This window comes from Streptomyces sp. NPDC051907, assembly GCF_040681075.1.
In the GTDB taxonomy this organism is placed as follows: domain Bacteria; phylum Actinomycetota; class Actinomycetes; order Streptomycetales; family Streptomycetaceae; genus Streptomyces.
The window spans coordinates 1-55,035 of sequence record NZ_JBFAYB010000051.1 but is presented as its reverse complement, the minus strand read 5'-3'; the positions used below and the strand labels follow the sequence as shown (position 1 = coordinate 55,035).

At 72.6% G+C, this 55,035-nt stretch carries 55 protein-coding genes, 1 pseudogene and 1 riboswitch (1 of these 57 only partly in view); of the genes and pseudogenes, 24 read left to right on the top strand and 32 right to left on the bottom strand.

Going from position 1 to position 55,035, the window contains the following annotated elements:
* On the top strand, positions 1-296 hold the end of the coding sequence (locus AB0M39_RS24795) for a hypothetical protein (protein WP_365367930.1). 802 nt of this gene lie to the left of the window's left edge; only the last 296 of its 1,098 coding nucleotides appear in the window; its start codon lies beyond the left edge, outside the window; the stop codon is at positions 294-296.
* Positions 297-399: 103 nt separating this feature from the next.
* Here AB0M39_RS24795 and AB0M39_RS24790 read toward each other — a convergent pair.
* The 6 genes and pseudogenes from AB0M39_RS24790 to AB0M39_RS24765 all read right to left on the bottom strand — a co-directional run.
* Positions 400-537: pseudogene (locus AB0M39_RS24790) on the bottom strand (DUF6308 family protein); the annotation flags it as partial.
* 93 nt (positions 538-630) lie between these two features.
* Positions 631-798, bottom strand: coding sequence for a hypothetical protein (locus tag AB0M39_RS24785; protein WP_365367928.1), 168 nt, complete (start codon positions 796-798; stop codon positions 631-633).
* A 55-nt stretch (positions 799-853) separates the two neighbouring features.
* Entirely contained in the window at positions 854-2,062 is a 1,209-nt protein-coding gene (locus AB0M39_RS24780; RefSeq protein WP_365367926.1) for a cysteine desulfurase family protein, read from the bottom strand.
* A complete protein-coding gene (locus AB0M39_RS24775) occupies positions 2,059-3,003 on the bottom strand; it encodes a hypothetical protein (RefSeq protein ID WP_365367924.1) in 945 nt (314 codons plus the stop codon). The genes AB0M39_RS24780 and AB0M39_RS24775 overlap by 4 nt, the downstream gene beginning before the upstream one ends.
* Before the next feature lie 24 nt (positions 3,004-3,027).
* Positions 3,028-3,648 carry a hypothetical protein gene (locus AB0M39_RS24770; protein ID WP_365367922.1) on the bottom strand — a complete coding sequence of 207 codons (621 nt, stop codon included), beginning with the start codon at positions 3,646-3,648 and terminating at the stop codon, positions 3,028-3,030.
* 5 nt (positions 3,649-3,653) lie between these two features.
* Positions 3,654-4,211 (bottom strand): hypothetical protein, encoded by a 558-nt coding sequence (locus AB0M39_RS24765; protein WP_365367920.1) that lies wholly within the window; start codon positions 4,209-4,211, stop codon positions 3,654-3,656.
* Between the two features lie 210 nt (positions 4,212-4,421).
* Between AB0M39_RS24765 and AB0M39_RS24760 the strand changes: the two genes are divergently transcribed.
* The 3 genes from AB0M39_RS24760 (at position 4,422) to AB0M39_RS24750 (ending at position 7,221) form a co-directional block, all read left to right on the top strand.
* Positions 4,422-5,489 (top strand): LysR family transcriptional regulator, encoded by a 1,068-nt coding sequence (locus AB0M39_RS24760; RefSeq protein WP_365367918.1) that lies wholly within the window; start codon positions 4,422-4,424, stop codon positions 5,487-5,489.
* A gap of 20 nt (positions 5,490-5,509) precedes the next feature.
* Positions 5,510-6,874 carry a methyltransferase domain-containing protein gene (locus AB0M39_RS24755; RefSeq protein WP_365367916.1) on the top strand — a complete coding sequence of 455 codons (1,365 nt, stop codon included), beginning with the start codon at positions 5,510-5,512 and terminating at the stop codon, positions 6,872-6,874.
* 203 nt (positions 6,875-7,077) lie between these two features.
* Positions 7,078-7,221 (top strand): hypothetical protein, encoded by a 144-nt coding sequence (locus AB0M39_RS24750; RefSeq protein ID WP_365367914.1) that lies wholly within the window; start codon positions 7,078-7,080, stop codon positions 7,219-7,221.
* A 125-nt stretch (positions 7,222-7,346) separates the two neighbouring features.
* On the opposite strand, the gene AB0M39_RS24745 is transcribed toward AB0M39_RS24750, so the two are convergent.
* Positions 7,347-7,673, bottom strand: a complete 327-nt coding sequence (locus tag AB0M39_RS24745; protein ID WP_365367912.1) for a nucleoside triphosphate pyrophosphohydrolase — start codon at positions 7,671-7,673, stop codon at positions 7,347-7,349.
* A gap of 441 nt (positions 7,674-8,114) precedes the next feature.
* On the opposite strand from AB0M39_RS24745, the gene AB0M39_RS24740 reads away from it, so the two are divergent.
* Complete coding sequence (locus tag AB0M39_RS24740; RefSeq protein ID WP_365367910.1) at positions 8,115-8,243, top strand: hypothetical protein; 129 nt, start codon at positions 8,115-8,117, stop codon at positions 8,241-8,243.
* Between the two features lie 363 nt (positions 8,244-8,606).
* On the opposite strand, the gene AB0M39_RS24735 is transcribed toward AB0M39_RS24740, so the two are convergent.
* The 11 genes from AB0M39_RS24735 to AB0M39_RS24685 all read right to left on the bottom strand — a co-directional run bounded on the left by AB0M39_RS24735 (position 8,607) and on the right by AB0M39_RS24685 (position 21,158).
* Positions 8,607-8,921, bottom strand: a complete 315-nt coding sequence (locus AB0M39_RS24735) for a hypothetical protein (protein ID WP_365367908.1) — start codon at positions 8,919-8,921, stop codon at positions 8,607-8,609.
* A gap of 222 nt (positions 8,922-9,143) precedes the next feature.
* Positions 9,144-9,404 (bottom strand): hypothetical protein, encoded by a 261-nt coding sequence (locus AB0M39_RS24730; RefSeq protein ID WP_365367906.1) that lies wholly within the window; start codon positions 9,402-9,404, stop codon positions 9,144-9,146.
* 13 nt (positions 9,405-9,417) lie between these two features.
* Positions 9,418-9,828, bottom strand: a complete 411-nt coding sequence (locus AB0M39_RS24725; RefSeq protein WP_365367904.1) for a VOC family protein — start codon at positions 9,826-9,828, stop codon at positions 9,418-9,420.
* A 12-nt stretch (positions 9,829-9,840) separates the two neighbouring features.
* A complete protein-coding gene (locus AB0M39_RS24720) occupies positions 9,841-10,728 on the bottom strand; it encodes a TniQ family protein (protein WP_365367902.1) in 888 nt (295 codons plus the stop codon).
* The gene (locus AB0M39_RS24715; RefSeq protein ID WP_365367940.1) at positions 10,712-11,431 is read right to left on the bottom strand and encodes a TniB family NTP-binding protein; all 720 of its coding nucleotides are present in this window, start codon (positions 11,429-11,431) and stop codon (positions 10,712-10,714) included. The genes AB0M39_RS24720 and AB0M39_RS24715 overlap by 17 nt, the downstream gene beginning before the upstream one ends.
* 4 nt (positions 11,432-11,435) lie before the next feature.
* Positions 11,436-11,783: a hypothetical protein gene (locus AB0M39_RS24710; protein WP_365367900.1), complete on the bottom strand. Its 348-nt coding sequence runs from the start codon at positions 11,781-11,783 to the stop codon at positions 11,436-11,438.
* Positions 11,738-13,852 (bottom strand): Mu transposase C-terminal domain-containing protein, encoded by a 2,115-nt coding sequence (locus tag AB0M39_RS24705; RefSeq protein ID WP_365367898.1) that lies wholly within the window; start codon positions 13,850-13,852, stop codon positions 11,738-11,740. The genes AB0M39_RS24710 and AB0M39_RS24705 overlap by 46 nt, the downstream gene beginning before the upstream one ends.
* The gene (locus AB0M39_RS24700; RefSeq protein ID WP_365367896.1) at positions 13,845-14,588 is read right to left on the bottom strand and encodes a TnsA-like heteromeric transposase endonuclease subunit; all 744 of its coding nucleotides are present in this window, start codon (positions 14,586-14,588) and stop codon (positions 13,845-13,847) included. The genes AB0M39_RS24705 and AB0M39_RS24700 overlap by 8 nt, the downstream gene beginning before the upstream one ends.
* A 253-nt stretch (positions 14,589-14,841) precedes the next feature.
* Positions 14,842-16,032, bottom strand: a complete 1,191-nt coding sequence (locus AB0M39_RS24695; protein ID WP_365367894.1) for an acyl-CoA dehydrogenase family protein — start codon at positions 16,030-16,032, stop codon at positions 14,842-14,844.
* A gap of 105 nt (positions 16,033-16,137) precedes the next feature.
* Positions 16,138-17,343 (bottom strand): serine hydrolase domain-containing protein, encoded by a 1,206-nt coding sequence (locus AB0M39_RS24690; RefSeq protein WP_365367892.1) that lies wholly within the window; start codon positions 17,341-17,343, stop codon positions 16,138-16,140.
* Positions 17,344-17,657: 314 nt separating this feature from the next.
* Positions 17,658-21,158: a phosphodiester glycosidase family protein gene (locus AB0M39_RS24685; protein ID WP_365367890.1), complete on the bottom strand. Its 3,501-nt coding sequence runs from the start codon at positions 21,156-21,158 to the stop codon at positions 17,658-17,660.
* A 216-nt stretch (positions 21,159-21,374) separates the two neighbouring features.
* On the opposite strand from AB0M39_RS24685, the gene AB0M39_RS24680 reads away from it, so the two are divergent.
* From AB0M39_RS24680 to AB0M39_RS24655, 6 genes are all read left to right on the top strand, one after another.
* Entirely contained in the window at positions 21,375-21,518 is a 144-nt protein-coding gene (locus AB0M39_RS24680) for a putative leader peptide (RefSeq protein WP_365367888.1), read from the top strand.
* A gap of 620 nt (positions 21,519-22,138) precedes the next feature.
* A complete protein-coding gene (locus AB0M39_RS24675; RefSeq protein WP_365367886.1) occupies positions 22,139-23,167 on the top strand; it encodes an ABC transporter substrate-binding protein in 1,029 nt (342 codons plus the stop codon).
* A 3-nt stretch (positions 23,168-23,170) separates the two neighbouring features.
* Positions 23,171-23,992: an ABC transporter ATP-binding protein gene (locus tag AB0M39_RS24670; protein ID WP_365367884.1), complete on the top strand. Its 822-nt coding sequence runs from the start codon at positions 23,171-23,173 to the stop codon at positions 23,990-23,992.
* Positions 23,989-24,882, top strand: a complete 894-nt coding sequence (locus tag AB0M39_RS24665) for an ABC transporter permease (protein WP_365367882.1) — start codon at positions 23,989-23,991, stop codon at positions 24,880-24,882. Before AB0M39_RS24670 ends, AB0M39_RS24665 begins: the two co-directional genes overlap by 4 nt.
* A gap of 8 nt (positions 24,883-24,890) precedes the next feature.
* On the top strand, positions 24,891-26,225 hold the full coding sequence (locus tag AB0M39_RS24660; RefSeq protein WP_365367879.1) for an LLM class flavin-dependent oxidoreductase: 1,335 nt from the start codon (positions 24,891-24,893) through the stop codon (positions 26,223-26,225).
* Positions 26,226-26,334: 109 nt separating this feature from the next.
* Positions 26,335-27,231, top strand: coding sequence for a TauD/TfdA family dioxygenase (locus AB0M39_RS24655; RefSeq protein WP_365367877.1), 897 nt, complete (start codon positions 26,335-26,337; stop codon positions 27,229-27,231).
* 122 nt (positions 27,232-27,353) lie between these two features.
* Here the strand turns inward: AB0M39_RS24655 and AB0M39_RS24650 are convergent, their stop codons facing one another.
* From AB0M39_RS24650 to AB0M39_RS24600, 11 genes are all read right to left on the bottom strand, one after another.
* Positions 27,354-27,992 carry an LAETG motif-containing sortase-dependent surface protein gene (locus tag AB0M39_RS24650; RefSeq protein ID WP_365367875.1) on the bottom strand — a complete coding sequence of 213 codons (639 nt, stop codon included), beginning with the start codon at positions 27,990-27,992 and terminating at the stop codon, positions 27,354-27,356.
* 138 nt (positions 27,993-28,130) lie between these two features.
* Positions 28,131-28,640: a DUF6328 family protein gene (locus tag AB0M39_RS24645; protein WP_365367873.1), complete on the bottom strand. Its 510-nt coding sequence runs from the start codon at positions 28,638-28,640 to the stop codon at positions 28,131-28,133.
* Between the two features lie 82 nt (positions 28,641-28,722).
* On the bottom strand, positions 28,723-30,081 hold the full coding sequence (locus AB0M39_RS24640) for a carboxyl transferase domain-containing protein (RefSeq protein ID WP_365367871.1): 1,359 nt from the start codon (positions 30,079-30,081) through the stop codon (positions 28,723-28,725).
* Positions 30,074-31,486 carry an acyl-CoA synthetase gene (locus AB0M39_RS24635; protein ID WP_365367869.1) on the bottom strand — a complete coding sequence of 471 codons (1,413 nt, stop codon included), beginning with the start codon at positions 31,484-31,486 and terminating at the stop codon, positions 30,074-30,076. The genes AB0M39_RS24640 and AB0M39_RS24635 overlap by 8 nt, the downstream gene beginning before the upstream one ends.
* Positions 31,487-31,606: 120 nt before the next feature.
* Positions 31,607-32,770: an alpha/beta fold hydrolase gene (locus AB0M39_RS24630; protein WP_365367867.1), complete on the bottom strand. Its 1,164-nt coding sequence runs from the start codon at positions 32,768-32,770 to the stop codon at positions 31,607-31,609.
* Positions 32,767-34,119 carry a 3-carboxy-cis,cis-muconate cycloisomerase gene (pcaB, locus tag AB0M39_RS24625; RefSeq protein WP_365367865.1) on the bottom strand — a complete coding sequence of 451 codons (1,353 nt, stop codon included), beginning with the start codon at positions 34,117-34,119 and terminating at the stop codon, positions 32,767-32,769. The genes AB0M39_RS24630 and pcaB overlap by 4 nt, the downstream gene beginning before the upstream one ends.
* Positions 34,106-34,741: a protocatechuate 3,4-dioxygenase subunit alpha gene (gene pcaG / locus AB0M39_RS24620; RefSeq protein ID WP_365367863.1), complete on the bottom strand. Its 636-nt coding sequence runs from the start codon at positions 34,739-34,741 to the stop codon at positions 34,106-34,108. The genes pcaB and pcaG overlap by 14 nt, the downstream gene beginning before the upstream one ends.
* Positions 34,738-35,508 (bottom strand): protocatechuate 3,4-dioxygenase subunit beta, encoded by a 771-nt coding sequence (gene pcaH, locus AB0M39_RS24615; protein ID WP_365367861.1) that lies wholly within the window; start codon positions 35,506-35,508, stop codon positions 34,738-34,740. The genes pcaG and pcaH overlap by 4 nt, the downstream gene beginning before the upstream one ends.
* Positions 35,509-35,513: 5 nt before the next feature.
* Positions 35,514-36,710: a thiolase family protein gene (locus tag AB0M39_RS24610; protein WP_365367859.1), complete on the bottom strand. Its 1,197-nt coding sequence runs from the start codon at positions 36,708-36,710 to the stop codon at positions 35,514-35,516.
* Between the two features lie 11 nt (positions 36,711-36,721).
* Complete coding sequence (locus AB0M39_RS24605) at positions 36,722-37,480, bottom strand: CoA-transferase (RefSeq protein WP_365367857.1); 759 nt, start codon at positions 37,478-37,480, stop codon at positions 36,722-36,724.
* On the bottom strand, positions 37,477-38,298 hold the full coding sequence (locus tag AB0M39_RS24600) for a CoA-transferase (RefSeq protein WP_365367938.1): 822 nt from the start codon (positions 38,296-38,298) through the stop codon (positions 37,477-37,479). Before AB0M39_RS24600 ends, AB0M39_RS24605 begins: the two co-directional genes overlap by 4 nt.
* A gap of 128 nt (positions 38,299-38,426) precedes the next feature.
* On the opposite strand from AB0M39_RS24600, the gene AB0M39_RS24595 reads away from it, so the two are divergent.
* Positions 38,427-38,864 carry a MarR family transcriptional regulator gene (locus AB0M39_RS24595; protein ID WP_365367855.1) on the top strand — a complete coding sequence of 146 codons (438 nt, stop codon included), beginning with the start codon at positions 38,427-38,429 and terminating at the stop codon, positions 38,862-38,864.
* A 105-nt stretch (positions 38,865-38,969) separates the two neighbouring features.
* On the opposite strand, the gene AB0M39_RS24590 is transcribed toward AB0M39_RS24595, so the two are convergent.
* Positions 38,970-39,968, bottom strand: coding sequence for a GerMN domain-containing protein (locus AB0M39_RS24590; RefSeq protein ID WP_365367853.1), 999 nt, complete (start codon positions 39,966-39,968; stop codon positions 38,970-38,972).
* A gap of 435 nt (positions 39,969-40,403) precedes the next feature.
* Here AB0M39_RS24590 and dhaK point away from each other — a divergent pair, with 435 nt between their 5' ends.
* The 8 genes from dhaK to AB0M39_RS24550 all read left to right on the top strand — a co-directional run bounded on the left by dhaK (position 40,404) and on the right by AB0M39_RS24550 (position 46,535).
* Entirely contained in the window at positions 40,404-41,396 is a 993-nt protein-coding gene (gene dhaK, locus AB0M39_RS24585) for a dihydroxyacetone kinase subunit DhaK (protein ID WP_365367851.1), read from the top strand.
* 35 nt (positions 41,397-41,431) lie between these two features.
* Positions 41,432-42,037, top strand: coding sequence for a dihydroxyacetone kinase subunit DhaL (dhaL, locus tag AB0M39_RS24580; RefSeq protein WP_365367849.1), 606 nt, complete (start codon positions 41,432-41,434; stop codon positions 42,035-42,037).
* Positions 42,034-42,486 (top strand): PTS fructose transporter subunit IIA, encoded by a 453-nt coding sequence (locus AB0M39_RS24575; RefSeq protein WP_365367847.1) that lies wholly within the window; start codon positions 42,034-42,036, stop codon positions 42,484-42,486. The genes dhaL and AB0M39_RS24575 overlap by 4 nt, the downstream gene beginning before the upstream one ends.
* A gap of 66 nt (positions 42,487-42,552) precedes the next feature.
* A riboswitch (cobalamin riboswitch) is annotated at positions 42,553-42,750 on the top strand.
* A 28-nt stretch (positions 42,751-42,778) separates the two neighbouring features.
* On the top strand, positions 42,779-43,471 hold the full coding sequence (locus AB0M39_RS24570) for an energy-coupling factor ABC transporter permease (RefSeq protein ID WP_365367845.1): 693 nt from the start codon (positions 42,779-42,781) through the stop codon (positions 43,469-43,471).
* Positions 43,471-43,884: an energy-coupling factor ABC transporter substrate-binding protein gene (locus AB0M39_RS24565; protein WP_365367843.1), complete on the top strand. Its 414-nt coding sequence runs from the start codon at positions 43,471-43,473 to the stop codon at positions 43,882-43,884. Before AB0M39_RS24570 ends, AB0M39_RS24565 begins: the two co-directional genes overlap by 1 nt.
* A gap of 6 nt (positions 43,885-43,890) precedes the next feature.
* A complete protein-coding gene (gene cbiQ, locus AB0M39_RS24560) occupies positions 43,891-44,640 on the top strand; it encodes a cobalt ECF transporter T component CbiQ (RefSeq protein WP_365367841.1) in 750 nt (249 codons plus the stop codon).
* Positions 44,637-45,482 (top strand): ATP-binding cassette domain-containing protein, encoded by an 846-nt coding sequence (locus AB0M39_RS24555; protein ID WP_365367839.1) that lies wholly within the window; start codon positions 44,637-44,639, stop codon positions 45,480-45,482. The genes cbiQ and AB0M39_RS24555 overlap by 4 nt, the downstream gene beginning before the upstream one ends.
* Before the next feature lie 126 nt (positions 45,483-45,608).
* Positions 45,609-46,535, top strand: coding sequence for a siderophore-interacting protein (locus AB0M39_RS24550; protein WP_365367837.1), 927 nt, complete (start codon positions 45,609-45,611; stop codon positions 46,533-46,535).
* A 42-nt stretch (positions 46,536-46,577) separates the two neighbouring features.
* Here the strand turns inward: AB0M39_RS24550 and AB0M39_RS24545 are convergent, their stop codons facing one another.
* Positions 46,578-46,892 carry a DUF4326 domain-containing protein gene (locus AB0M39_RS24545; protein ID WP_365367835.1) on the bottom strand — a complete coding sequence of 105 codons (315 nt, stop codon included), beginning with the start codon at positions 46,890-46,892 and terminating at the stop codon, positions 46,578-46,580.
* Between the two features lie 117 nt (positions 46,893-47,009).
* Entirely contained in the window at positions 47,010-50,393 is a 3,384-nt protein-coding gene (locus AB0M39_RS24540; protein ID WP_365367833.1) for a BTAD domain-containing putative transcriptional regulator, read from the bottom strand.
* A 501-nt stretch (positions 50,394-50,894) separates the two neighbouring features.
* Between AB0M39_RS24540 and AB0M39_RS24535 the strand changes: the two genes are divergently transcribed.
* The 4 genes from AB0M39_RS24535 (at position 50,895) to AB0M39_RS24520 (ending at position 54,950) form a co-directional block, all read left to right on the top strand.
* Positions 50,895-51,110, top strand: a complete 216-nt coding sequence (locus AB0M39_RS24535; protein ID WP_365367831.1) for a hypothetical protein — start codon at positions 50,895-50,897, stop codon at positions 51,108-51,110.
* 345 nt (positions 51,111-51,455) lie between these two features.
* Entirely contained in the window at positions 51,456-52,238 is a 783-nt protein-coding gene (gene nagB / locus AB0M39_RS24530) for a glucosamine-6-phosphate deaminase (protein ID WP_365367829.1), read from the top strand.
* Positions 52,239-52,439: 201 nt separating this feature from the next.
* A complete protein-coding gene (locus AB0M39_RS24525; RefSeq protein WP_365367827.1) occupies positions 52,440-53,768 on the top strand; it encodes a globin domain-containing protein in 1,329 nt (442 codons plus the stop codon).
* A gap of 315 nt (positions 53,769-54,083) precedes the next feature.
* Positions 54,084-54,950, top strand: coding sequence for a peptidoglycan-binding protein (locus tag AB0M39_RS24520; protein WP_365367825.1), 867 nt, complete (start codon positions 54,084-54,086; stop codon positions 54,948-54,950).
* The last annotated feature ends 85 nt before the right edge of the window (positions 54,951-55,035 follow it).

Below are 55,035 nucleotides of genomic sequence, written 5' to 3'. Positions count from 1 at the left end.
CGGCGGCACGGGGCGAGGCGCAGGCTGCCTGGCGCGCCGTGTCCGACCATGCCGACGCGGCACGCCGGACCTGGCTGGCCGAGCGGGAGGCGACGGCGGCGCAGGCGGAGAACTGGAGGGGAATCGCCGAGGCCGCCAAGGCGGGCGCGGACGGAATCTGGAAGAACATCGCCGGTCCCGCCGGGTCGAACCTCCAGTCCTGGACCCGCGAGGGCGCGGGAGCAGCGGAGAGCGCGACCTACTGGCAGGGCATGCTCGACCGTGCGCTGGAGGGCCAGGACCGGGTGAAGGGGTGAGGCGAGCCCGGTCCTTCGGGGCCGGGCTCGGGGGGAGGGCCCGACTGGCCGCTGATCGGGCCCTTCCGTTCGCATACCTCGTTGAGCTTGCATGGGGCTCGGCCTGATCGTAGACGGGCAGCAGCCGCGGCCGCTTCCGGGCAAGGAGCTTGCCTGCCGGATTCCGGTCTGGTCGCAGAGAACGCGCCAGGCGGTGTACGCCGGCGACCCTTGGGTCTACCCGTGAACGGCACTGCTTCATCGAGCAGGCCGGTGCCGAAGTGGCATCGGAGATCGGAAATGGCCTGATCAAAGGTGATGAGGCTAGTCAGTCGGTGAGTGAGCGGCGGTTGACTCAATGCCGCAACCAGGTGGCGACGGCGTCGACAAGAGCGGCGTAGAAGCGCTCGTCGGGCACCGATCCCGAGTTCCTGCTCGCTTCGTAGAAGGCAACGTCGGTGAATGATCCGAACTCACGGAAGGTTACGACCGCAAACACGTTGAGGGGAACAAGCGCGCCCACGCCATGCTCGCCGACGCGTCAACGTCATCTGGGCCCTGATTCGTCACCGGCGGTCCTACGAAGTGGCACGGCCCGTGGCTGCGGCAGCTTGACGACAGCATGCGGAAGCGTTCGCGGGTGCTGACATGAGAGTGTGCGCGGTACGGGTGATGAGGTCGGCGGCTTGGTCGATGTCGGTGTCGGTGGTGGTGCGGCCGATGCTGAGTCGGAGGGTTGCGCGGGCCTGGTCGCGGGTGAGGCCGATCGCGGTGAGGACGTGTGAGGGTTCGCTGCTTCCGGTGTTGCAGGCCGAGCCGGTGGAGGCGGCGACGCCGGGGAGGCGGTCGAGGAGGTCTGTGGCCTCGATGCCGGGGAGGGTGAGGCTGAGGTTCCCGGGCAGTCGCCGGTGCGGATGACCGTTGACGACAGCACCGGGGATCGCGGCCAGGAGACGGTCCTGGAGCTGGTCGCGCATGGCCCGGATGCGGGTCGGGGGTGGGACGGCGTCGGTGGTGATGAGGCGGGCGGCTGCGCCGAAGCCGACAATGGCGGGGACGTTGGGGGTGCCGGCCCGCAGGCCGCGTTCTTGTCCGCCGCCGGTCTGCTGGGCGGTGATGCGTGTGCCGCCGCGGATGTAGAGGGCGCCGATGCCCTTGGGGCCGTGGAGTTTGTGGGCGGACACGGATGCGAGGTCGACGCCGAGTTCGGCGACGTCGAGGAGTCCGCAGCCGGCGCTCTGGGCGGCGTCGGTGTGCAGGGCGATGCCGCTCGGAGTGGTGATCTCGGCGATAGCCGCGAGTCGTTGAAGGGTGCCGATCTCGTTGTTGGCGTGCATCACCGAGACGAGCACGGTGTTCGGGGTGAGGACGGCGGCGATGTCGGCGGGCTGGACGCGGCCGTGCCTGTCGACGCCGACGAGGGAGAGGGTGTAGCCGTGGTGGTCAACGAGCCGCTGGCAGGCGGCGAGGACGGCCTTGTGTTCGATCGTGGTGGTGACGATGTGCCCGCCCGTGGGGCGGGCGGCGAGGGCGGCGCCGAGGATCGCGAGGTGGTTGGCCTCGGTGGCGCCGGAGGTGAAGACGATCTCCAGCTCGTTCTTGGCGCCGACTAGGTCGGCGACCTGCTGGCGGGCGGTGCGGATAGCCCGCGCGGCGGTGCGTCCGCAGGTGTGCGGGCTGGAGGGGTTGCCGTACTCACTGATGAGGAACGGCAGCATCGCCTCCAGGGCGCGTTCGTCGAGCGGGGTGGTGGCCTGGTGGTCGAGGTAGATCGGTGGGGTGTTCATGCGGCCCGCTCTTCATGTCGGGCGGCGGCCGGCGCCGTCGCGGCGTACTTGTGTTCGCCGTCGACCAGGTCCCAGTAGACGGTGCGGGGCTCCCCGAAGACGGAGAATGCGGTGGCCAGGCAGTGCCAGTTCTGGTTCGGCTGGGACCGGGCGAGGACGAAGGCGTCCTCGACGAGCCGGCGGGTGCGTTTGGCCAGGGCCTCGCGGGTCGGCTGCGGTCCGAACAGGTGCAGGTAGCCGCGCTGCCGTAGCCAGGTCTCCGCGCGCTCGGGGCCGGCCTCGCCGTCGAGGTGGCCGCCGTCGGTGAGGGTCTGGAAGGCGAGCCGCTCAAGGCGGCGGGTGCGGCGGGCGTCCTCACCGCCGGGGCACTGGTCCCCGGTGATCTTCCACTCGTGCCAGCGGGGCGGCCGGTAGTGGGCGAAGTCGACGTCGTCCAGGTGGGCGGTGACCTGCGGCGGGATCTGCCCGCGGGTCAGGTCCGCGACGTCGTAGCCGGGCCCGAGGGCCTCCAGGGTCAGCGAACCGGGGCGGCCGGGGCCGGGCCGGTCCATGCGGACCAGGACGGTGAGGCGGTTGGTGAAGCGGTTGGTGGGCTCCGCGAGGATCACCGCTCGCCCGTCGGCCAGCAGGCCGGCGGCCCGGGGCCCGATCTCCTCAGTGGGGAAGGTGTTGCCGCCGCGGTAGTACTGCTTCTTCTCCACCCCGCCGTCCGAGCGGATCATTAGCGTATTCGTGCCGGTGGCGGCGGCCAGAACGTGGGCGGCACTGCGAGCGGTGGCCGCGCTGTCGCCGGGCTGGATGAGGCAGGCGTTGAGGACGGGAAGTTTCAGCGAGTGCAGCAGGGCCATGGTCTGCCACTTGGGCCAGCGCCGATCCTTGACCGCCGCTTCCAGCTCGGCGGCGGTGAGCGCGTGTAACGGGCGGGGCAGGGATGTCGCCATCGCGCCGTCCCCCTTCTTCTCGACTCAGGCGGCGTCCTTGAGGTGCAGGTCGGCGGTCAGCTCGGCGAAGGTACGGCCGCTGTTCTCGGTGAAGGGATGGTCGCGCCAGTCGTAGAAGTCGCCGATGCCGAGCTGGTCCGCGCAGACCCGGCGTACGAACTGTCGGGCGAAGTCGGCCGAGGGCCAGTAGTAGTGCTCGCCGGGCCGGGGCGAGAGGTAGAGGTAGGAGCCTTCCGCGGCCTCCGGGAGGGCTGCCATAGAGGTGAGCCGCAGGCCGGGGCCTCCGGTCTTCTCGTAAGCGGCGGTGATCGCGTCCGGGTCGGGGACGGGGATCAGGTGCAGATGGCAGTGGCTGCAGCAGGAGGCGCCCAGCTCGCAGTCGCGCGGGCCGTGTTCGGCCAGGATCACCGGCCCGTAGCGGGCCTGGATCAGCGTGCGCATCTGTTCGGTCTCCTCGGTGGCCCGGGCGAGGGCGGCGGGGGCGATGTCGGCCGCGGCGTCCAGGTGCTGAAGGGGCATGAACAGGCAGTAACCGGGGGTGAGGGAGCCGATGGTGGGCAGCAGCACCCAGCCGCCGGCGGTCTCGGTGATGATCCGGGTCGTGCTCTCGTGTGCGGTGAACTCGGTGCAGAACTGGCAGTCCATCACGGTCACCTCTGACTCGGGTCGGCGGGGAACTCGTCGGCGTAGCGGCTCTTCAGGTCGGCCTCATGGCCGTAGAAGGGGTGGGATGCGACGTCGTCGGAGCGAGGGCCGTCCAGGGCGAAGACGAGCAGGCGGCCCAGCGGCATGCCGTGGTACAGACGCAGGACGGCGGGGCCAGTATTGACCAGCTCCAGCGTCAGGTGCCCGTTCCAGCCGGGCAGCACGAACGGGCTGGTGACATGGACGGCCAGGCCGACGCGGGCCAGGTGGCTCAGCCCGCCGATCATGCCCATCACTCCGGCGCCGAGCCGCAGGGGCTGCTGGACCGCGCCCAGCAGCATCGCGCCGGGCATCATGTCGTAGCTTGTCCAGCCGGTGACCGGCTCGCCGTAGAGGTCGTCGATGCTTGCTTGGTCGGCCAGGTCGATTACCCGCGTGCTCGGCGCGGTCAGCGGCCGCAAGGGCGAGCCGAGCGTCAACAGCAGTCCGTCTCCGCGGAGTTGGCCGGGCCACTCCAGAGCGTCCTGTTCGATCAGCCAGATGATCGACTCGGCTGAGAGCATGGCTCAACCCCCAAGGTTCAGGCAGCGCTGCGGTCATCGCCTTTCGGATCGAAGGCGGCTGCTGAAATGTTCCCCGGGATAGTCCGCGATATCCATATGTCCGGTTGGACATTTATGGGTTTTCTCAGGGTGAAATGCGGCGAAGTTCAGTTCTGCTGGTCGTGCGGACAGTGCAAGCTGGGTGAGGTCGTGTCAGGGAGGGGTGTCATAGTGCCGCCGTTGCCGTCCGGGCCGTTGAAAGTGCCGGGGCCGGAGGGGTTCCGCGCCGATCTGATCTCTTGCTCCCCGGACCTTCTGGATCTGACCTGGGACCAGTTGCGGACGCTGATCGTGGTGAGCGAGGCGGGGACCGCGCTGGCCGCGGCGAAGGTGCTGGGGCGTGAGCAGTCCAGCGTGCAGAAGCAACTCGACATCCTCAACCGCAACTTCCAGGCCCTGACCGGTGAGTTGCTAGTGGTCAAGCAGGGCCGCGGCAGGGACTTCCTGTTCACCCCGACCGGGCTGGAGGTCGTCGAGCGGGCACGGGCGACCTTCGCCGACTGGCTGCAGGGCATAGCTGATTCCCGCCGCCGGCTCGGCTCGACGCTGACGGTGGGGACAACGGAGTTCACTCTCGGCTTCCTCGGCCGGGTGTGGGAGCGCGTCGCCCCGCAGCTGCTAGAGCGGGAGGTCGAACTGAAGGTCGTGCACGTGCGGACCCGCGACTTCTGGAAGCGTCTGGACTCCAACCAGGTCGACCTGCTGTGCGGCGGGCTCGCGGCCGACGCCGCCGCTGAGCGGGTCGCCCCCGAGTACGACTTCCTTGAGTGGCATCGCGAGGGCCTGGCCCTGCTGACGAACCTTCCGCTGCGCGAGCTCGCCGCCAAGACCGTCGGTGTCGACCGGCTGAGGACTCTGCCGCTGGTGATCCCCTCGCGCGGGGTGATCACCGACTTCGTCGAGCGCTGGTACGGACCCGACTTCCGCTCGCAGCTGAAGATCACCGCCGAGATCAACGATATCTACTACGGACTCGCCCTGCTGCGGTCCCGGATGACCTATGGGTGCATGCTGTGTGCCCGATCCATCGGCCAGGCCGCCGTCGACGGACGCCTGCCCACCAGCGAGGACTTCCGACTCATCGACTTCGCCGACGACTTCGACCCCATGCTCCAGCTGGTCTCCGGCGTATTCGCCCGCAAGGGGGAACGCGAGACGTATGACGCCTCTCACCCGCTGAACATCCTGTGGGACGCTTTCCGCGACGAGGCCGCCTCAGGCAGGCCGCTGCCCCTGTAATCCCCCTCTGGAGGACCCTCGTGCTGCTGGCCTCGGTCAACCTCAACAAGCGTCTCGGCGCCACCGGCGCCCGCTCGAACCTCGGCGCCTGGCTGCGCGAGCACGGCGTCAAGATCATGCTCGCGCAGGAGCCGTTCAAGCCCACCGACCGGACGCCACCGGCTCTGGCGGGCTTCACCTTCGCCGGCGGGGACGGGCATCTAGCCACCTGGGTCAGCGAGGACCTCGCCCCGCCGGCCGTGTCCGCGCCCGCCCCGTGGGTACAGCGGGCCGAGCTGGAATGGCTCGTTGTCCTCCAGGTGCATCTCGACGCCTACGGCGGCGCCTCCCGGGCCACCCAGCTGGCCGAACTCGCTGCGATGACGACCGCTGAGAAGGGGCGCCCACTGCTGATCTGCGGGGACTTCAACCTCGCTCCTCGCCCTGCGGACGGCCTGTTCGGCGAGGAGTCCAGCGCCTTCACCACCGAGGCCGAACGCACGGCTCTGGACCAGCTGATGCAGGTCGCGGGCCTCGTCGACACCACCGCCGACGAGGTGCCCGTCTTCACTTTCGAGCGGGTCTTCAACGGCATGCCCAGCCGCTTCCGCTGCGATCTCGCCCTGCTCAGCGACCATCTAGTGGCGACGACCACCGTCACCGCAGACGCCATGGTGCGAAGCGGTCCGGCGGCCTTCACCGACCACTCGGCGCTGCTGATCGACCTGCCCCTGACCCTGCAGGAGGCCAAGCCGGAGGACGTCCTATTCGCGCTGAGCGAGCTGACCGGCGACGGCCCCGCCGCTGCCCCCGCCAGGCGGGAGTATCAGCCCCATAAGACCGCGATGAGCCGCCAGGCTCCCTCCCCGGCCTCCCGGGCGGTGATCGAGCGCCTGACCGGCCCGCTCAGTATCCGAAGCATCCTGGACCACGGCTGCGGCCGCGGTGCCGACGTCGCCCACTACCGCTCCGCGGGCCTGGCTGCCGAGGGCTTCGACCCGCACGACGACTTTGGCTGGCCACGCCCCGAACGGACGGGGTTTGACCTGGTCACATCGATGTTCGTCCTCAATGTGCTGCCCGACCCCTGGCAACGGATCCAGACCCTCAAGGACGCGGCGTCCTTCACCCGCCCCGGCGGGCACGTCGTCGTGGTCACCCGCTCACCGGAGGAGATCGCAAAGGCCGCCGCAGACGGAGGCTGGAGCATCCATCACGATGGGTTCTGGTCCAGCCAAGCCAAAGGGACCTTCCAGCGCGGCATCACCCCGGGCGAGATCACCGCCCTCGCCCGCCAGGCCGGGCTCCAGCCGGCCGCGGGCGCCCCGGTGCTGCCGCTGCCCGGGGTCTGCCATGCTGTCCTGACCAAGCCGAGAAATGTTCTCCACGATCGGCATGTCTCATGAGAAATCGGCCCAGACAGGCGACAGCCCGTCTGATCGGGCGAGGCTGACAGCACCAAGGCCCACGAAAGTCACCCACCCTGATCGTGGTCCGCAGACCGCCGAGTTCACTGCGGCCTTGCGGACCGACCACGGAAACGGCCCCTCGTACGCCCAGTTGTACGCAGGCCTGGGATGGCCTGAAAGGTCCGCTGCGTGGCTTCGCCGTGAAGCGTCTGCTGGCAAACGACTGGCTGACGGACACCGGCACGATGCTATGGACACTGCGCCTGGGAAAGGCCGCACAGGCCCAGGGCATCACCCTGCCCACAGCACGGACCCCGACGGCCGTCGCCCCGGCCCGGGTGTAGTCGTCCCCAGGAAACCGCTGCCCGGACCAGAGCGGCATCGCTGCCGCTCAGAAGGCCTCGTCCTTGAGGAACCCGCTTTGCAGGAACACGAAGTGGTGTACCAAAGACCGTCGAGGCGGCCGTAGTCAGCGGTTGCCGGTCCAGACGATCCGATCCGCGAAGCCGCCGCGCTCACCCGCCTTGGCCTCGCGGATCTTCTCCAACTGTCCCGCGCCAACCCCCAGATCCGCGGCGAGCGCGTGCACGACCTCCAGCACGTCCGCGAGTTCCTCAGGCGCCTTGGCATCGTCGGCCTCCAGGAACTCGGCGACCTCCTCGCCGAGCTTGTCGCGCAGGCGGCTGCGGTAGTCCTCCGGGCTCGCGACGTAGGTGACGGGCTCAGCCCCGCCCTCACGGATAATCTGCGGAATCCGGTCCCGCACCAACTTGCCGTCCTCGCGCTTGCGGTTCACCGGTTGATCTCCCGCACCCAATCTCCGTGAGGCAGACCCCGATTGCTGCCCCTTCATGCTGAGGCAGCCTAGGCAAATCGCCTCACCACTCGCCATGCGAACCGCCATTCCCACCCGTTCGGGTCCAGGATGGCTCAGATCAGCGCCGACCACGCGGAAGCGGGCGGTGAACCCTTGTGGTGAACCGGTCAGCTGACAGCGACAGCCCGATCGTCCCGCTCCTGCGCGTCGGACCGCCGCCCGACCGCACCAAATGGGAGGCTGGCAGCAGCGGCGCGAGATTCGCGACACGTTCATCCCGGCACCGCGGATGTCCCTCAAGGAGTACAGCGACATGAGCCCGCGCCGGCGGGGCCTGCACGACCTGCACAGGACCGCGACACACGTGAACGTGCGGTTCCAGGAGACGCCGATGAGCCGGAGGATCTCCGACCTGATGCGGTGCGCCTGCAGGGCAACGCGCTGAAGTCCATACCCGGCACCCGGGACGGTCTGATGATCAACGGCGGCGGCTTCCAGGGCGAGGCGGAGACAGCGAGTTCCGCGGCAGCCGCCTTCGAGGACCTGTAGGGCGCGGTCCACCACCGGCTCCTACCCGACCAGGCACCGTTGCAGGGTACGCGCAATGCGTTCGTCCCGGTCGCCTACTGCCGGCTGCCGGTGAAGGCGACATCGCAGGCGTTGTGCAAGACCACCCTGGACGTTTACGCCGACCCGCATCCCAGCATGTTGGACGATCTGATCCGCTCCGTCCGGGACGCGGTCCGGGAGCGTCGATCAGCGACCTGCCGTTGGAACAGGCCGGTACAGAATCGGCCGTCACCAACACCGTGCGACAACTACGAAGAGGCCCGCAGCTCCGTCTGAGAGTGCGATGGCAGAACCCAGGCTCAGGCTCGCCGCAGGGCAGCGTCAAGTACCAGCTTCCGCAGCTCAGCGGGCATTGGGCGCATCTCGCCAAGCGTCTGCGCTCGCGAGAAGCGCCTCCCACGCGAGCTCGGCAGCGACGCCGGGCTGACCAGTGTCGATGTCGGCGAACAGCCGCTTGCAGAGGACGTTGGTGACGTCATACAGGGCACCCGAGGCACGGGCCACATCGGCCACACCCGAGTCCGCAGCATGCGGCGGTTCGCCGGGAAGCCGAATGGCTACCGAACCCACGGAGTAACTCCGCCCATGAACGAAGTCACGCAGGGCGCAAAGTTGATCTCGGGTCGGCAGGGACGGCTGGACAATGCGCTCGGTCACCCAATCGACTCTATCGGTGCCGCCCCCGCCTGCCGCCCCGACGATGGTTCCAACTCCCGTGGCCAAGTCCCAACTACCGCGTCCCGTGTCCTGTCGCAGTGCAGCTGACAGATCGTGGGCCGCCGACCTGCTGGGTTGCCATGTCGTTTGAGAACGCCGCGGGCCGGCGTTCTCAAACGACATGGCTTTCACGGAAGCGCGCTGGTGGTGGGCAAGGGCAGCTCAGCCGTCTCGCTCTTCGGCAAGGCTGCCCGTGGCCGTCCGGAGACGGTGCCGGGCCGCTTCCAGACGTTCGGCGTAGTCGGCGGCGTAGATTCCAGGGAGCGCTTTGTCCAGTGTTCCCGCGATCTTGTGGATCGGGGCCCAGGCGGCCGGATCGTCGACCAGGCGGCTGAGATCTGTCATCTGTACTCGCTCCAGCCAGTCCGAGAGGACCAGGGCCTCGTCGGGAGTGAGCTTGATCGTGATGTCGCTCTTCTCCATGACCGGAATCTGATTAGTCGTGCTTGGGCCAGATCGGGCCCTGGTCGGTCCAGATGACGCCCTTGTTGCGGCACAGGCAGAAGGGGTGGCCGATCGGGTCGGTGTAGACCTGCCAGCCGTAGCCGTTGGGGCCGATGAAGTCCTGCCTTAGCGTCGCGCCGAGGTCGAGGACGCGGCGCTGCTCGGACTTGATCTCGTCCACTTCGAAGTCGAGGTGGAACTGCTTGGGGTGCTCGCTGTCGGGCCACTGCGGAGCGCGATAGTCGTCCACCCGGATGAATGCCAGCTCGATCTCGCCGAACTGGATGCCAGCCCAGTCCTCGGAGCTGCCTTCCTTGATCGGACGGCACGTCACCTCGGAGTAGAAAGCAGCCAGCTTCATCGTGTCCGGGCAGTCGATAATGAAATCGGTGAGTTGCAGCATCCCGCGATCTTGTCACGAGCTCACACCCGACTTCGAGACAGGCCCGTCGCGATCTCGATAGAGGCAGAACCGCCGGTAGAGGGGGTCCTGGGTTCCGAGGGTGGTGTAGATCCGCGCGAATCGTCGGCTCAGCTCGGCGGTTGTTGCCAGGTAGAGCTCTTTGGGGTCGAGGGCGGTTGTGGGCGGGTCGAGGATCAGGTGCGTCAGCACCACGATCTCGGGGAACGCCGCGAGGTGACTGCGGTCCTCAGCCGAGACCTTCTTGCTGACGGCGAGAGCTTCGACTCGGTCGAGGCGATCGGTCCACTCCTTCCCAAGGTCGATCGGCATTCCGGAGGCGGACCAGTCCTCGATGATCTTCCGCGCCATGTCGAGGGCTCGTCGGGTCTGCCGGTGACGGCGGGCGAGCTGGTCGAGTCGACGCTGGGCCTCGATGACTTCTGGTAGGGCGCCGAGCGGGATGTCGTGAGTGGAGCGGATCCAGAGCTGATGCCGCGGGCAGAGGTGGACGTGGGCGGGCGCGAGGGTGATGACCACGGAAGCAGTGGGACTGCGCCGGGCTGTGCAGCAGCGGCAGGGGCGGCTGATCAGCCGATCCGTTCGCTGCCCGGGACCGTGCGGGCTGAGGAAGTCGGCGAGCGCGGGCAGGGCCCGGGCGAGCTGGGGTGTTGGGCGCCCGGAGAGTACGGCCAGACGGGCGGGTGAGTGGGGATTCCAGCCGACGGTGGTGTTGCTGAGCGGGGAGAACTCCGGCGGCAGCGGTCCCAGGAGGCGGGCGAGGAAGCCCGCGGGACGGTTGTTGGCGACGGCCAGACGGTGGAGATAGGAACCGATGGTCTCGTTATGGCCGGGGCCGAGAGGGATGGGCAGCTGACGGAGTCGGTCAGGCTGCGTCGGCATCCGGCCTCCGGCGGCGGGGTCGCCGGTTGCGGCGGTGTTCCTGGCGGGCGTCCTCGGCGGTCTGGTCGACCTCGATGGTCTCCAGAGTCTTGCGGGTGACGGCCTCGCTGCCGTTGATGATGGCCTCAAGGGCGGCGCCGCGGACGAGTTGGGAGAGGCTGCCGATCGCGCCGTCGGTGCGTTCATGGAGGTAGCCGTCGAGTTTCACCAGGCTGCCGGGCTTGTGCCGGTGGAGTCGCAGGGCGTCTTCGAGGGAAGCGATCAGGTTCCGCCAGTTCTGCCGCTGTGCGGTGGTGCCGTAGGCGAACGGTTCGGTGTCGGTAACGGTGTATCTGCCGGCGATCTGCTGGCCTCGGACGCCGCTGAACAGGCCACTCGCGCCGACGTCGATGCCAGCGAGTACGAAGGTGGCGGGGATCCGCTCGGACAGGTACTTGAGCTGGTCGGAGGCTTCGGCACCGGCCTGGGTGGCGAGGTTGAGGTTGTGGATCTCGTCGACGAGCGCGAGCTCGACGCGCATTTTGATCAGCAGGTCGAAGACGGCGTTGGTGATGGAGGTCTGGGTCTCTTGCCGGACGAGCGGGAGGCCGAGGAACCGGGCGAACTCGATGGCGAGCATCTTCGGGGTGGCCCGGGGTGGGACGGTGACGTAGACGACCGGCAGTCGCCCTGCGGCGGCCGGGCCGAGCCGTTTGCGGACCAGGAGTTCATGGTGGCGGCCGAGCTGGGCGATGACGGTCGTCTTGCCGGTCCCGGCCCTGGCCGGTGACGATCAGCCCGCGGCGGCCGGAGATCTGGTGCCGGTTGAGCAGGACCAGGCGTCGTCCGGTGGTGAACACGTTGCGGACGGTGGGGGTGGCCACGATCACGAGCCGGGAGTGGTAGTCCAGCCGGGGCTCGTTGTAATCGAGCCGCTTCTCCTCGGCCAGAGCGTTGAAAGCCCTGGCCGAGAGCATCGGCGGGCAGACCGGGGCGTCGTCGACGAACTGTCGCCAGCCGTCCTTGGTGGTCAGCGGGTTGTGCTCGTCGTCATGGGCGTCAGGCGGAGTAACCACAGCGGGTTCCCTTCCTCTTCCAGGGGGTTGAAGACGCCGAACGGGGTGACCGGCGCCTCCTCCGGCCCTTCGTTCTCGCTGTCGTCCGCATCGGCGGACCGGGCGGGCGGGAGTGCGGACCGTACGGGTGCTTCAAGGGCTGCCCGGGTGCGGGCCATGACCTGCTCCGATCCGGCCGGCGGCTTTCCCGACCTGCGCAGAAGCTTGGCCAGGACCTGGGCGACGGCGGTCTCGCTGGTGTCGTCGCGGCCCTGGTCGGCGAGAAGCTGGCGTGCGTGACGCCAGGTGAAGTCGGCGAACGGGGCCCGGACCATGGGCAGATGGGTCCACGGGACTTCGATCCACCGGCGACTGTCGCTTCGCCGTACCCAGACGCGGGAGACGTCGTAGGGGTCGTAGTGGACCTCCCACAGATCCTGCTTGCCCGTCACCCCGGACGGCTGCCTCCGCAGCCGGTTGAGCTCGGGGCTGTCGTAGGTGCGGTAGTTGACCTTGATGCCGTAGTCGTTGACGGCCCTCCAGACCGCGGGCAGCAGCTCGATGTAGTCCGCCGCCGACAGAGCGACCGGCAAGTATCCGGCGCGGGCGACGGCGATGGCGTACGACTCGTTCGGCGACAGCGTCCGCCCCGCCATATAGGGGTTGCGCAGACCCTCGTGCGGACGCTGCTGCCAGCAGATGATCCACTCGTCCAGGAGATCCTGGAGCTGGGCGAGGGTCCAGACCGCCTCGGAGGCCGGATCACTGCCGCGGCGTGTGACATCGGAGCCGGTGTAGCCCGCGACGTACTGGCAGAACAGCGAGTTGATCGACGCGAACGTTCTCTCCACGATCGCCTTGTCCGTCGGGGTCCTGGGCCGGGCGAGCTGCAGCGAGATCCCCAGCAGCGAGCAGGCGGAGGAGAACGTGTCGGAGACGAACACCTTGCCGTGGTCGATCACGATGGTGTCCGGGACGATGACCGACTTGGCCGCTGCTTTCTCCAACCGCGCGTCCACCGCCATGAGCCGCTGGTGCGGCAGGATCGAGTCCGACATCGCCAGGGTCTGGCTCCAGCCCGGACGCATCGGCTCGGGAACCAGCATCCTCGCCAGCACCGCGGCGTCGACGCCTTTCGTGCCCGCGGGCCTGAGCAGGGCCGCGCAGATGGTGCGCATCGTGACATCGACCGCGATCGTCAGTTCCGGGCGGGCCACGACTCCGTCGTCCAGCACCGCCATCACGTCCAGCCGCGTGGAGTCGATCTGCACGATCTCCCCGGGGCGGGCGGCCATGGACGGGGTGAACGGCCCCACGGGCCGAAGAGCCCGCTGGCGGCGGACCGTGGCCGAGCCGAAGGACTCGTTGTTCCTGGCGAGGCTGTTCACCAGCCGGTAGAAGGTCGCCCTCGTCGGCAGGAGCTTCACCGCTTCCTCGCCGTGCTTCGCGGCGAGGATCTGCCCGGCCCGCAGCATGAGCCGCTTGCGGTCGCCCGTCGAAAGGTCTGTCTGCCCCGCCAGTGCCTCGGTGACCGCCTCGACGACGCGCTCGTCCGTCCTTCCGGTGCCGGGGACAGAGGCCGGCGGTTTCCGGGACCGGCCGTCCACCAGTCCCCACAACCCCTCGGCCTCGTAGCGCTGCCGCATCCGCAGAAAGGTCCGCTTGCTCATCTGCTGCCCGCCGGCCGCCAGCTCCGCGACATTCGCGGCCTCCCGCTCCATCAGCGTCCGCCAGGCCGGGTCGTACTCGGGCCGAGGAGACGCGCCCTCCGGGGCGTCCAGGGGCAGCCCGGTGAGTACTTCCACCACGTGCTGTTCCCAGAACCGGGCCTGCTCGACGGCCGCCGGCAGCAACGCGTCCACCAACGCGAACGGCGGCAGGACACGTTCCGGGACCGCCTCCGACCCCCGGTCCAGCACCTCGAAATCGGCGGCCGCCATCACGTAGCCGGCAGCCATGACACTGGTGTCGCCCTCGTCGCTGAGCAGCCGCAAGGCCGTTCCCTCCAGCCCGATGACCTGCTGGTTGTGGCCCTCGAACCGGATCCGGTCCCCGGCCCGCAGAACCCCGCGTGGCGCCAGTTCAGCCATGACTCACCGCCGCGCGACCGATCACGGAGCCGTCTCCCAGCGGCACCGCCAGGTCAAGACGCAGGTCACCGCACCACAGCAGGTGGTAGAGCGTCGGCAGGACGGACAACGGGTCCCCCACCGCCTCGGCACCGTCCATGAGCAACCGCGGGTCGGCGAACGCATCCATGAGCCGCTTCGCGACGTCGCCGACCCGGTTGCGTGCATGCCGATATCCCGACAGCCAGCGGACGTTGGCCATCTCCACCAGATCGGGCTCGTGCACCAGCGCGAAGGACCAGCAGCCCATCTCCTGGCACATCGCCTCGGTCGCCGAGAACTTCACCGTGTCCTCCGGGCCGACCCGGTCCGCCGACCGCACGTCGACGGCCAGGCCCGAACCGTCCTCCAGACGTGCGAAGTAGTCCGGCGTATGCGAGATCCGACGCGTCTCCCCCTGCCACATCACCCGGAACGGCTGCGAGGCCAGCCCCACCACCCGCCGGTCATCATCGAGGATGATGGCCCGGTCCCGCTCCAGCCACGACTCGAACCCCACCAGCGACTCCGTCGTCGCCCAGTACCAGCCCGTGAAATGCCGCTGCCCGCGGTACGACGTGAACCGCCGCACCGGGAGCACCGACTCGAACCGAACCCGGGACACCGCCTCCAGCACGGACTTCCGCAGCCCGCAGCCCTCACCGTCAGCCCACTCGACATCGACCAGACCCAGATCCATCGCCACCCCCGGCTCCACGTACCTGCCGAAAGCGACCGTGACAGCTACCGCGAGAACCGGACCAGGAAAATGAGATCAAACCCACATACGGGGCAAACGTCGTCGCTCAGTGCGCGACGCAATGAGAATCCGACAGCACGAACGAGAAGCGGTGAGAATCCGACAGGCTCAGTGCGACAGGACACCCGGCTCACGTCCCTGGAGGTCAGATCTGCCGGCTGGTGCCAACTGTCTTGCTCATATGCCAACTAGAATGCTTGGTCACATGCCGTCAGCGCCGTACCCGCGGCATCCCCAGCCCGATCCAGGAGATGATCTCGCGCTGGATCTCGTTGTTGCCGCCGCCGAAGGTGAAGATCACGGCGGATCGGTAGCCGCGCTCCAGCTCGCCGTGGAGTACCGCGCCGGCTGAGCCCTCCTTGAGCGGGCCCGCCGCGCCGACGATCTCCATCAGCCAGGCGTAGGCGTCGCGGCGGGCCTCGGAGCCGTACACCTTGACGGCGGAGGCGTCCTGCGGGGTGAGCGCGCCGGTCTGCACGGCGTTGACCATCTGCCAGTTGAGCAGCTTCAGCGCGTCGAGCCTGGTGTGCGTGCGGGCGAGGCGTCCGCGGACCCAGCCGAGGTCGACGACGCGGCGGCCGTCGGCGAGCTTGGTGTCGGCGGCCCAGCGCTGGACGTCGCTCAGCGCCCGGATGGCCATCGTCCCGTGGGCGGCGAGGGTGACGCGCTCGTGGTTGAGCTGATTGGTGATCAGCCGCCAGCCCTTGTTCTCCTGGCCGACGCGGCGGGAGGCCGGCACGCGGACGTCCTCGTAGTAGCTGGCGGTGGTGTCGTGCGAGGCGAGCGTGTTGATGAGGGTGCAGGAGTAGCCGGGGTCCGAGGTCGGCACGAGCAGCATGGTGATGCCCTGGTGGGCCGGGGCGTCGGGGTCGGTGCGGACCGCGAGCCAGACCCAGTCGGCGGTGTCGCCGTTGGTGGTCCAGATCTTCTGCCCGTTCACGGTGTACGTGCCGGTGTCCTCGTCGCCCTCGCGCACGGCGCGGGTCTTGAGCGCGGCGAGGTCGGTCCCGGCGTCGGGCTCGCTGTAGCCGATGGCGAAGTCGATCTCGCCGGAGAGGATCTTCGGCAGGAAGGACGCCTTCTGCTCGTCCGTGCCGTACTGCATGATCGTGGGCCCGACGGTGTTGAGCGCCATCAGCGGCAGCGGCACGCCCGCCTGCGCGGCCTCGTCGAAGAAGACGAACTGCTCCATGGGGCTCAGGCCGCGGCCGCCGTACTCCTTCGGCCAGCCGACGCCGAGCCAGCCGTCCGCGCCGAGCCGGCGGACGGTCTCGCGGTAGAAGCGTTTCTGCGAGGCGGGGTCGCCGTAGCGGGCGTAGACGTTGTCGGGCACGAGCTCGGCGAAGTACGTGCGCAGTTCCGCGCGCAGCTGCTGCTGTTCAGGCGTGTATTCGAGGTGCACGGCCCCTCCAGGAGTCTCGCGGTCCGTCCCTGCGCGGCGCACACAGTAGAACGTGTTGCAAGAATCTGGAAGGGCCGCAGGGCGGCCGGGTTCAGTCTCCCGTCCTCAGCCGCCGACTCCGCCGAGTCCGCCGAGTCCGCCGGGCGGCGCGGACGCGTAGACCGCGTCGATCAACGCCGTCTTGCGTGGGTCGTCGGCGATATGCGGGCCCATGCGGTTCATGACGTACCCCATGCTCATATCCGCCTCCGGGTCCGCGAGGCCGAAGGAGCCGCCGAAGCCGTCGTGGCCGAAGGCCCGGGGATTGGGGCCGTACGAGCGGTTCCGGCCGCTCAGCCAGAGGCCGAGCGCCAGTTCCGTGTCATGCGCGAAGCCCGCTCCCAGCACCAGGTCCCGGCAGCTGCCCTGGCCTTCGCGGACGCGCGCGGCGGCCTCGGCGGAGAGCAGGGGCCGGCCCGCGAACTCGTCCCGGCCCGCCAGGACTCCGTAGAGCGCCGCGACCGCGCGCGCGGTGCCGTGGCCGTTGGCGGCGGGGAGCTGGGCGGCGCGCCAGGCGGCGGTGTTGGCCTCGCTCACGCTGACCAGCGGGTTGACCAGGGCCGCCAGGGCGACCGGGTGCATCTGGGCGAAGAGCGCGGCCTGTTGGCTGCCCTCCTCGGCCGGCGGATGCACCAGCTCCGCCGCGCGGCCGGCCTCCTTCTCCGGCAGGCCGATGGCGAAGTCGATGCCGAGCGGCCCGGTGACCTCTTGGCGCAGGAAGTCGCCCGGGAGCTGTCCGGTGATCCGGCGGACGACTTCGCCGACCAGGAACCCGTATGTCATGGCGTGGTAGCCGGACTGCGTGCCGGGCGTCCACCAGGGCTCGGTGGCGGCCAGCCTGGCGCAGGTCAGCTCCCAGTCGTAGAGCTCGGCCAGCGTGTGGGGCTCGCGCAGCCCGGCCAGGCCGGCGCGGTGCGAGAGCAGATGGCGTACGGGAATGGACTCCTTGCCCGCGGCGGCGAACTCGGGCCAGTACGCGGCGACCGGCGCGTCCAGGTCGAGCTGTCCCCGGTCGGCGAGCAGATGCGCGCACAGCGCGGTGGGCCCCTTGGTGGTCGACCAGACGTTGACGAGGGTGTCGCGCTCCCAGGGGCGGCTGCGGGCGGCGTCGGCCCAGCCGCCCCAGAGGTCGACGACCGTCTCGCCGCCGTGCAGCACGGTGACGGCCGCGCCCAGTTCGCCGCGTTCGTGGAAGTTCTCCTCGAAGGCGGCGCGCACCGCGGCGAAGCGGTCGTCGCAGTGGCCTTCGATTGCGGGTGCGTGCTCTGGCATGGGCAGCCCTCCGTCGCCTTGGGCCGGCTCACCGGCCCGCCGGCCTGTCCGCCCTGAACATACCGACTGGTCGGATGGCCCGGAAGACCCCATACGAGGGGTTCGCCGTACGGGGGTTCACAGCTCCCCGTAGGACGTCCAGCCGCGCCCTCTCGCAGTCGCCGTGCCTCAGCCCTGGGGGCGCAGAAGCAGCAGGGCCGTGTCGTCGCCGCGCGGACGGCCGCCATCGCGTGCGCGATCAGCGCGTCGGCGAGCCGCTCCAACGGCGGCCCGACGGGGACGACCCCGCCGAGACCCCGCCGCCCCGCCCTCCGCTACGCCGCCCGGGCCGCCCTCCCCGCCCGCGCCGTCTGTTCCGCCGCGACGCGGATCTCGGTGCGCTCGATCACCCCCGAGACCGTCACCGCCAGCGTCACCGTCCCCGGGGCAAGCGCCGTGAGCCGACCCGTCGCCGGGTCGAAGGCCGCCGCATGGCGCTCGCGAGCCCGGTCCGGCGGGCCGATGAAGAGGTTCGGCGAGCCCGTCCAGTCGACGCTCAGCGGGAAGGCCGCCGGGACGCGCCGTTGGCCCTGTGCGACCGTCGCCCGGGCGTCGCCGCTCTCGCCCGGCCGCAAAGCCGTCGGCGCCTGGAGGGTCAGGGCGTCGACGTGCGCCCGCGTCTGGACGGAGACCCAGTCCGGGCCGCCCGCCCAGGGCCGCAGCCGCCCGAGCGCCTGCTCGGCGCGCGAGACCTCGTCGACGCCGACCAGCGACCAGCCGGTGAAGCCGCCCCGGTCCGCGGGGCCCGACGGGTTCTTGCCCGAGTTGCCGTTGATCAGATACGGGACGCCGTCGACGTGCTCGGCGTGGAAGACGCCGACGTGACTGCCGACGAGACCGGCGCCCTTGCCCGTCGTACGGCGGAACCGCGCCAGCTGCTGCTCGATCAGCGCCGCCTCCTTGCGGTCGGAGAGCTGACTGCCCTTCTGCGGGGTCGGGTCGCGCGGCGGGACGTGCTCGACGAGCATCACCGAGCCGATCCGGCGGTCCGCCGCCGCCGCGTCGAGCTGCGCGCGCAGCTGCTTGATCTGGTCGAAGCCCCCGCCGCGCAGGCTCAGGCTGGAGGTGTCGAGCGTGATGAAGCGGGTGCCCCGGTGGTCGAACGTCCGCTGGGCCGGGCCGAACTCGGCCACGAAGTCCTCGATCCGTCCGCCCATCACCTCGTGGTTGCCGGGCACGTAGTACCAGGGCAGCGCGTCGCCGAGCTCCTCGGTGAGGATCCGGCGCGCGAAGGCGAGGTCCGCGGGCGATCCCTCGTCGACCAGGTCGCCGTTGACCACGAGGAAGTCGGGCCGCGCCGCCTTGATCTCGCGCAGCGTCCGGCGCGCCTGCGCGACGATGGGGCTGTCCGGGTCGCGGGCGACGAACTGCGCGTCCGACATCACCGCGAACCGCCAGTCCCTGCTCTGCGTCCGGGCCGCGGAGTCGATCAGCGGATCGGGCGTACGGGGCTGCTCGGGCAGGTCGACGGCGGGCGGCGCCTGAGCGCTGAGCCCGTCGACGACGATCTTCCCGGTGTACTGCTTGGCGGCCGAGGTCTCGGCCAGATAGAAGCGGTGCACCGACAGCGGCGTCGCCGCGGCCGGCGGCACGGCGAAGGTCACCTGCCGCCAGCCGGTCCAGGTGACGAACGGACCGCGCAGCAGCTGGTCCGAGCCTGCGGCGTCCTTGAGGTGCAGGGTCGGCCATGCGCCGTAGCCGTCGCCCTTGATCCAGAGGGTGAAGGACTGCGGCTGTCCCGGCACGGGGATCGCCCGGGGCGGGCTGGCGTAGGCGGCGCGGGTCGCGGTCGACTTGGCGAAGTCGTACGCCATCTCCAGGCCCGTCCCGCTCTGCCCCTCGGGCGTGGCCGCGACCGAGCCGCCGGCCCGGGCGTGGCTGAAGGTCCACGAGGCCGCGTCGTCGAAGTCGGCGACCGGCTGCTCGGCGAGGCCGACGGTCACGGCGAGCACGGTGGTCGCGCCCGCGACGTCGACCGTGACCGTCCCCGCCGTGGCGCCGGCGAGGGCCTTGACCGCGAAGGAGCCCTTCCCGTCGTCGAAGACGTCGAACCGTGCGCGGTCGTAGGAGAGTCGGACGTCGGCGGGCTCGATGGGCGCGCTGGCGCCGTGGGCGTCCAGTCCCACGACGCCGAAGGCGCCGACAGCCGTCGCGTCCGCGAGGCCGACGCGGCGGGTGGTCGGCTCGATCCGGGCGAGGTCGTCCAGCACGGTGAGCCGGGTGCTGCCGTGCGCGCCCGCCCGCTCGGCTCGTACCTCGGTGGCGCCGCTGCCGCGCGCGCGGAAGACGCCGCGGCCGTCGACGCGGCCGACCGAGGGCCGCATGGCGCGCCAGCGCGCCTCGCCCGCGGCCGGTCCGTACGTCTCGTCGTATCCGGCGGCGGTGAGCCTGCGGGTCAGTCCCGGGAACACCCGCTCGGGGCGGCCTCCCTTGACCGGGTCGACGCTGGGCGCGCTGCCCGCCGGCACGGCCGTCTCGACCCAGAAGCCGCGCAGCCGGCCGCTGCCGTCGGGCGCGGTCAGCGCCAGGCCGTTGGGGACCGTGCGCTCGCTGCCGTCGGAGGGGGTGTTCTCCACCTGGAGCGCGTCGCTGCCGGGCTCGCGGGCGACGAGCGTGGAGGAGCCGCCGCCGTCGAGGTTGAGGGCGCTGTACGCGCCGGCCTGTCGCATCATCAGGCCGAGCTCGGTGAGGGTGACTCCGCCGCTGTCGGCCTGGCGGCCGTCCACGGTGAGGATCCGCATGGCGCGGCCGTCCTTGGAGAATCCGACGGCGGTGCGCGGAGCCGCGGCGTCGTTGGCCTCGCCGTCGTGGTTCTGCGGCACGCCGTCGACGACGAGGAGCTCCCGGCCGCCGACCGCCGTGCGCGGCACCGGGCCGCCGTCGGTGCGGGGCCGGTACTCCATGGACACGGGGTCGCCCGGTCGCAGCGCGGCCAGCAGCCTGGCCCCGGCCTCCCGTCCGAGCAGGACGGTGGTGCCGTCGGGGATCGGCCCGGTGCCCGGCCCGGCCGCGATGGCGACGACCTTCCCGTCCCGGACGGCCGCCTCGGTGACGGGGGTCGCCCCGTCGACGGTCAGCGCCCGGTCGGCCGATCCCCAGGCCGAGGTGTACGCGCCGATGCCGCCGGCGGGGACGTTTGCCGCGTTGTAGGCCGTGAGCGGGTGGACGCCCGAGGGGAGGGCGAGGCTGCCGTCGAAGTACAGCTGGAGCACGCGTCCGGCGCCGCCGGGCCCGATGCCGACGGCCCGATGGGCGCCGGGGGCGGGCGACTGGGTGAGTTCGCCGTCCTTGACGCCGGGGCCCTGCGGCGCACCGGTCTGGTTGATGTCGAAGAAGTCCGCGTTGATCGCGGCGACCGTGCGCCGGCCCGGGCCCGCGTCGTGAGCGGCGGCGAGCTCGGAGACGGAGCGGCGGTCGGCGACCTTGCCCGAGTGGAGGTAGTCGGCGCCCGCCCCGGTGCCGTCGAGGTCGACCGAGAGGGCGTCGACGCGCAGCCATTTGTCCGATTCAAGACGGTCGTACGAGGTGAGGCTGACGCCCGGCGCGATGGGCCGGGAGGTGCGCGCGGTCTCGATGCCGTCGCCGTCGGCCACGGTCCTGGGCTCGCCCGCCGCGCCGCTCGCGGGCGGCGGGGCGAGCGGCCGCAGCACTTCGGAGGCGTCCCGGGGACGGGGGTCGGGGGTGGAGTCGGCGAGCGCGGGCGACAGGACGCCCGCCGTGAGTGCGGACACCGTCGCGAACAGCACGACGGTGCGTCTTGCTCTGCCTGGGGCCACAACTACTCCTGGAATAAGGCTGGTTGAGCGCGTAGCAAGCGCTGTCGGCGGACAGCATCCCGGCGCTGGCCCAACCGCGCCAGGGGGCGGTGGGAACACCGGGGAGAACAGGCGCCGTCACGGCCGTGACGGCGGGCCGCCCACAGCTCACGTCATCGGCGACGGCGGGGCGAGATCACCCGCCATACGCGCGAAAGAATTCCGCAACAATTCACCATGCGAGACGATTTCCAGGGGGCGTTGACGTGGCCGGAAGTCGCTGACATTCTCTGCGGTGTGAGTCAAGCTGACATTCTCGTATCGCGCCTGCACGTCGATCTCCGACGGCACGCCAGCGCACTCTGTGCCGCCGGCCGCTGAGACGCGCGCAGCTGACTTCCTCTCCGACGGCGGCGGGCTCGCGCCCAATGGAATCCGCGATCCGGGCCTGACAGGTCCGGCCTCCTCGGACCGTTCGGGCTCCAGGCTCGCCCAGCAGGCTCCGGCCGGCGCCGACGTCTGTTGAGGGCTCCCGCCCGCCCCTGCCAGGACCGCCCAGGTCCCCGGAGGTTCGGGAGCCCGCCGACAGAGCCGGCGCCCGGGCCTGCGCCTGAGCCCTCCCGCCTCGGCTGACCCGGCAGACCCCGCCGCGCCCTCGCAGCCCCCGCCGTCGTCCCGCGGATCTCGCGGTCGCCGCCGGGAGTTGCAGGAGACGGCAGGACGCGGCTTGCGCCGCCGGGGTCCGAGCGGGTCCGGCCGGCCGTCGGCCGCGTGCTCGCCGGCCAGGAGCGGCGCCCGCCCCCAGGCCGCCCCCGGCCCGGGCGTCGCAGAGGCATGAACGCGTCGCCCGCCCCCGCGGTGACGCATGCTCAGCGCCCGCCGCTATTCCCGTCTCAGTTCCCGTCGCAATAACTGTCGCAATTCCCGTCGCGGAAATCCCCTGCGTTTCGCCTGTCCGATTCCGCCGGCCCTTTCCTGAATTCTTCGCGCACCCGAACGGAATGACTGACGTGCACACCACATCCCGACGCAACTTCCTCGTCCTCTCCGGAATATCGGCCCTCGCGGCCGCCGGCTGCGGCACGGCGAGCGGCAGCGGCACGCGGAACACCACCACCCTCCGCTACCAGGGCTCCGCCGGGGCGGTCACTCCGCCCGAACTCGCCGAGTCGCTCGGCTACCTGGGCGACGTCAAGCTCGAATGGGTGGGCAACACCACCAGCGGCCCGCAGGACATCCAGTCCGCCGCGGCCGGCCAGAGCGACTTCGGCGGCGCCTTCAACGGCGCGGTGGTCAAGCTCGCCTCCCGCAAGGCCCCCGTCAAGGCGGTCGTCAGCTACTACGGCTCCGACGAGCACGCCTACAGCGGCTACTTCGTCGGCGAGAAGAGCCCCATCCGCACCGCGCGCGACCTCATCGGCAAGAAGGTCGGCATGAACACCCTGGGCGCGCACGCCGAGGCGTTGCTCGACATCTACCTCAAGAAGAACGGGCTCAGCCGCGCCGAGGCCGAGCAGGTCGAGCGGATCGTCGTCCCGCCCGTCAACACCGAGCAGGCCCTGCGCCAGCGCCAGATCGACGTGGCCGTCCTCAGCGGGATTCTGCGCGACAAGGCCCTGGAGACCGGGGGCATCCGCAAGCTGTTCAGCGACTACGACCTGCGCGGGGCCTTCAGCGCCGGCACCTACGTCCTGACCGAGCGGTTCATCGAGCAGAACCCGCAGACGGTCCGGACCTTCGTCACCGGCGTGGGCAAGGCCCTGGACTGGTCGCGCGCCACGCCGCGCGACGAGGTCGTCGCCCGCTTCACCGAGATCGTCGCCAAGCGGAAGCGCAACGAGAGCGCCGACGCGCTGAAGTACTGGCGCTCCTACGGCGTCGCCGGCTCCAGCGGCCGCATCGCCGAGGAGGAGCTGGCCGTCTGGGCCGACTGGCTGACCGAGCGCGGCGACATCAAGCCCGGCCGGGTCAAGGTCGGCGAGCTCTACACCAACGAGTTCAACGGCGCCGGCGCCGCGAAGGGGAGCTGACCCATGACCGCGAAGATCAGTTTCAGGGGGGTCGGCAAGACCTTCCCCGTACGCGGAAAGCGGCAGGTCGTCACCGCGCTGGACGGCATCGACCTGGACATAGCCGCCGGCGAGTTCGTCGTGGTCGTCGGCCCGAGCGGATGCGGCAAGTCCACGCTGCTGGACCTCCTCGGCGGGCTCTCCCAGCCGACGTCCGGTCAGATTCTGCTGGACGGGTCGCCCGTCACGGGACCGGGGCTCGACCGGGGCATCGTCTTCCAGCAGTACGCCCTGCTCCCCTGGCGCACCGCCCAGGGCAACGTCGAGTTCGGTCTGGAGGCCACCGGCGCGCCGCGCCGCGAGCGGGCCGAGCGGGCCCGGGAGTATCTGGCCCTGGTCGGGCTCTCCGGCTTCGAGGACCGGCATCCGCACGAGCTCTCCGGCGGGATGCGCCAGCGCGTGGCCATCGCCCGCTCCCTCGCGTACGACCCCGACGTGCTGCTGATGGACGAGCCGTTCGCCGCGCTCGACGCGCAGACCCGCGAGTCGCTCCAGGACGAGCTGCTGAGGATCTGGCAGCGCACCGGCAAGACGATCGTCTTCATCACCCACGGCATCGACGAGGCGGTCCGCCTCGGACAGCGCGTCGCCGTGCTGACCTCCCGCCCGGGCCGGATCAAGGAGGTCGTGCCGATCGTCCTCGGCGAAGGCGACGGCGAGGGGGGCGGGGACGGGGATCCGCGCTCCAGCCCCGAGTTCGCCCACCACCGCCACCAGATCTGGAGCCTGCTGCGCGACGAGGTCAGCCGGGCCCAGCAAGAGGAGAGGGAGGCCGCAACGCTATGAGCGCCACCGTCGAGAAAGCCCTGCCGACCGCCGCCGGCGATGTGAGCGGCGCCGCGCGGCACGCCGACCCCGTGCTTCCCCGGCCGCCCCGCGCCCGCGCCGTGCCCGCGCCGCTGCGCCTGGCCGGCCGCATCCTGCTGGCCGTCCTCACCCGTACCGCGGCCATCGCGGTGCTGCTCGGGGTGTGGGAGGCCGCGCCCCGGCTCGGTCTGGTCGACCAGACCTTCCTGCCGCCGTTCTCCGAGGTCGCCGTCGCCTGGTGGGAGCTGCTGCTCGACGGCGAGCTCGCCGAGCACGCGCAGGCCAGCCTGGTGCGCTCGCTGTCCGGGTTCGGGCTCGCGGTCGTCGTCGCCGTCCCGCTGGGCCTGCTGATCGGCTGGTACCGGCCGGTCGCCGACCTCCTCGGGCCGCTGCTCGAGGTCTTCCGCAACACCGCGGCGCTCGCGCTGCTGCCGGTGTTCGTCCTGCTGCTGGGCATCGGCGAGACGTCCAAGATCTCGATCGTGCTGTACGCGTGCACCTGGCCGATCCTGCTCAACACCATCAGCGCCGTGCGCAGCGTCGACCCGACCCTGCTCCGGCTCGCCAAGTCGATGGACCTGCCCGCTCCGAGGATCTTCCAGAAGGTGATCCTGCCCGCGTCGGCGCCGACCGTGTTCACCGGCATCCGGCTGGCCGGAGCGGTCGCCATCCTGGTGCTGGTCGCCGCCGAGATGGTGGGCGCCAAGGCCGGGCTCGGCTATCTCGTCAACGCGTCGCAGTTCAACTTCGCGATCCCCGAGATGTACGCCGGGATCATCACGATCTCCGCCATCGGCGTCGCCTTCAACCAACTGCTCGTAGCCCTCGAACGGCGCTTCACGTCCTGGCGCACCCCGAACGGAGACTGAGGAACCGCATGTCCGCCGACGCACCACGCCAGTTCCATCTCAACGCGTTCCTGATGAACGCGGGCCACCACGACGCCGCCTGGCGCCACCCCCGCACCCAGCCCGAGCGGATCACCGATCTCGCCTACTTCCAGGAGCTGGCCCGCACCGCCGAGCGCGGCAGGCTCGACTCGCTCTTCCTCGCCGACGGCGTCGCCCTGTGGGGCAACGCCCGCTACAACGCGGTCGGCGGGTTCGAGCCGCTCACGCTGCTGTCCGCGCTGGCGGTGGCCACCGAGCACATCGGGCTGATCGCGACCGTCTCCACCACCTTCAACGAGCCCTTCCACGTGGCCCGCAAGTTCGCCTCGCTCGACCACCTCAGCGACGGGCGGGCCGGCTGGAACATCGTCACCTCGGGCAATGTCGCCGAGTCGCGGAACTTCGGCCTCGAAGAGCACCCGGACCACGCGCTGCGCTACGAGCGGGCCGCGGAGTTCCTGGACGTGACCCGTCAGCTGTGGGACAGCTGGCACGACGACGCCGTGGTCGTCGACCGCGAGCAGGGCGTCTACTCGCCCGAGGGCGCCGTGCGGCCGATCGGCCACCGCGGAAAGCACTTCCGGGTCGACGGGCCGCTGAACGTACAGCGCTCTCCGCAGGGCCATCCGCTGCTGGTGCAGGCCGGGTCGTCGGAGGACGGCAAGGAGTTCGCGGCCCGGCACGCGGAGGCGGTGTTCACCGCCCAGCAGACCCTGGCCGACGGCCAGACCTTCTACAAGGACCTCAAGTCCCGTCTGGCCAAGTACGGCCGTACGCCGGACCAGTTGAAGATCCTCCCGGGCATCTGCCCGATCCTCGGGGCGACCGAGGCCGAGGCCCTGGCGCTGGAGGACGAGCTGACCGGCCTCCAGGTCCCGGAGTACGGGCTTCAGCAGCTGTCCGGGATGCTCGGCACGGACCTGAGCGGCCTCCCGCTGGACGGCCCGCTGCCCGAGTTGCCCGAGGAGCGGGACATCAACGGCAACAAGTCCCGCTTCACGCTCGTCGCCGAGCTCGCGCACCGCGAGAAGCTCACCATCCGCCAGCTGATCGCCCGGCTCGGCGGCGGCCGCGGCCACCGCGTCGTCGCCGGCACGCCCGAGCAGATCGCGGACCAGCTGGAGCTCTGGTTCGCCGAGGGCGCGGCGGACGGCTTCAACATCATGCCGCCCTATCTGCCCGGCGGGCTCGACGACTTCGTGGACCAGGTGGTCCCGCTGCTCCAGGACCGGGGCCTGTTCCGCACGGAGTACACCGGCCGCACCCTGCGCGAGCACTACGGCCTGCCGCGGCCCGCCGGCCGCCCGGCGCTCGCCGGCTGAGCCCAACCCGAGAACCGTCCACCGTCCACCGACTCCTCCACCGTCCAGACAAAGCCCGTCCACCGTCCCGAGAAAGCCCGTCCCCCGTCCAGAGAAAGGCAGCACCCTCATGAGCAGCACCGGATTCGACGTCCGCCGGATCGGCGGCCGCATCGGCGCGGAGATCCTCGGCGTCGACGTCTCAGCCGACCTCGACCCCGCGGTCGTAGCGGAGATCAACTCCGCGCTCCTGGAGCACAAAGCGCTCTTCTTCCGCGACCAGGACCTCGACGACGCGGCACAGATACGGTTCGCCTCCCTCTTCGGCGAGCTCACCACCGCGCACCCCACCGTCCCGTCCGTCGACGGCCAGCCGCACATCCTCCCGGTCGACGGCGACGAGGGCATCCGCGCCAACCAGTGGCACACGGACGTCACGTTCCTGCGCACCCCGCCCAAGGCCTCCACGCTGCGCAGCCTGGTGGTCCCGCCCTACGGCGGCAACACCCTGATCGCGAACTCCGCGGCCGCCTACCGGGATCTGCCCGAGGCGCTGCGGGAGCTCGCCGACCGGCTGTGGGCGGTGCACACCAACGCGTACGACTACGCCGAGCCGAAGAGCGAGAAGGCGGCGGAGCACCGCAGGCGGTTCGTCTCCACGAAGTACCGCACCGAGCACCCGGTGGTACGGGTCCACCCGGAGACGGGCGAGCGGGGGCTGTTCATCGGCGGCTTCGCGCAGAGCCTGGTGGGGCTCTCCCCGTCGGAGTCCCGTGACGTCCTGCGGATCCTCCAGGCGTATGTGACGCGCCCGGAGAACGTCGTTCGCTGGGCCTGGGCACCGGGCGACCTGGTGCTCTTCGACAACCGCATCACCCAGCACTACGCGCCCGACGACTACGGCGACCTGCCGCGGCTGCTGCACCGTGTGACGGTCGCGGGCGATGTGCCTCGGGGAGTCGACGGCGAGCTCAGCCGGGTCCTGGAGGGCGACGAGGCCGCGCACTACACGCCCGCCGCGGTCTAGAGACACGGAAGGGGTGGGCAGGCCCGTCGGGGGAACGGCCTGCCCACCCCGCGCACTTCGTCAGCGCCCGCTCGTCCGCCTCGGAGAGGCGGGCGCTGATCGCGTGCCGTGTCCCAGCGGTGTCAGTCCTGTGCGGCGCGACGCTTGCGCGCGGCCCACAGGATTCCGCCGCCCGCGACGATGACCGCGGCGGCAGCGCCCGCGATCAGCGGCGTGGAGTTGGACGAGCCGGTCTCGGCGAGGTCGCCGCCCGGGCTGCTCGGCGAGGCCGAGGGAGTCTGGGGAGGAGCGGTGGTGGCAGGCGCGCTGGTGCTCGGCGTGCTGCTCGGCGTCGGCGTGGCCGTGCTCGGCGTGGCGCTCGGCGACGGGGTGGTCGGCGTGGCCGACGGCTTCGGGGTGCTGTCCTGGCACACCGGGGCCTTCTTGGTCTCGTCGCGCGAGAACTTCTCGCCGTCGCCCGCCTTCACGATGAGGCGGACGGTGAGCTCCTTGTCGTGCTTGGGGAGCTCGAGCTTCTTGTGGAAGTCGTTCTGGAACTTCTCGGCGGGCAGCAGGTCCTTGCCGTCCACCGTCACGGTCACGGTGTTCTCGGACTTGGGTCCGTAGTTGGTCAGATCAACGCTGACCTCGGTGCAGGTCACATCCCACACGGGGGTGTGCGCCAGCGCGGGGCCGGCCGACAGACCGACGCCGAGGGCGCCGGCGGTCGCGACCGCCGCCAGGGCCCCCGAGCCCAGCCACGATCTTCTGTTCACAGTCACAGGTTCCTCCAGGATCGCACCCGCCACCCATCTGGCGGTGCGCGCACAGTACCGCCATGGCGCCACACCGATACACCCACCCCACACCTCCGACTTCCGTAACTCGCCCCCCGGGCGGGCCGGTGGCGTCGGGCCGGTTCAGTCCCGGACCGGCGCGGCGTCCGAGGGCCGGTTGACGCGTGCCCACGCGGGGAGCAGGAACCAGCACACGACGAACCAGAGGACCATCCCCGCGACCAGCCACACCGCGAGGCTGTCGTCGCCCGCCACGCGCAGGATCAGCAGCAGCGAGGACGCCATGGTGCACAGCAGCAGGACCAGACCGAGCACGGTCAGACGCGAGGCCCACACGACGGTCTGCGGTTTGAGCCGCTTGCCGGTGAGGAGACGGTGGAAGGAGACGGGTCCGATCAGCACGCCGGTGGTCGCCGCGCCGAGGATGACGGTGACGGTGTAGATGTCGTTGTCGGTCGCCGACAGGTCGGCGAAACGTGGCTGGAAGGCGACGGTGAGCAGAAAGCCGAAGAGGATCTGCACACCGGTCTGGGCGACCCTCAGCTCCTGGAGGAGCTCGACCCAGCGGCGGTCCGCCCTCTCCTCCTCGGTCTCGTCCCGTCCCCGGCCGCGGCCTTCGTCGCTCTGCTCCATGCCGAGCACCTCCCGGATCGTCGAGCCGCCCGGTCGGGCGGCTCTGCCTCGCTGCCGTGTCGAACTGGCCTGGATTCGCCCCTTATACCTCATCGCACGCGTTCGAAACGGGGACGATGCCACGGACGACTCCGAGTTCCACGAGGTCCTGGGGCCGCAGGTGCAGCTGGTCGGCGGTCGCGTGGGCGGCCTCGGGCGGGCGCTTGAGGATGGCCGCGGCGAGCTCGGGTGCGATCACGGAGAAGTAGCTGTCGGGCGTGGCCCAGGTGTTGTGGGGCGCGGCGAGGGCGAGGGCGCCGCCGGAGCCGCCCTCTCCGATGAGCAGCGTGGTGACGGGAACGCCCGCCTCGGCGACGGCTGCGAACACCTCGGCGATGGCGGCGCCCGCGCCCGCGTGCTCGGCGGCGGCGTCGTTGGCGGCCCCAGGTGTGTCGACGAGCGTGAGCACCGGCGCGCCCAGCCGGTCGGCGAGCCTGACGAGCCGGGCGGCGGTGCGGTACCCGGCGGGCGTGGTGGCGGTGCCGCCCTGGGCGGCGTAGGCGACGACCTGCCCCTCGCGCAGCCCGAACCCGCAGTGCATCCCGGGGTCGACGCCGCCGCAGCGGTCTCCGCCGAGGGCCTCGCGGCAGTCGAAGTAGGCGTCCAGATAGGCCTCGGCACGGGGCCTGCGCGGCGAGCGGGCGCGGAGCACGGCGTCCCAGCCGGTGGCGGGCAGCTCGCCTTCGCCGAGCGCGTGCGGCGGCGGTACGGGCGTCCGCGTCCGCTGCCCCTCCCCCGTCAGCAGGCGCAGCCATCTGGTCAGCGTGCCCGGCAGCTCGCTCGGCGCCACCACCGCGTCCACGGCGCCGGACGCCAGCTGGGACTCGGCCGTATAGGCCAGCGGATCGGCGTCGCGCGGGCGGACCCGGGAGCCGGCGAAGCCGACCTGGGCGCCGGGCAGCGCCAGGACGACGTCCGCTCCCGCGCCCAGCGTGGCCCAGCCGCCGCCGGTCGTCGGGTCGCGTACGACCGCGAGCTGCGGGAGTCCGGCCGCCCGGGTCAGGGCGGACTGGCGTGCCACCCGCTGGAGTTGGACCAGGGCCCGCATCCCCTCCTGCATCCGGCTGCCGCCGGTCGCGATCAGGGAGACGACGGGCAGGCGGCGCTCGCGCGCGTGGGCGTACGCGGCCTCCAGCCGGTCGCCCGTCCGCTCGCCCAGCGAGCCGCCGAGGAAGCCGAACTCGAAGGCGATCACGACCGCCTCGACCGTCCCGAACAGGCCGACGCCACAGACGACGGACTCGGTCTCGCCGGTGCGCCGCACGGCCCGCTCGCGCGAGGCCGCGTACCCCTCCCAGCCGATCGGCCCCTCGGCCGGGAACGGCGTGCTCGGGACGGGCAGTTCGGCGAACTCGTCCGTCACCCGCGCCACCGCCGCGCGGGCGCTGAGCCGCTCAGCCATTCAGGGCCCGCTTCATGACCTTGCCCATGTCGTTGCGCGGCAGAGCCTTGAGGAAGCGCACCTCGCGGGGCCGCTTGTGCGGGGCGAGCTGGGCGGCGACATGCGCGGCGAGGTCCTGGGCGGCGGGCGGCGCGGACGGGTCCGCCGGCACGACCCAGGCGACGATCCGCTCTCCGAGGTCCGCGTCCGGCTCGCCCGTCACCGCCGCCTCCCGCACCCCCGGGCAGTCCAGCAGCGCGTTCTCGATCTCTCCCGCGCCGATCTTGTAGCCGCCGCTCTTGATGAGGTCGGTGGCCTTGCGGCCGACGATGCGCAGACAGCCGTCGGGGTCGCGGCTCGCCATGTCCCCCGTACGGAACCATCCGTCGTCGAAGGCGGCCTCGGTCGCGTCGGGCCGGTTCAGATACTCGGTGAACAGATTGGGTCCGCGGACCTGGATCTCGCCGATGCCGTCGCTCTCGTCCACCAGCCGCAGCTCGACGCCGCGCAGCGGGACGCCGACCGTGCCGGGCCGGGGCTCGCCGTCCGCCCGGACGGAGGTGTTCATCAGCGTCTCGGTCATCCCGTACCGCTCGATCACCCGTCGGCCCGTCGCCGCCGCGATGCGCTCGTGGTCGTGCAGGGGCAGCGCGGCCGAGCCCGAGACCAGCAGCCGCGCCCCGGCCAGGGCCTTCGCCAGGCCCGGGTCGCCGTCGAGCGCCTCGGCGATCCGGTGGTACATCGTCGGCACGCCGAAGAGCATCGTGGCCCCCGAGGTCAGCTCGCGCGCCACGCCCTCGGTGCTGAACCGCCCCAGATGCCGCACCGAGCCGCCGCGGCGCAGCGGGCCGAGGACGCCGAGTATCAGCCCGTGGACGTGGAAGAGCGGCAGCGCGTGGACGAGGACGTCGTCGGCGGTCCACTGCCAGGCGTCCTCGAGCGCGTCGAGGGTGGCGGCGACGGCCCGGCGCGGGAGCACGGCGCCCTTGGGCGGGCCCGTGGTGCCGGAGGTGTAGACGATCAACGCGGGCGACTCGTCCGCGGGCTCGGGCGGCAGCGGGGCGCCGGGCCGGCCGCTGGTCTCGACGTCCGTGCGCGGCAACGCCGCCAGCGCCGGGGGCAGTTCGTCGCCGGGCGCGGCGAGCACCAGCGTCGGCGCGCTGTCGGCGAGGATGTGCGCCAGCTCCCGCTCGCCGGTCCTCGGGTTGAGCGGCACGGCCGGCACGCCGGCCAGCAGCGCGGCCACCACGGCCACGGCGGTCTCCAGCGTCGGGGTCGCCCAGACGGCGACCCGCTGCGCGTCGGATATTCGGGAGGCCAGCGCTCCCGCCGCCCCCGCCAGGTCGGCGTGGGTCAGGGACCGCTCGCCGAACTGGAGGGCCGGGCGCGGCGACCTGGCGGCGAGGGCCGGGAAGAGAGGGGACACGCGGCGTACTCCTTGCTGTAGTCGGCTCCTCCCTCGATGATCCCTCCGTCCGGCGGCGGCCGCCGGTCGAATGGCTCACACCCGACGTCGAGCGGGGCGGCGCCGCCGAGCGCCGGCCGCTCAGCGTGCGGCGTCGATCTCGTCGAAGACCCGTTGCGCCGTCGCGAAGGCCGCGTTCGCGGCGGGCGCCCCGCAGTAGACGGCGCACTGGAGCAGCACCTCGCCGATCTCCCGACGGCTGAGGCCGCACCCGAGCGCGGCCCGCACATGGAGGGCGAGTTCGTCCCTGTGGCCCAGGGCGGTCAGCGCGGTGAGGGTGACACAGCTGCGGGTGCGCCGGTCCAGGGTGTCGTCCGTCCAGATCTCGCCCCACGCACAGCGGGTGATGAAGTCCTGGAAGCGGGCGGTGAATTCGGTGGTGCGGGCGACGGCGGCATCGACGTACGCGTCGCCGAGCACGGCCCGGCGGGCTGCCGTGCCCGCCGCGTGGCGCGAGACGTCGTCGGCGGGCGAGGACGGCCGGAAGTGGGCGGCCAGCGCCGCCGAGACCGGCTCGGGCCGCTCGACGCCGGCCAGATGGGCGGCGCCCGGGATCTCGAGCAGGGTCGCGCCCGGCACCGCGTCCGCGATCTCGCGGGCGTGCTCGGGCCCGGTCGCCGGATCGTCGCGGCCGGCCACGACCAGCGTCGGCGCCTCTACGCGGGACAGCTGGTCCCTGAGGTCGTACGCGCCGAGCGCGTCGCAGCAGGCCGCGTATCCGGCCGGGTCGACGGCCCGCAGGTCGGCGATGAGGGCGGCGGCCAGGGGCGAGGAGTCCGCGAAGGCGGCGGAGTACCAGACGCCAGGCCGGCTGGCCGCCATCGCCCCGGGGCCGTCGGCCCGCACCAGCGCGGCGCGCGCCGACCAGGCCGCCGCGTCGTCGAAGACGGCCGAGGAGCAGACCAGCGCGAGGGACCGGACCCGCTCGGGGCAGTGGACGGCCAGGTGCAGCCCGACCGCGCCGCCCAGCGAGACGCCCGCGTAGGAGAAGGCGCCCAGCCCGAGGGAGTCGGCGAGCGCGATCACCGCCTCGGCGAGGTCGGCGACGGTGGCGCTCCCGTCGTGCGGCAGGAGGCCGGCGGCGGAGCCGCCGTGGCCCGGCAGGTCGTAGCGGATCAGCCGGTGGCGCCGGGCGAGCGAGGGGACCTGCGGGTCCCATACGGCGAGCGAGGCGCCCAGCGAGGGGCCGAGGATCAGAGGCGGGCCGGAGCCGTCCACGCGGTGGTGCAGCAGGGGGGCGGTCATGGGCGCTCCTGGGAGTCGGCGGCGTGCGGGGCGCGCCGCAGCGCGCGGTCGGCGAGGGCGGGGGCGGCGCCCGTGTAGCCGGTGGGGTCGGCGAGTTCGGTCAGTCGGGCCGTGGACAGCAGTCCGGCGAGCGCGGGATCGTCGGCGAGGGCGTCGGCCAGGCCGACCGCCTCGGCGGCGGCGCGCTGGGCCGCCGCGGCGACGAGCGCCTTGGCGCGGGCCGCGCCCACGTGGGGTGCGAGGGCGGCGGCGATCCGTTCGCTGACGATGAGGCCGTCGGTGAGGTCGAGCTGTGCGCGCATACGGTACGGGAACACCCGCAGCCCCTCGGCCAGTTCGGCCGCCTCGCGGGCGGCGCCGCCCGCGAGGCGCAGCAGCTCGCGCAGCGTCTGCCACTCCGCGTGCCAGGCGCCGGCGGGCCGTTCGTCCTCCGCGACGAGCGAGCCGAGCAGTACCGCGGCGAGCGCGGGCGACTGCCGGGCGGCGGCCGCGATGAGCGTCGCGCGCACCGGGTTGGCCTTGTGGGGCATGGCGGACGAGGTGCCGCCGCTGCCTTCGGCGACCTCGCCGAGCTCGGTGCGGGAGAGCACGAGGACGTCGGCGGCGAGCTTGCCGAGCGCGCCGCAGGCGAAGGCGAGCGCGGCGGCGAGGTCGGCGACGGGCGTGCGCAGGGTGTGCCAGGGCAGCGTCGGCTCGGCGAGGCCGGTCTCGGCGGCGAAGGCGGCGGCCAGCGCGATCCCGTGGTCGCCGAACGCGGCCAAGGTGCCCGCCGCTCCGCCGAGCTGGGCGGGCAGCCGCAGCGCCGAGAGCCGGTCGTGGGCGTCGAGCACCAGGCTGCGCCAGCCCGCCGCCTTCAGTCCGAAGGTCGTCGGCACGGCGTGCTGGGTGAGGGTGCGGGCCGCCATCGGGGTGTCGCGGTGCCGCGCGGCGAGCGCGGCCAGGGCGGCCGCCGTGCGCTCGAGGTCCACGAGGACGCCCGGCAGGGTGCGGGCCGCGGTCAGCATCAGCGCGGTGTCCACGATGTCCTGGCTAGTGGCACCCCGGTGGACGTACGGCGCCGCGTCCGGGCCGGCCTCGGCGGTCAGATCGGCGATCAGCGGGATGACGGGGTTGCCGCCGGCCCGGGCGCGCAGCGCCAGGTCCCGTACGTCGTAGCGCTCGGCGCGCGCGGCGGCGGCGACCGCGTCGGCCGCCTCGGCGGGGGCGAGGCCGAGCGCCGCCTGGGCCCGGGTCAGGGCCGCCTCGGCGTCCAGCATGGCCTGGAGCAGGGCCGCGTCCCCGGTGCTCGCCTCGGCCGCGGCGCCCGCCCGCACCGGGGCGAGGAGGCCCACGTCGTCACCGGGGGTCATGGGGACCGCCGCTCGGACCGCCGGCCGCGCGGCCGGTGCGGTGGAAGTCGAGGAAGACCGTCTCTCCCTCGCCTTGCAGACGGACGTCGAACCGGAGGGCCCGGGTCCCTCCGCGCCCGGTCCCTTCGCCGCCCTCGGGCGTGGCCATGAGCGTCGCCCGGCGCGCCGGGTCCAGCGAGGCGAGCAGCGCGTCCTCGCCGCCGGGCAGATAGGCCCGGGTGAACAGATGGTGGGTCAGTCCGCGCGCGAAGACGCAGACGCTGATGTACGGAGCGGGCGCCGGCCCGCCCGGGGCGAGGGTGCGCAGCGTGTAGTGCCCGTCGGCGTCGGTGGGGACGCGTCCGAAGCCGGTGAAGTCCACCCCGTTGCGGCCGAGGAAGCCCCCCGTCACCGGGTCGCGGCGCATCGACCCGGGCGCCGCGGCGATCGATCCGTCGGGTCCCGCCTGCCAGAACTCCAGCAGGGCGTCGGGGATCGGCGCGCCCGCCCCGTCGTACACACGGCCGTGCAGGGTGATCGCGTCGGGGTGGGAGGCCGGGGCGACGTCGCCGCCGCCGGGGAACGGCAGCGCGTAGCCGTAGAAGGGGCCGACGGTGTGCGAGGGCGTGGGCGGCAGACTCATCGGCGGCCTTCCTCGATCCAGGTGGCGCTGGGGCCGTCGAGCACGATGTCCCAGTGGTAGCCGAGCGACCACTCGGGCTGGGAGAGGGTGTGGTCGTAGCGGGCGACCAGCCGGTCGCGGGCCTGCTGGTCGGTGACGGACCGCAGGATCGGGTCGTAGGCGAACAGCGGATCGCCCGGGAAGTACATCTGGGTCACCAGCCGCTGCGTGAAGGCCGTGCCGAAGAGCGAGAAGTGGATGTGGGCGGGCCGCCAGGCGTTCTCGTGGTTGCGCCACGGGTAGGCGCCGGGCTTGACGGTGGTGAAGCGATACGAGCCGTCGTCGCCGGTCAGTACCCGTCCCACGCCGGTGAAGTGGGGGTCGAGCGGGGCGGGGTGCTGGTCGCGCTGGTGGGCGTAGCGGCCGGAGGCGTTGGCCTGCCACAGTTCGATCAGCTGGCCGCGCACGGGCCGTCCGCCGCTGTCGAGGAGCCGGCCGGAGACGGTGATCCGTTCGCCGAGGGGCTCGCCCGCGTGCTGGCGGGTGAGGTCGCCGTCGGCCTCGGTGACGTCGGTGACGCCGAAGACGGGGGTGCGCAGCTCGACGGTCTCGGGGTCGCCGCCCACCGCGACGAGCGGCTGCTCTGGGTGGCGCAGGACGCTGCTGCGGTAGGGGGCGAAGTCGCGCTGCGGATGGTCGGCGGGGCGCTGTCCGTCGGCGAGGGCCTTGTCGTACTCCCGCTGTTTCTCGGCGAGTTCGAGGTCTATGACGGCCTGGGTGTCTGCCATCGGTTCTACCTTTCGAGGACGAGGGCGAGGCCCTGGCCGACGCCTATGCACAGGGAGGCGACCGCGAGGCCGCCGCCCGCCGCCTTGAGCTGGTGGGCGGCCGCGCCGGCGAGACGGGCGCCGGAGGCGCCGAGGGGGTGGCCGACGGCGATCGCCCCGCCGCGCGGATTGACCAGGGCGGGGTCCAGCTCGGGCCATTCGGCGAGGCAGCCGAGGACCTGGGCGGCGAAGGCCTCGTTGAGCTCGACGAGGCTCAGATCCGTGAAGGTGCGGCCTGATCTGCTGAGCGCCTGCCGGACGGCCTGGACGGGCCCGAGTCCGAAGTACCGGGGGTCGATGCCGGTGACGGCGGAGGCGCGGATACGGGCGAGCGGCTCGCGGCCGGTGGCCCGCAGCCCCTCCTCGTCGGCGAGCAGCAGGGCGGCGGCGCCGTCGTTGAGCGGCGAGGCGTTGCCGGCCGTGACCGTGCCGTTGTCGCGGAAGGAGGGCTTCAGCTTGGCGAGCGCGTCCATCGAGGTGGAGTCGCGGACGCTCTCGTCCCGTACCAGCTCCACGCCGTCGTACGGCACGACCTCGGCGTCGTAGTGCCCGTCCTTCCACGCGGCGGCCGCCTTCTCGTGGCTGGCCAGGGCGTAGGCGTCCTGCTGCTCGCGGGTGATGCCGTGCTTGTCGGCGATCAGCTCCGCGCTCTCGCCGAGGGGGATCGTCCACTGCGGCGGCATGCCGGGGTTGACCATGCGCCAGCCGAGGGTGGTGGAGTGGAGCTGCTGGTGGCCGGCGGGGAAGGCCCGTTCGGGCTTGGGCAGCACCCAGGGCGCGCGGGACATCGACTCGACGCCGCCGGCCAGGGCGAGGGAGACGTCGCCGAGCGCGATGGCCCGCGCGGCCTGGACGACGGCCTCGAGGCCTGAGGCGCACAGCCGGTTGACGGTGACGCCGGGCACGGAGAAGGGCAGCCCGGCGAGGAGCACGGCCATGCGCGCGACGTCGCGGTTCTCCTCGCCGGCGCCATTGGCGTTGCCGAAGAAGACGTCGCCGACGCGGGCGGGGTCGAGGTCCGGCGTACGGACGAGGAGGCTCCTGACGACGTGCGCGGCGAGGTCGTCGGGTCGTACGGAGGACAGCGCGCCGCCGTACTTGCCGACGGGCGTGCGGACGGCGTCGACGACATAGACGTCGCGCCGGGGCAGATCGCGGGTCATCGGGGGCTCCTTCAGGCGGCCTTGAGAGCGCGGAGCGCGGCCAGCTCGGCGGCGGTGGGCGGCTCGGTGGCCGTGACGGCGCCGGCGGTCCTCAGCTCCCAGCCGGTGGCGTCGCGGACCTGCTGGACGGTGACGCCGGGGTGGAGCTCGGTGAGGACCAGCTCGGCGGTGGCCGGGTCGGGGCGCAGCACGCCGAGGTCGGTGATGACGGCGACGGGTCCGGCGCCGGGCAGGCCGAGCCGGGCGCGGTCGCCGGGGCCGGCGCCATGGCCGAGGGTGGTGACGAAGTCGAGTTTCTCCACGAAGTTGCGGGTGGAGTGGCGGAGCACCATCAGCACCTTGCCGCAGTTCGCGGCGATCTCGGGGGCGCCGCCCGCGCCGGGGAGCCGGCCCTGCGGGCGGTCGGGGCCGCGGTCCACGAGGGTGGTGTTGATGTTGGCGAAGCGGTCGATCTGGGCGGCGCCGAGGAAGCCGACGTCGATCCGGCCGCCCTGCAGCCAGTAGTTGAACATCTCGGGCACCGACACGACCGCGTCCGCGGTCTCGGCGAGCTCGCCGTCGCCGATGGAGAGCGGCAGCCGGGTCGGCTTGGACCCGATCGTGCCGGACTCGTAGAGCAGGACGAGGCCGGGGTTGAGGGTGGTGCGGGCGAGGTTGGCGGCGGTGGAGGGCAGCCCGATGCCGACGAAACAGGTCGTGGCCCCGGCCAGCGCCCGGGCGGCGTTGACCTCCATCAGCTCGTCGCGGGTGAAGTCCGTCTCGGCGTTCATCGGGCGGTCGCCCCTTCGGTGCGTACGTTCTGCTCGATCCACTGGGCGAAGCTCTCGCGGTCCCGGGCGATGGCGTCCCATGCCTGGTAGAAGGCGTTGTCGCGCACGGAGTACCCGCTGGCGTACGAGGGGTGGGCGCCGCCGGGCGCGACGGCGACCGCGTCGACGACCCAGGTGGGCAGCACGATCCCGCCGGGGCGGGGCTCCAGCCGGTCGACGACCTCCTCGACGGTGACGAGCACCCGGTCCGCGGCGAGCGCGGCCTCCTTCTGGACGCCGGTCAGCCCCCACAGCTGGACGTTTCCGTCCCGGTCGGCCTGCTGGGCGTGGACGACGGCGACGTCGGGGTTGAGGGCGGCGACCGCGGCCAGCTCCTCGCCCGTGAAGGGGCACACGACGGTGGCGACGGTGTCCGTGCGGGTGGCGAGGTCGGAGCCGCGGTAGCCGCGCAGCACGGCGAAGGGCAGCTTGGAGGCGCCGGCGACATAGCGGTTGGCCATGCCGGCGTGGCTGTGCTCGTCCAGCTCCAGAGGGCGCGGCCAGCCGTTCTCCACGGCGTCGCGGAAGCGGTGGAGCGAGCCGACGCCGGGGTTGCCGCCCCAGGAGAAGACCAGCTTCCTCGCCAGGCCCGCGCCGATGAGCTGGTCGTAGACGACGTCGGGGGTCATCCGTACGAGGGTGAGGTCGGTGACGCCCTGGCGGATGATCTCGTGCGCCGCCGCGAACGGGATCAGGTGGGTGAAGCCCTCCAGCGCGACGGTGTCGCCGTCGTGGATGAGGTCCGCCACGGCGTCGTGGAGACTGCGGATGTCGGCCATCGTCACTCCGTGGTGCAAGCAGTGAATAATACTCAGTGCACTGACTATTTTTGGTAACGAGGCAGTACGCTTCCACGCAGATACTCGTCCGTCAATAGGTCAGTACACGTACTAGTGAGGGGGGCCGTATGACCGCGGTCGATCTGAGCACCCACCCCGGGCATCTGGCCCGACGGCTTCAGCAGGCGCACTCCCTGCTGTGGGGCGCGATGGTCTCCGAGGAGACCACCTCGCCGCAGTTCGCGGTGCTCAACACTCTCGTCGAGAAGCCGGGCATCGACCAGCGCACGCTCGGCCGGCACGTCCACCTGGACCGCTCCACCATCGCCGACGTGGTCGCCCGCCTCGCCCGGCGCGGGCTCCTGGCGCGGGTGCGGGATCCGCTGGACGGCCGGCGCAATGTGCTGGAGCTGACCGACGAGGGCGAGAAGCTCCACCGCAGGCTCGTCAGCCGCACCAGCCGGATGAACCGGGTGTTCCTGTCGCCTCTCGACGAGGACGAGCAGCAGGTGCTGCTGCGGCTGATCGCGCGGGTCGCGGACGCGGCGGAGGACCTGCGGGCCTGAGGGCGGGTGCGTCGCCGGGCCTCGGTCGGTCGGGGGCGGGGCGCCGTCGGACCGCGGTGCGTCGGCGGCCGTGCAGGTCAGGCGTGCGTCAGCAGGCGGTGCGCGTCAGCGGTTCAGCGTCAGCGGGACCGTGTCGACGACCACCAGACGGGCGTCCTCAACGGAGCGGTAGTACGCGGTCAGCATGCCGCCGCCGGAGCGCACGGCCCGGTAGGGCAGCGTCACGTCGAAGCTCCCCCGCGTGCCCGACCCCGAGGAGGCCGTGACCAAGGCGTCGGCCGCCGCACGGCCGGCGGAGTCCGTGATCTTCAGATTGAAGGCGGCCTCGAAGGTGTTCGCGCTGCCCCACACCCGCACCGGGCTGCCGATCTCGCTGCCCGGCAGCGGGCCCTCCACCAGGATCTGTGGCGTCAGGTCCTCGAAGTCCGCGCGGCCCACCGGCTTGTCGAGGGCGACGCCCTCGCCGCCGAGGCTGCTCACCGGCTTGCCGTCGAGCGCGAACCGCACCTTGTGGATCTCGGGGAAGCGCGTCGCGGTGAAGACGACCTGGGCGACGCGGGCCCGCAGGGACGTATCGCCGCCGTCGTCGAACCGTTCGGACAGGTCCACGGTCGCCAGGTTCCTGCGTACGACCACCGAGTTGAGGGCCGTGCCCGCCGGGATGGCCGTGGTGCGCTCGTCCGCCCGCTCCGCGCGGCTGGGCCCCGCGAGCAGGGCGCGCAGCGCGCCGTCGGCGGTGGCGGGCGCGGTGACCTGGCGCGGGGCCGGGGACATGTGCTCGCCGTGCAGGAAGTACACCGAGGTGCGCAGCTGCCGCTTGCCGCCGCCCACGGTCCGCTCCAACGGCGGCATCCGGGCCGCGGGGACGGTGGACCCCGAAGAGCCCTTCTGCTCCAGGCCGTTCGCGCCGGGTCCGCCGAGGGACGATCCGGCGTCTGTCCACGGCCCGGCTTCCGCCCGGACGTCGCTCGCGGGCGCGTCCGGCGCCGAGGGCCGCCCGTCCGCGCAGGCCGCGGCCGTGACCGCGAGCACAAGCGCGGCCGACAGGGCCAGCAGACGGTTCCATCGCGGCGCGGCAGGCGGGCGGCGCTTCTCAGTGCTCATGGCTGTCTCCTCCGACGCCCATCAGGCAACACCTGGGCCGAGTGCGGCGCCAAGAGAGAACATCGGTCCCTCAGGAGCGCGTTTGAACCAGGCCTTCCGCTTCCCGGGGCCGCCTACGGTCGTCGGGTGAGCCGGATCGCGGTTCGACAAGCCTCGGGCCCCCAGACGCCCCGGTCGCGGGCCGACAGCTCGCGATCGCTCGCGGGGCCGGGCGCCGTACACCCCCTGCCCCCCTCTGCACACCTCCCGCCAATCGAATTCATGTTCGACACCGACGAGCCGCCCGTCTCCCGCTCGCCGTGCCGTTTCGCCCCCCGACCCGATCAAGGCGCTCACCCGCCTGGCCCTGGGCGGCAGGCTGGCCTACCGTCGCCATCAGGGCGGACGCGGCCGCCGCTGGGCCTGATGTGTAGTCGATCTCACCGGGAGATACCCATGAGGATGCTTGTCAACGTGCCGGAGACCGTCGTCGCGGACGCGCTGCGCGGAATGGCCGCCGCGCACCCCGAGCTGGCCGTGGACGTGGAGAACCGGGTGATCGTACGGCGGGACGCACCCGTCGCCCAGAAGGTCGGGCTGGTCTCCGGAGGCGGGTCGGGGCATGAGCCGCTGCACGGCGGGTTCGTCGGGCCCGGCATGCTCGACGCCGCCTGCCCCGGAGAGGTCTTCACCTCCCCCGTGCCCGACCAGATGGCGCGGGCGGCCGCCGCCGTGGACAGCGGCGAGGGGGTGCTCTTCATCGTCAAGAACTACACCGGCGACGTCCTCAACTTCGAGATGGCCGCCGAGCTCGCCGAGGACGAAGGGGTCCGGCTCGCCCGGGTCGTGGTCGACGACGACGTGGCGGTCACCGACAGCACGTTCACGGCGGGGCGCCGGGGCACCGGAGCGACCCTGTTCGTCGAGAAGATCGCGGGAGCGGCCGCCGAGGCGGGCGCCCCGCTGGAGCGGGTCGAGGCCGTCGCCCGGCAGGTGAACGCGAGTTCCCGCAGCTTCGGCGTCGCGCTGAGCGCCTGCACCACGCCCGCGAAGGGCAGCCCGACCTTCGACCTCCCGCCCGGGGAGCTGGAGTTGGGCATCGGCATCCACGGCGAGCCGGGCCGGGAGCGGCGCGCCATGATGACCTCCCGGGAGATCGCCGACTTCGCGGTGCACGCCGTCTTGGACGACCTCGCCCCGACCGGTCCGGTGATCGCGCTCGTCAACGGAATGGGGGCCACCCCGCTGCTGGAGCTGTACGGGTACAACGCGGAGGTGCAGCGGGTGCTCGCCGAGCGCGGCGTGCCGGTGGCCCGTACCCTCGTCGGGAACTATGTGACCTCGCTCGACATGGCCGGCTGCTCGGTGACGCTCTGCCAGGTCGACGAGGAGCTGCTGCGGCTGTGGGACGCCCCGGTGCAGACCGCGGCGCTTCGCTGGGGTCGCTGAAGGGGCCGGGGACCGCTGACTGCCTAGGAGTTCATGTGCTGGACGCCGAATTCTTCCGCCGCTGGCTGACCGGGGCCGCGGCCGCCGTGGACCGGGAGGCGGACCGTCTCACCGAGCTGGACTCGGCGATCGGCGACGCCGACCACGGCAGCAATCTCCAACGCGGCTTCGCGGCGGTGACGGCTGTTCTGGAGAAGGAGTCGCCGGCCACCCCGGGCGCCGTGCTGACGCTGGCGGGACGCCAGTTGATCTCGACCGTGGGCGGGGCGTCCGGCCCGCTGTACGGAACGCTGCTGCGGCGCACCGGCAAGGCGCTCGGCGACGACGCCGAGGTGACGCCCGGGCAGCTGGCCGAGGCGCTGCGCGCGGGCGTGGCGGCCGTGGCGCAGCTCGGCGGGGCGAAGGCAGGCGACAAGACGATGCTGGACGCGCTGGAGCCGGCGGTCGAGGCCCTCGGCGAGGGCACGGACTCGTTCGCGGCGGCCCGCGAGGCCGCCGAGAGCGGGGCGCTGGCGACCGTGCCGTTGCAGGCGCGCAAGGGCAGGGCCAGCTACCTGGGCGAGCGCAGCATCGGGCACCAGGACCCCGGCGCGACGTCCTCGGCGCTGTTGATCGCGACGCTGGCGGAGGCGGTCGTATGAGCACGGCGCCGCAGCCGCAGCCGGGTACGGGGACGACGGGACCGGAGCCGGCGCTCGTCGGGATCGTCCTGGTCTCGCACAGCGGGCAGGTCGCCCAGTCCGTCGCCGACCTGGCCCGGGGACTCGCCGGCGGCGGAGCGATCGCGCCCGTCGCCGCCGCGGGCGGCACGCCCGACGGCGGGCTCGGCACCAGCTCAGATCTGATCGTCCAGGCGGCTCGGGAGGTCGACCGGGGCGCGGGCGTGGCGGTCCTCGTCGATCTGGGCAGCGCCGTGCTGACGGTCAAGGCGCTCCTCGCCGAGGGCGACGAACTCCCGGACGGCGCACGGCTGGTGGACGCTCCGTTCGTGGAGGGAGCGGTGGCGGCGGTGGTGACCGCGTCGGCCGGAGGCGGCCTGGACGCGGTGGAAGCGGCGGCCTCGGAGGCGTACGGCTACCGCAAGACGTGAGGCCCCAGGAGGCGGGTGCGGCGCTTGTGCATCCGTGCGCGGCTTGTGATTCCGCTGGTGGGAGCACTACTGTCACACCGCCTTGGTGTACGGGAAACCGGTGCGGTACCGGTGCGGCCCTCGCCACTGTGATCGGGAAGTCCGGCTCCACCCCCCTCACGGGGAGCCACTGGGACGCCGCGGGAGACCGTGGCGCCCGGGAAGGCGGAGTCCGGGCATCATGACCCGTCAGCCAGGAGACCGGCCGAGGCGCGTTGTCCATCCACGAGGTGCTGGAGAGGGTCTCCCGACCATGCATATAGCCGAGGGGTATCTGCCCCCTTTGCACGCGGCCGCCTGGGGCGCCGCAGCCGCCCCCTTTGTCGTACACGGAGTCCGTGCGCTCACCCGGGAGGTCAAGGCCAACCCCGAGTCCACCCTGCTGCTGGGAGCGTCCGGCGCCTTCACCTTCGTCCTGTCCGCGCTGAAGATCCCGTCGGTGACGGGCAGCTGCTCCCACCCGACCGGGACGGGGCTGGGCGCGATCCTGTTCAGACCGCCGATCATGGCGGTCCTGGGCACGATCACCCTGCTGTTCCAGTCGCTGCTGCTGGCTCACGGCGGACTCACCACCCTGGGCGCCAACGCCTTCTCGATGGCGATCGTCGGGCCCTGGGCGGGATACGCGGTCTACCGGCTGCTGCGGAAGTTCGATCTGCCGCTGATGGTGAGCGTGTTCTTCGGAGCGTTCGTCGCCGACCTGTCGACGTACTGCGTCACCAGCGTCCAGCTGGCGCTGGCGTTCCCCGACCCGGGCAGCGGCTTCGCGGGCGCGCTCGCCAAGTTCGGCGGGATCTTCGCCGTCACCCAGATTCCGCTGGCCGTGAGCGAGGGCCTGCTGACCGTGCTGGTGATGCGGCTGCTGGTGCAGTCGAGCAAGGGCGAGCTGACCCGGCTCGGCGTGCTGCTCCAGGGTCAGGACAAGAAGCAGGAGGCCGCGGTCTGATGAGCCGTAACGCGAAGATCAACACTCTGCTGCTCGCGATCGTGGCGGCGCTGGCCGTCCTGCCTCTGGTGCTGGGTCTCGGCGACGACAAGGAGGAGCCGTTCGCCGGCGCGGACGCGCAGGCGGAGACGGCGATCACCGAACTGGCGCCGGACTACGAGCCGTGGTTCTCGCCGCTGTACGAGCCGCCGTCGGGCGAGATCGAGTCGGCGCTGTTCGCCCTCCAGGCGGCGCTCGGCGCGGGCGTGCTCGCCTACTACTTCGGTCTGCGCAAGGGCCGTCGTCAGGGGCAGGCGCTCGTCGCGGCGGCGCCGGGCGCGGACGCGGACGCATCGAAGGCCGACCGTACGGCGGCGGAGGCGAGTGACTCCGCTCGCCCCGCGGACGGGGCCCCGCAGGGCGACCGCGTCTAGTCGCCGGTGCTGCCGATCGACGCGGCGGCGCACAGCAGTCGCTGGCGCCGCCGCCATCCCGTGGAGAAGGCCGTCCTCGGCCTCGGGCTGACCGTCGCCGCGGTCTGTCTGCCGCCCTGGCCGGGGGCCGTCTTCGTCGCCGTCGCCACGCTCGCCGTGCTGCTCGGCCCCGCCCGGGTCGCGCCCAGGCAGCTGTGGCGCGCTTTCCGCATCCCGCTGGGCTTCTGCGTCACCGGGGCCGTTCCGCTGCTGTTCGCGGTGGGCGGCCCCGACGGCCTGGTCGCGCTCGCGCCCGACGGGCCGGCGCACGCCGTGCGTCTGCTGCTGCGGACCTCGGCCGCCTCGTTGGGCGTGCTGCTCTTCGCGTTCACGACGCCCGTCTCCGACGTGCTGCCGCGGCTGGTGCGGGTCGGCGTGCCGCCCGCGGTGGTCGACGTGGCGCTGGTGATGTACCGGATCAGCTTTCTGCTGCTCGACTCCGTCGCCCGCATCCGCCAGGCGCAGGCCGCCCGTCTCGGGCACACGACCCGGGCGGCTGCCTGGCGTTCCCTCGCGGGGCTGGCCTCGACGGCGTTCGTCCAGGCCTTCGACCGCGCGGGGCGGATGCAGGCGGGGCTGGCCGGGCGCGGCTACGACGGATCGCTGCGGGTGCTGCTGCCCCCGGCAGCCGTCTCACGGCCGTTCCTCGCCGGGTCCGCCGCGCTGCTCTGCGGCATCGTCGCCGCCACTCTCGTCGTCGAAAGGTACGCCCTATGAACGCCTCGCCCGTTGTGGAGCTCGTCGGGGCGGCGTACGCCTACCAGGACGGTCCGACCGTGCTCAGCGGCGTCGACTTCGGCCTGGCCGCGGGCCGTTCGACCGCGCTGCTCGGCCGCAACGGCAGCGGCAAGACCACGCTGCTGCGGCTCCTGAGCGGCGGGCTGCAGTGCGCGGAGGGCGTGCTGCGGCTGAACGGCGAGCCCGTCGTCTACAACAGGGCCGGGCTGACCCGGCTCCGTACGACCGTTCAGCTGGTCGTCCAGGACCCCGACGACCAGCTGTTCGCCGCCTCGGTCGGCCAGGACGTCTCCTTCGGCCCGATGAACCTGGGGCTGGCCGAGGACGAGGTCCGGGCCCGGGTGGACGAGGCGCTCCAGGCCCTGGACATCACGGCTCTGTACGACCGGCCGACGCATCTGCTCTCGTACGGACAGCGCAAGCGCGCGGCCATCGCGGGCGCGGTGGCGATGCGGCCGCGCGTGCTGATCCTCGACGAGCCGACCGCGGGCCTCGATCCGCACGGCCAGGAGCGGCTGCTGGAGGTGCTGGGCCGGCTGCGGGAGTCCGGTACGACGGTGGTCATGGCGACCCACGACGTGGACCTCGCGCTGCGCTGGGCGGACGACGCGGCGGTGCTCTCCCCGGACGGGCTGCGCACCGGCCCGGTCGCCGAGCTGCTCGCGGACCAGGCGCTGCTGGACGCGGCGCGGCTGCGCAGGCCGTGGGGAGCGGCCGCGGCTCAGGTGCTGCGGGCGCATGGGCTGCTGGGCGAGGGCGAGCCGGGTCCGCGCACTCCGCAGGATCTGGCGCGCTGGGCGTCGGCGGTACGCGAGGGCTGAGAGACGCGGGGCGGGGGCGGGTCCGACGGCCCCCGTGTAGGCGGCGCGTCGGCGGCGTGTCGGCGGGCGGCGCGACGGTGGGGCTCGTACCCCTCAGCCCCCTCAGACCCCGCGTCAGGAGCGCCGATGCCCTCGCCCGCCCCCTCCACTCCGTCCACTCCGTCCGATCCGCGGCTGCCCGTCAGGTTCGTCCAGGTCACCGGGGTCGCCCGGCTCACCCCGCACATGGCTCGCGTCTCCTTCGGCGGCCCGGACCTCGCGGGCTTCGCTCTGGACGGGCCCGCCCAGCAGGTGAAGCTGTACTTCCCGCGCCCCGGGCAGAGCGCCCCGCGTCTCCCGGCGCCGGGCGACGCGACCGAGGCCGATGTGATGCGGTGGTACACGGCGTTCCAGGCGATCCCCGAGGACGAACGCCCTTGGACGCGCAGCTACACCGTCCGCGCCCACCGTCCCGAGCAGACCGAGATCGACGTCGACTTCGTCCTCCACGACAAGGGCGGCCCGGCGACGCGCTGGGCCGCGGCGGCGCGGCCGGGGGACACGCTCGGCATGTACGGGCCTTCGGCGTACTTTGCCGAGCCGTTCGCCCTCGACGCCGCGGACTGGCTGCTGCTCGCCGGGGACGAGTCGGCGCTGCCGGCGATCGGCGCGCTGCTGGAGGCGCTGCCCGAGGGCGCGCGGGCGGTGGCGTACATCGAGATCCCGGAGGCGGCCGACGAGCAGCGCTTCGGCCCGTCCTTCGGCGCCCGTAACGAGGCTACGGTGCACTGGCTGCATCGGGACGCGGCGGGCGCCGGGCACGGCGAGCTGCTCGTCGAGGCCGTGCGCGCGGCCCTACTCCCGGCGGGCGCGGGGGCCGCCTGGCTCGGCGGCGAGGCCGGCGCGGTGCGCGAGCTGCGCAGGCATCTCCTGGACGCGCGCGGCCTGGAGCGGCGGGCCGTCCACTTCTGCGGCCACTGGCGCCGCGCCCTGACCCAGGACGACGCCCCGACCCCCGAGGACCTCGCCGAGGCGCGCGAGCGGCTGGCCGACGCGCAGGCGCGCACCGCCTAGAACGCTCTCCCCCGGGTGGGCGGCGACCCTGCCGGGCGGCGGTCAGCCAACGCCGTCGTCCGCCAGTTCGGCGATGACCTCCGCATGGCAGCGCTCCGGTGCGCACCAGCATCCGAGCCGACGGCCGCGCAGCTCAGGAAGGTGTGCCAGGAGCTCGGGCCGGGCCAGGAGGTACACGCGGTACTGCTCGACGACCTCCTCACGGGTGCCGTCCCGTCCCGGGCGGTAGGGGCAGGCCAGCGGCGAGGCGTCCAGGTGCCAGCCGCCGCGGTGCATGGCGCGTCCCACGTAGACGACGTCCGCGTACTCGGGGTCGTCGCGGTGGCCTTTGAGGTTGACGACTGTCGTCTTGTCCATGGGGTGGATCCTGCGGCCTCGGGCGCCGTCGGGCAACGCGGAGCGGGCCCGCTCACAAGATCGGCCCACGGTCTCGACCCGCTGTCCTCGCTTCTGCCGTCGGCCCCGGCGCTCGCCCTATGTCGCGGGCCGGGGCCGTCGGATCAGGGCGGCGGCCTCCCGCAGCTCCAGCCGGCCGCCCTCCGCATAGGCGCGGTCGTACTCCGCCCGGTCGTCCAGCCCCTCCCGTACCGCCGACTCGGCGTGCCCTCTGGTCTCCTGATCGTCGAGGAAGGGCCGGAAGCCGAGTCCGCCCGGCGTCCGGCTGCTCGCGTCGTACGCTCCGAGCAGCCGTGCGCCGTCCCGCGGCGACCCACGGCGCGCCGACGCCCAGGCGGCGCAGAGGAACTGATCGGCGATCAGATGCGGCGCGACCACGTACGCCACGCTGTCCAGCTGCTCCACGGCCTCCTCGACATGGCCGAGGGCACGTTCGTACTCCCCGTCGAGACAGTCCAGCCAGCCGTGCGTGCCGGCCACGATGCCGCGGAAGAGCGCGGGCGTCGACGCGGTCAGCTCGGCTTCCATGGAGCGCAGCTGGCCGCGCGCGGACGCGGTGCGGCCCGTGCGTCCGTAGTGCTGGGCCAGCAGCATCCGCGCCGTGCTCAGCGCCTCGGCCGGGTACTGGGCCGACTCGGCCACGGCCTCCGCCAGCCGGCGCTCCGCGCCCTCCCGCTCCCCCGGGCTCTCGGCGGTCCGCAGCCGCACGGACGCCAGCCGCGCCTTGAACACCGGCGCCTGGGCGTGTGCGCCGACCCGGGCGGCGCAGGCCATGGCGCGCTCGTAGTCGGCGGCGGCCTCTTGGTGGCGGCCGTCGCGTTCGTACGCCTCTCCGCGCGCGGCGAGCGCCTCGGCGATCCCCCACTGGTCGCCGGCCGACTCGAGCAGGCCGAGCGCCCGGTCGGCGTCGCCCGCGCGCCCGCCGGCGGGCTGCTCGCCGAGCAGTTTGGACCGCAGCAGCAGCGCGAAGCCGAGATCCCAGCCCGCTTCCGCCGTCCCTCGCCGCGCCCGCCTGTCCGTCTGCCGGTCTGTCTGCCGGTCTGTCTGCCGGTCCGGCCGGCCGTCTGGGGCGCGCTCGGCGCAGCTCGCGACCAGCGCGTCCACCGTCTCGGCGAGGCTGGTGAACTCCCCCGTCATCAGCCGTGCGAAGAACCACATCGATCCGGGCTGACGGCAGGTCTGGGGCAGCCCCGGCCGATAGGCGGCGACGACCGCGCGCAGATACCCCTGCGACCCCGGGTCGGTGAACGCCGCGCCGCTCTCGTCCTGGCCGGCGAGCGCCATCAGCCGCACCCCGCGCCGCGCCTCCCACAGCTGCTCCTCCTCCCAGGGCGGTGCGGCCTCGGTGACGCGCTCCGCCAGCGCGACGGCAGGCCGCACCGGGGTCCGGAAGGGGTCGGGGCCCAGCCCGGCGACCGCCGACGACCAGTCGCGGGCGTCCGCCTGATGGCCGCGCTGCTGCCAGAACCAGTTCATCGAGAGCACCAGGCACAGCGCCTCCTGCTCCCGGCCGAGCCGTACGGCGGTGTGCAGCGCCGCCCGTACGTTGTCGTGCTCCCTCTCGAACCGGTCGAGCCACTCGCCCTGGCGCGGCCCGCGCAGCTCCGGGTCGCCCGTGCGCACCAGCTCCTGGTACGCGTGCAGGTGCCGCAGCTGCGCGTCGGCTCGCTCGCCGGCCTCCTCCAGCCGCTCCCCCGCGTACTCGGCGACGGTCTCCAGGAGGCGGTAGCGCATCCCGTCCGGCGAGCTCGGCCCGTCCGGCTCGCCCGGCGCGGCGACGACGAGCGACTTGTCGACAAGGGAGGCGAGCGGCGCCAGCGCGCCAGCCCCGCACACGGCCTCGGCCTCGGCGAGCGCGCAGCCGCCGGAGAAGACGGCCAGCCGGCGCAGCACGCTCCGCTCCTCCTCGTCGAGCAGCTCCCAGGACCAGTCGACGACGGCCCGCAGCGTCTGCTGCCGGGGCAGCGCGGTCCGGCTTCCGCCGCTGAGCAGAGCGAAGCGGTCGTCGAGCCGGTCGGCGATCTGGCGCGGGGTCAGGGCGCGCAGCCGGGCGGCGGCCAGTTCGAGGGCGAGCGGCAGTCCGTCGAGCCGGCGGCAGATCTCGACGCAGGCCGGGAGGTCGTCGTCCGTGCGGAACCCCGGGCGGACGGCGGCGCCGCGCTCGCCCAGCAGCCGCAATGCGGCCTCCGGTGGCAGCGGCCCCACGCCGTGGACTCTCTCGCCGGGGACGTTGAGCGGCTCGCGGCTGGTGGTCAGCACGCGCACGCCGGGACACCGGGTGAGGACGGCCTCCGCCAGCCGGGCCGCCGAGTCGACCACATGCTCGCAGTTGTCGAGCACGAGCAGCATGCGGCGGCGCCCGCAGTGGTCGACCAGCTGGGCGAGCGGGTCGTGGGCCGTCGCGCCGTCCACCGCGGCCGGGCCGCCGCCTCGCAGCTGCGTTCCGCGCGCGCCGAGGGCGGTCAGCACGGCCTCGGGAACGGTCCGGTCGTCCCGTACGGAGGCGAGCTCGGCCACCCAGACCCCGTCCGGCCACAGTCCGGCGGCCTCGGCGGCCCCTGCGGCCTCCAGACTGAGCCGGGTCTTGCCGGCGCCGCCCGGCCCGAGCAGGGTGATCAGGCGGTGTGCCCGCAACTCCTGGGCGAGATCGGCGAGTTCGTCCTCGCGGCCCACGAAGGAGGTGAGCCGGGCCGGCAGATTGCCCCGCACGCGGGGCTTCTCCGGCTCGCCCGCCAGCAGCTGGGCGTGCAGGGAGCGCAGCTCGGCGCCGGGGTCCGCGCCGAGCCGGTCGGCGAGAGTCCTGCGGACGTCCTCGTAGGCCGCCAGCGCCTCGGCCGGTCGTCCCGCCGCCGCCAGGGCCCGAAGCCAGAGCGCTTGCAGCGGCTCGTCCAGCGGGGCGGCGGCGGCCAGCGCCGTCAGCTCGGCGAGCACCGCGCCCGCCCTGCCGAGCGCCACATCGGCCGCCAGCCGGGTGCGGCGGGCCTCGTCGTGCCGCCGCTGCGCGCGGACGGCGAGAGGGTCGGCGCTCCGGCCCGGCAGATCGGCGAGCGCCGGACCGCGCCAGAGCGCGAGGCCCTCGTCGACCAGCCGGGCCGCCTCGGCCGGATCCCCGGCCTCCAGGGCGGCGGTCCCCTGATCCAGGAGCCGCTCGAAGCGGAAGAGATCGACGGCGTCCCGGTCGGCGGCCAGCCGGTAACCGCCCGGGACCGAGCCCACGGCGTCCTTGCCCAGCGCCCGCCGCAGCCGTCCGACCAGCGCCTGGAGCGCCGCCGTCTCGTCGGCCGGCCGGTCTTCGTCCTCGCCCCAGACCTGGGCCACGAGCTCGCTCGCCGGGACGGCCTCGCCCCCGGCCGCCGCCAACGCGGCCAGCAGCGCCCGCAGCCGCCCTCCGCTGAGCGGGATCTCGACGCCGTCCGGTCGGAGGGCGGCGGCTGCGCCGAGGACGCGGTAGCGGTAGATCACCGGTTCATTGTGCCGAAGAGGGACGGGGGTCGCGCGGGTACGTCGGACGAGGGGTTCGTACGCCTCGATGGTGCGGCGGGGAGGCGGCGACGCCGGGTGCGCGACCCCCGGGGGCTGGGAGCGGTTGTGCGCCTCGCTCTGGGAAGTCCCGGGCCTGCGACAGCAGTTCGCGCGAGGGCGGGCGGGGAGCGGGCGAGGAGGGTTCACCCGGACCGCCGGCCCATGGCGGATCGGTCGGTGCCACGGGCCGCGAGGGCTGCCGGGCCGGATGGCGAGGTAGAACGGGACCGGCCCGGCGCCACGGGCCGCGAGGGCCTCCGGCCCGAACGACGAGGCATAGCGTGACCGGCCAGCGCCAGCGGACCGGCCGGGCACCACGGGCCACGAGAGCCTCCGGACCCGGACGACCAGGCAGAACAGGACCCGCCGGACGCCAACCGCCGCGAGGGCCGGGCCGAACGACGAGGCAGAACGCCCATCGGGCCTGGCAGACTGGGGCGCATGTCCGCTCCCCGTCGTCTGTGCCCGGTCTGCCGTCGCGAGATCGCCGTCGTCGCCGGGCGCTTCGCCCGCCATGATCCGGCGGGCCCTCGCGCGGCCGGCGAACTGGTCTCCTGCCCGGGCTCCCGGCGGCAGGCGCCGCTCGTCCCCGCGCTTCAGCAGACCTTGGACGGAAGCGTCGTCCCCGCCTTCCCCGGCCAGCTCCCGCTGTTCTGACGTTCGCACCGGGGGTCCTCCTTTCGAAGACGCTGCCCAGGCCTTGATCAGGTACCGGTCCGGGACGTGCGGCCCGACTCCTGCCGCCGCCCCCTCACCTCCCCGTTCCCGGGGGAGGCCCTCATCTGAGCGCGGAAAGCCCTGTCGCATCCGGATCGCATCCGGATTTCCACCCGGGGGCCACACCCCGTACACCCCCGCCCGGCGACGGCTACGCCCCGCTGCGGCCGCCTCCTGCCCCCGCCCCACCCTCTCCCGCCCCCGCCCCCGCCCCAGGGGCGACAGCACGCCGCCCACGAGGTAGATTGGTCTACACCAGTCGCGCTTTCAGAGACAGGGATCTTCGTGGAAGTTGTCATCGTTCCGGACTCCGCCAGCGGCGGCGAGCTCATCGCCGAGGCCATGGCCGACCTGCTGCGACGCAAGCCCGACGCCCTTCTCGGCGTCGCCACAGGATCGACCCCGCTGCCGATCTACGAGGCCCTGGCCGCCAAGGTGCGCACCGGCGAGACGGACGCCTCCCGCGCCCGGATCTGCCAGCTGGACGAATACGTCGGACTGCCGTCGGGCCATCCCGAGTCCTACCGCTCCGTGGTCCTGCGCGAGGTCGTCGAGCCCCTCGGGCTGACCCCGGAGTCCTTCATGGGCCCGGACGGGACCGCCCAGGACATGGCGCGGGCCTGCGCCGACTACGACCGCGCGCTGACCGAGGCCGGCGGCGTCGACCTCCAGCTGCTGGGCATAGGCACCGACGGCCACATCGGCTTCAACGAGCCTTGCTCCTCGCTCGCCTCCCGTACGCGGATCAAGACCCTCACCGAGCAGACCCGCAAGGACAACGCCCGGTTCTTCGACGGCCTGGACGAGGTCCCGCACCACGTGATCACCCAGGGCATCGGCACCATCCTGGAGGCCCGCCACCTCGTGCTGCTGGCCACCGGCGAGGCGAAGGCCGACGCGGTGGCGCTCTGCGTCGAGGGCCCGCTCTCGGCGATGGTGCCCGCCTCGGCGCTCCAGCTCCACCCGCACGCCACCGTGGTGGTCGACGCGGCGGCGGCGTCCCGGCTCAAGCTCGCCGACTACTTCCGCGCGACGTACGCCGCGAAGCCCGCCTGGCAGGGCCTGTAGACGGCCCGCGGCCACGCCTGTCCCGGCCGGAGAAGAGGAATGTTCCGGTCGGGAAATAATTTCAGCTTCAACGGCTCGATTCCGCCGCCGAGTTGGTAGCGTGCGTCGCTCAGCACTGCGGCGCGCGGTGAAGAGCGCGCAGCCCAGCCGCCCCCAGACCTCGCGCGGCCGGCCGGTGCTTCACCTGGCGCGGGGGATTTCATGAACGACGACATCGGTGTGGTCAAGGAGAGCCTGGAACGGGTCAGACGGCGGTCCGGTCACGTCGTCCGCTACTTCTACGCGCATCTGTTCACCCACCATCCTCGCTTACGGCCCTTGTTCCCCGCCGACATGGGCGACCAGTACGAGCGGCTGTTCTCCGCGCTGGTCCACGTCGTGAACCAGCTGGGCCACCCGGGTCTGCCCGCCCATCTGGAGCGGCTCGGCCGGGACCACCGCAAGTTCCAGATAGCCGACGCCGACTACACGGCGGTGGGCGAGAGCCTGATCGCGGCGATCCGCTTCCACAGCGCCCACTCCTGGAGCATACGGACGGAGACGGCGTGGCGGCGCGTCTACGCGGTCGCCGCCGAGACCATGACACGCGGCGCCCACCGCTCCGCGGCCGAGAACGAGCCCGCCTGGTGGGACGCCACCGTCGTCTCGCACCGCCTGCACGGCGGGCACACGGCCGTGATCCGCGCGATCACGTCCGCCCCCTTTCCCTGCCTCCCCGGCCAGTACGCCTCCGTCGAGCATCCGGAGCTGCCGGGAGTGTGGCGGCCCTACTCGCTGGCCGGCCGGCCCGACCGCGACGGCGTGCTCGAGTTCCACGTCGGCCGGGTCGCGGACGGGCTCCTCAGCACGGCGCTGTGCGATCGCACCCGGCCGGGCCGGATCCTGCGGGTGGGGGCCGCGTCCGGCTCGGCGCTGGCCCCGCCGCCCGGCACGGACGCCGTCACGCTGATCGCGGCGGGCACGGGCTGGGCCCCGGTCAAGGCGGTGCTCGACGAGCTGCTGACCCGCAGCCCCGCGCCCCGCGTCAGCGTCGACGTCGTGGCCCGCGGCGAGTCGCACTACTACGACGGCGGCTACCTGCTCGACCTGATCGAAGCGCACCCGAGCGTGACGGCCGGCTGGTGGTACCAGCGGCGCGGCGAAGGGCAGGGGCGGGCGGCGGAGCGCTTGCGACTGCATCTGGCGACACGGCAGAACTGGAGTGCGGAGACCGTCTATCTCTGCGGTCCGGCAATGTTCGTGCAGGAGACGGCCGAACTCCTGCACGAGCTGGGGCTGCCGGCCGGATCGCTCGTACGCGATCCGCTGCCGGCCACGGTGAAGCAGCGCGGATACGTCTCCCACGCGGAGCAGTTCATCGATCCGCCGCCGGTGAACTGGATCGATCCGGACGCCCGCACCCGCGCGCTCGAGTTCCCGCAGGAGGCGGCGGACCCCGCGCCCGCGCGGCAGGCGCGGCCCGAGGCCGCGGCAGCGCAGATCACGGCGGCGCGCCACAGGGCGCATCCCGGCATCCGGGCCGTCGGCTGACCGTTGGAGGCCATGAGCTCGGCGCGGCCAGGGATGCGGCGTTCAAGTGGTCGCGGGAGAATGGATCTGTACCCTTCGCGGTCGACGAACTCGACGGCACATCGGTGGAGCCGGCCTCGCTCTTCGTCTACTTCGAGCCGGACAGGACGCCCGTGGACGACCCGCGCCGGCCCATGCTGCGGTCCCCGTACGGCATCCAGGTCCGCTCGCCGCCGAGTCGAGCGCCGCGACCGGTTCGGCGGCGGCGGCCACCGGGCAAAACGCCCAAGGGGGGAGCCCGAGAACTGACGCACCCACCTGGGAAGGAACCCCGCGATGGCAACGCCGCTGACCGCCTCCACACTGCTCAAGGCTCTCCGTGACGAAGGTCTGCACGTCGTCGAGCACCGCAGCTGGCGCACGCACAACCGCAACCACAAGGGCCCCTGGGGGCCCATGCACGGGGTGATGATCCATCACACCGTGACCTCGGGCACCACGAGCTCCGTAGAGCTCTGCTACAACGGCCACTCGAGCCTGCCGGGTCCGCTCTGCCATGGCGTGATCGCCAAGGACGGCTCGGTGCACCTGGTCGGCAACGGACGGGCCAACCACGCCGGGATGGGCGACGACGACGTGCTGCGCGCGGTGATCGACGAGACCTCGCTGCCGGCCGACAACGAGGCCAACACGGACGGCAATCGCCACTTCTACGGCTTCGAGTGCGTCAACCTCGGCGACGGCGAGGACCCCTGGCCCGCCGCCCAGCTGGAGGCGATCGAGAAGGCGGCGGCCGCGATCTGCCGAGCGCACGGCTGGTCGCACCGCTCGGTCATCGGGCACAAGGAGTGGCAGCCGGGCAAGATCGACCCGCGCGGCTTCACGATGGACTCGATGCGCACACGGATCGGCGAGCGCCTCAACGGCGGCCCCAAACCGCCGCCGCCCAGGCCCGCGTTCGAGCCGTTCCCCGGGGCTGCGTTCTTCGCCGTCGGCCGCAACAGCCCGGTCGTCACGGCGATGGGCAAGCGCCTGGTGGCCGAGGGCTGCGGGCGCTACGAGGTCGGCCCCGGGCCGAAGTGGAGCGAGGCCGACCGCCTGTCGTACGCGGCATGGCAGCGCAAGCTCGGCTACTCGGGGAGCGACGCCGACGGCATCCCGGGCAAGTCGAGCTGGGACAAGCTGAAAGTCCCCAACGTCTGACCGGCGGTTGACCCCTGCGGCCGACCACCGCCCGGGCTGGACTACCTTCCTGCGTCACCCCATCGCTTACCTACTACCACCTTGG

What these genes read in the sequence shown, in the direction of transcription:
- AB0M39_RS24590 (WP_365367853.1), bottom strand. Translation starts at nt 39,968, where the DNA reads ATGAGCACTGAGAAGCGCCGCCCGCCTGCCGCGCCGCGATGGAACCGT.
- AB0M39_RS24570 (WP_365367845.1), top strand. Translation starts at nt 42,779, where the DNA reads ATGCATATAGCCGAGGGGTATCTGCCCCCTTTGCACGCGGCCGCCTGG.
- AB0M39_RS24520 (WP_365367825.1), top strand. Translation starts at nt 54,084, where the DNA reads ATGGCAACGCCGCTGACCGCCTCCACACTGCTCAAGGCTCTCCGTGAC.
- AB0M39_RS24675 (WP_365367886.1), top strand. Translation starts at nt 22,139, where the DNA reads ATGACTGACGTGCACACCACATCCCGACGCAACTTCCTCGTCCTCTCC.
- AB0M39_RS24575 (WP_365367847.1), top strand. Translation starts at nt 42,034, where the DNA reads ATGAGCACGGCGCCGCAGCCGCAGCCGGGTACGGGGACGACGGGACCG.
- AB0M39_RS24645 (WP_365367873.1), bottom strand. Translation starts at nt 28,640, where the DNA reads ATGGAGCAGAGCGACGAAGGCCGCGGCCGGGGACGGGACGAGACCGAG.
- AB0M39_RS24630 (WP_365367867.1), bottom strand. Translation starts at nt 32,770, where the DNA reads ATGACCGCCCCCCTGCTGCACCACCGCGTGGACGGCTCCGGCCCGCCT.
- AB0M39_RS24730 (WP_365367906.1), bottom strand. Translation starts at nt 9,404, where the DNA reads ATGGAGAAGAGCGACATCACGATCAAGCTCACTCCCGACGAGGCCCTG.
- AB0M39_RS24660 (WP_365367879.1), top strand. Translation starts at nt 24,891, where the DNA reads ATGTCCGCCGACGCACCACGCCAGTTCCATCTCAACGCGTTCCTGATG.
- AB0M39_RS24765 (WP_365367920.1), bottom strand. Translation starts at nt 4,211, where the DNA reads ATGCTCTCAGCCGAGTCGATCATCTGGCTGATCGAACAGGACGCTCTG.
- AB0M39_RS24780 (WP_365367926.1), bottom strand. Translation starts at nt 2,062, where the DNA reads ATGAACACCCCACCGATCTACCTCGACCACCAGGCCACCACCCCGCTC.
- AB0M39_RS24770 (WP_365367922.1), bottom strand. Translation starts at nt 3,648, where the DNA reads ATGGACTGCCAGTTCTGCACCGAGTTCACCGCACACGAGAGCACGACC.
- AB0M39_RS24705 (WP_365367898.1), bottom strand. Translation starts at nt 13,852, where the DNA reads ATGGCTGAACTGGCGCCACGCGGGGTTCTGCGGGCCGGGGACCGGATC.
- AB0M39_RS24775 (WP_365367924.1), bottom strand. Translation starts at nt 3,003, where the DNA reads ATGGCGACATCCCTGCCCCGCCCGTTACACGCGCTCACCGCCGCCGAG.
- AB0M39_RS24545 (WP_365367835.1), bottom strand. Translation starts at nt 46,892, where the DNA reads ATGGACAAGACGACAGTCGTCAACCTCAAAGGCCACCGCGACGACCCC.
- AB0M39_RS24655 (WP_365367877.1), top strand. Translation starts at nt 26,335, where the DNA reads ATGAGCAGCACCGGATTCGACGTCCGCCGGATCGGCGGCCGCATCGGC.
- AB0M39_RS24535 (WP_365367831.1), top strand. Translation starts at nt 50,895, where the DNA reads ATGTCCGCTCCCCGTCGTCTGTGCCCGGTCTGCCGTCGCGAGATCGCC.
- AB0M39_RS24565 (WP_365367843.1), top strand. Translation starts at nt 43,471, where the DNA reads ATGAGCCGTAACGCGAAGATCAACACTCTGCTGCTCGCGATCGTGGCG.
- AB0M39_RS24555 (WP_365367839.1), top strand. Translation starts at nt 44,637, where the DNA reads ATGAACGCCTCGCCCGTTGTGGAGCTCGTCGGGGCGGCGTACGCCTAC.
- pcaB (WP_365367865.1), bottom strand. Translation starts at nt 34,119, where the DNA reads ATGACCCCCGGTGACGACGTGGGCCTCCTCGCCCCGGTGCGGGCGGGC.
- AB0M39_RS24550 (WP_365367837.1), top strand. Translation starts at nt 45,609, where the DNA reads ATGCCCTCGCCCGCCCCCTCCACTCCGTCCACTCCGTCCGATCCGCGG.
- AB0M39_RS24525 (WP_365367827.1), top strand. Translation starts at nt 52,440, where the DNA reads ATGAACGACGACATCGGTGTGGTCAAGGAGAGCCTGGAACGGGTCAGA.
- dhaK (WP_365367851.1), top strand. Translation starts at nt 40,404, where the DNA reads ATGAGGATGCTTGTCAACGTGCCGGAGACCGTCGTCGCGGACGCGCTG.
- AB0M39_RS24680 (WP_365367888.1), top strand. Translation starts at nt 21,375, where the DNA reads ATGCGAGACGATTTCCAGGGGGCGTTGACGTGGCCGGAAGTCGCTGAC.
- AB0M39_RS24725 (WP_365367904.1), bottom strand. Translation starts at nt 9,828, where the DNA reads ATGCTGCAACTCACCGATTTCATTATCGACTGCCCGGACACGATGAAG.
- AB0M39_RS24670 (WP_365367884.1), top strand. Translation starts at nt 23,171, where the DNA reads ATGACCGCGAAGATCAGTTTCAGGGGGGTCGGCAAGACCTTCCCCGTA.
- AB0M39_RS24610 (WP_365367859.1), bottom strand. Translation starts at nt 36,710, where the DNA reads ATGACCCGCGATCTGCCCCGGCGCGACGTCTATGTCGTCGACGCCGTC.
- pcaH (WP_365367861.1), bottom strand. Translation starts at nt 35,508, where the DNA reads ATGGCAGACACCCAGGCCGTCATAGACCTCGAACTCGCCGAGAAACAG.
- AB0M39_RS24605 (WP_365367857.1), bottom strand. Translation starts at nt 37,480, where the DNA reads ATGAACGCCGAGACGGACTTCACCCGCGACGAGCTGATGGAGGTCAAC.
- AB0M39_RS24600 (WP_365367938.1), bottom strand. Translation starts at nt 38,298, where the DNA reads ATGGCCGACATCCGCAGTCTCCACGACGCCGTGGCGGACCTCATCCAC.
- AB0M39_RS24720 (WP_365367902.1), bottom strand. Translation starts at nt 10,728, where the DNA reads ATGCCGACGCAGCCTGACCGACTCCGTCAGCTGCCCATCCCTCTCGGC.
- pcaG (WP_365367863.1), bottom strand. Translation starts at nt 34,741, where the DNA reads ATGAGTCTGCCGCCCACGCCCTCGCACACCGTCGGCCCCTTCTACGGC.
- AB0M39_RS24665 (WP_365367882.1), top strand. Translation starts at nt 23,989, where the DNA reads ATGAGCGCCACCGTCGAGAAAGCCCTGCCGACCGCCGCCGGCGATGTG.
- AB0M39_RS24640 (WP_365367871.1), bottom strand. Translation starts at nt 30,081, where the DNA reads ATGGCTGAGCGGCTCAGCGCCCGCGCGGCGGTGGCGCGGGTGACGGAC.
- AB0M39_RS24690 (WP_365367892.1), bottom strand. Translation starts at nt 17,343, where the DNA reads ATGCCAGAGCACGCACCCGCAATCGAAGGCCACTGCGACGACCGCTTC.
- AB0M39_RS24595 (WP_365367855.1), top strand. Translation starts at nt 38,427, where the DNA reads ATGACCGCGGTCGATCTGAGCACCCACCCCGGGCATCTGGCCCGACGG.